This window comes from Kitasatospora sp. NPDC101183, from assembly GCF_044767945.1.
GTDB lineage: Bacteria > Actinomycetota > Actinomycetes > Streptomycetales > Streptomycetaceae > Kitasatospora.
Genome location: NZ_JBIWOW010000044.1, coordinates 1 through 41,290, shown reverse-complemented (window position 1 = coordinate 41,290; position 41,290 = coordinate 1). Strand labels below are relative to the sequence as shown.

40 protein-coding genes and 2 pseudogenes are annotated in these 41,290 nt (G+C 73.5%); 23 read left to right on the top strand and 19 right to left on the bottom strand.

Annotated elements, in window-relative coordinates; genetic code table 11:
- The first annotated feature begins 367 nt into the window (after positions 1-367).
- The 4 genes from ACIRRS_RS36520 (at position 368) to ACIRRS_RS36505 (ending at position 2,704) form a co-directional block, all read left to right on the top strand.
- The gene (locus ACIRRS_RS36520; protein WP_402980712.1) at positions 368-889 is read left to right on the top strand and encodes a SigE family RNA polymerase sigma factor; all 522 of its coding nucleotides are present in this window, start codon (positions 368-370) and stop codon (positions 887-889) included.
- Entirely contained in the window at positions 882-1,628 is a 747-nt protein-coding gene (locus ACIRRS_RS36515) for a hypothetical protein (protein WP_402980709.1), read from the top strand. Before ACIRRS_RS36520 ends, ACIRRS_RS36515 begins: the two co-directional genes overlap by 8 nt.
- 37 nt (positions 1,629-1,665) lie before the next feature.
- Positions 1,666-2,394, top strand: coding sequence for a L,D-transpeptidase family protein (locus ACIRRS_RS36510; protein WP_402980706.1), 729 nt, complete (start codon positions 1,666-1,668; stop codon positions 2,392-2,394).
- A 73-nt stretch (positions 2,395-2,467) separates the two neighbouring features.
- Entirely contained in the window at positions 2,468-2,704 is a 237-nt protein-coding gene (locus ACIRRS_RS36505; RefSeq protein WP_402980703.1) for a hypothetical protein, read from the top strand.
- A 70-nt stretch (positions 2,705-2,774) separates the two neighbouring features.
- Here ACIRRS_RS36505 and ACIRRS_RS36500 read toward each other — a convergent pair whose 3' ends face one another.
- Together ACIRRS_RS36500 and ACIRRS_RS36495 are read right to left on the bottom strand one after the other, a co-directional pair.
- Complete coding sequence (locus ACIRRS_RS36500) at positions 2,775-4,301, bottom strand: sigma-70 family RNA polymerase sigma factor (protein ID WP_402980700.1); 1,527 nt, start codon at positions 4,299-4,301, stop codon at positions 2,775-2,777.
- Between the two features lie 137 nt (positions 4,302-4,438).
- Entirely contained in the window at positions 4,439-5,365 is a 927-nt protein-coding gene (locus ACIRRS_RS36495) for a CAP domain-containing protein (protein WP_402980697.1), read from the bottom strand.
- A 339-nt stretch (positions 5,366-5,704) separates the two neighbouring features.
- On the opposite strand from ACIRRS_RS36495, the gene ACIRRS_RS36490 reads away from it, so the two are divergent.
- The 4 genes from ACIRRS_RS36490 (at position 5,705) to ACIRRS_RS36475 (ending at position 8,067) form a co-directional block, all read left to right on the top strand.
- Complete coding sequence (locus ACIRRS_RS36490; protein ID WP_402980694.1) at positions 5,705-5,911, top strand: ferredoxin; 207 nt, start codon at positions 5,705-5,707, stop codon at positions 5,909-5,911.
- 116 nt (positions 5,912-6,027) lie between these two features.
- Positions 6,028-7,209, top strand: a complete 1,182-nt coding sequence (locus ACIRRS_RS36485) for a cytochrome P450 (protein WP_402980691.1) — start codon at positions 6,028-6,030, stop codon at positions 7,207-7,209.
- Between the two features lie 166 nt (positions 7,210-7,375).
- Entirely contained in the window at positions 7,376-7,540 is a 165-nt protein-coding gene (locus ACIRRS_RS36480; protein ID WP_402980688.1) for a hypothetical protein, read from the top strand.
- A 203-nt stretch (positions 7,541-7,743) separates the two neighbouring features.
- Positions 7,744-8,067: a hypothetical protein gene (locus ACIRRS_RS36475; protein WP_402980685.1), complete on the top strand. Its 324-nt coding sequence runs from the start codon at positions 7,744-7,746 to the stop codon at positions 8,065-8,067.
- A gap of 57 nt (positions 8,068-8,124) precedes the next feature.
- Here the strand turns inward: ACIRRS_RS36475 and ACIRRS_RS36470 are convergent, their stop codons facing one another.
- Both ACIRRS_RS36470 and ACIRRS_RS36465 read right to left on the bottom strand, forming a co-directional pair.
- Entirely contained in the window at positions 8,125-8,361 is a 237-nt protein-coding gene (locus tag ACIRRS_RS36470) for a DUF6296 family protein (protein WP_402980682.1), read from the bottom strand.
- A 31-nt stretch (positions 8,362-8,392) separates the two neighbouring features.
- The gene (locus ACIRRS_RS36465) at positions 8,393-8,629 is read right to left on the bottom strand and encodes a DUF2277 domain-containing protein (RefSeq protein WP_402980679.1); all 237 of its coding nucleotides are present in this window, start codon (positions 8,627-8,629) and stop codon (positions 8,393-8,395) included.
- A gap of 186 nt (positions 8,630-8,815) precedes the next feature.
- Here ACIRRS_RS36465 and ACIRRS_RS36460 point away from each other — a divergent pair, with 186 nt between their 5' ends.
- From ACIRRS_RS36460 to ACIRRS_RS36450, 3 genes are all read left to right on the top strand, one after another.
- The gene (locus tag ACIRRS_RS36460; RefSeq protein ID WP_402980676.1) at positions 8,816-10,006 is read left to right on the top strand and encodes an MFS transporter; all 1,191 of its coding nucleotides are present in this window, start codon (positions 8,816-8,818) and stop codon (positions 10,004-10,006) included.
- A 527-nt stretch (positions 10,007-10,533) separates the two neighbouring features.
- Positions 10,534-10,764, top strand: coding sequence for a hypothetical protein (locus ACIRRS_RS36455; protein ID WP_402980673.1), 231 nt, complete (start codon positions 10,534-10,536; stop codon positions 10,762-10,764).
- A 26-nt stretch (positions 10,765-10,790) separates the two neighbouring features.
- A complete protein-coding gene (locus ACIRRS_RS36450; protein ID WP_402980670.1) occupies positions 10,791-11,546 on the top strand; it encodes a class I SAM-dependent methyltransferase in 756 nt (251 codons plus the stop codon).
- Between the two features lie 261 nt (positions 11,547-11,807).
- Here ACIRRS_RS36450 and ACIRRS_RS36445 read toward each other — a convergent pair whose 3' ends face one another.
- From ACIRRS_RS36445 to ACIRRS_RS36435, 3 genes are all read right to left on the bottom strand, one after another.
- Positions 11,808-12,329: a gamma carbonic anhydrase family protein gene (locus ACIRRS_RS36445; protein WP_402980667.1), complete on the bottom strand. Its 522-nt coding sequence runs from the start codon at positions 12,327-12,329 to the stop codon at positions 11,808-11,810.
- Positions 12,330-12,367: 38 nt separating this feature from the next.
- Complete coding sequence (locus ACIRRS_RS36440; RefSeq protein ID WP_402980664.1) at positions 12,368-13,654, bottom strand: serine hydrolase domain-containing protein; 1,287 nt, start codon at positions 13,652-13,654, stop codon at positions 12,368-12,370.
- Between the two features lie 187 nt (positions 13,655-13,841).
- Entirely contained in the window at positions 13,842-14,408 is a 567-nt protein-coding gene (locus ACIRRS_RS36435; protein ID WP_402980661.1) for a DJ-1/PfpI family protein, read from the bottom strand.
- Positions 14,409-14,668: 260 nt separating this feature from the next.
- On the opposite strand from ACIRRS_RS36435, the gene ACIRRS_RS36430 reads away from it, so the two are divergent.
- The gene (locus ACIRRS_RS36430) at positions 14,669-15,211 is read left to right on the top strand and encodes an RBBP9/YdeN family alpha/beta hydrolase (protein ID WP_402980658.1); all 543 of its coding nucleotides are present in this window, start codon (positions 14,669-14,671) and stop codon (positions 15,209-15,211) included.
- Between the two features lie 21 nt (positions 15,212-15,232).
- Positions 15,233-15,838 carry a hypothetical protein gene (locus tag ACIRRS_RS36425; RefSeq protein WP_402980655.1) on the top strand — a complete coding sequence of 202 codons (606 nt, stop codon included), beginning with the start codon at positions 15,233-15,235 and terminating at the stop codon, positions 15,836-15,838.
- A gap of 9 nt (positions 15,839-15,847) precedes the next feature.
- On the opposite strand, the gene ACIRRS_RS36420 is transcribed toward ACIRRS_RS36425, so the two are convergent.
- The 5 genes from ACIRRS_RS36420 to ACIRRS_RS36400 all read right to left on the bottom strand — a co-directional run bounded on the left by ACIRRS_RS36420 (position 15,848) and on the right by ACIRRS_RS36400 (position 23,292).
- Positions 15,848-18,136 carry a transglycosylase domain-containing protein gene (locus tag ACIRRS_RS36420; protein ID WP_402980652.1) on the bottom strand — a complete coding sequence of 763 codons (2,289 nt, stop codon included), beginning with the start codon at positions 18,134-18,136 and terminating at the stop codon, positions 15,848-15,850.
- Between the two features lie 158 nt (positions 18,137-18,294).
- Positions 18,295-19,797, bottom strand: coding sequence for an alpha/beta hydrolase (locus tag ACIRRS_RS36415; RefSeq protein ID WP_402980649.1), 1,503 nt, complete (start codon positions 19,795-19,797; stop codon positions 18,295-18,297).
- A gap of 161 nt (positions 19,798-19,958) precedes the next feature.
- A complete protein-coding gene (locus ACIRRS_RS36410) occupies positions 19,959-21,365 on the bottom strand; it encodes an ABC transporter substrate-binding protein (protein ID WP_402980646.1) in 1,407 nt (468 codons plus the stop codon).
- Positions 21,366-21,398: 33 nt separating this feature from the next.
- Positions 21,399-22,298, bottom strand: coding sequence for a carbohydrate ABC transporter permease (locus ACIRRS_RS36405; protein WP_402980643.1), 900 nt, complete (start codon positions 22,296-22,298; stop codon positions 21,399-21,401).
- A 73-nt stretch (positions 22,299-22,371) separates the two neighbouring features.
- A complete protein-coding gene (locus ACIRRS_RS36400; protein ID WP_402980640.1) occupies positions 22,372-23,292 on the bottom strand; it encodes a carbohydrate ABC transporter permease in 921 nt (306 codons plus the stop codon).
- Positions 23,293-23,518: 226 nt separating this feature from the next.
- Here ACIRRS_RS36400 and ACIRRS_RS36395 point away from each other — a divergent pair, with 226 nt between their 5' ends.
- The gene (locus ACIRRS_RS36395) at positions 23,519-24,166 is read left to right on the top strand and encodes an SMI1/KNR4 family protein (protein ID WP_402980637.1); all 648 of its coding nucleotides are present in this window, start codon (positions 23,519-23,521) and stop codon (positions 24,164-24,166) included.
- Positions 24,167-24,219: 53 nt separating this feature from the next.
- Here the strand turns inward: ACIRRS_RS36395 and ACIRRS_RS36390 are convergent, their stop codons facing one another.
- The 3 genes and pseudogenes from ACIRRS_RS36390 to ACIRRS_RS36380 form a co-directional block, all read right to left on the bottom strand.
- On the bottom strand, positions 24,220-24,981 hold the full coding sequence (locus ACIRRS_RS36390; protein WP_402980718.1) for an SDR family NAD(P)-dependent oxidoreductase: 762 nt from the start codon (positions 24,979-24,981) through the stop codon (positions 24,220-24,222).
- A 36-nt stretch (positions 24,982-25,017) separates the two neighbouring features.
- Positions 25,018-26,346: pseudogene (locus ACIRRS_RS36385) on the bottom strand (MFS transporter); the annotation flags it as partial.
- Between the two features lie 120 nt (positions 26,347-26,466).
- Positions 26,467-27,045: a TetR/AcrR family transcriptional regulator gene (locus ACIRRS_RS36380; RefSeq protein ID WP_402980634.1), complete on the bottom strand. Its 579-nt coding sequence runs from the start codon at positions 27,043-27,045 to the stop codon at positions 26,467-26,469.
- Between the two features lie 156 nt (positions 27,046-27,201).
- Between ACIRRS_RS36380 and ACIRRS_RS36375 the strand changes: the two genes are divergently transcribed.
- Positions 27,202-27,675, top strand: coding sequence for a DoxX family protein (locus tag ACIRRS_RS36375; RefSeq protein WP_402980632.1), 474 nt, complete (start codon positions 27,202-27,204; stop codon positions 27,673-27,675).
- A 6-nt stretch (positions 27,676-27,681) separates the two neighbouring features.
- Here ACIRRS_RS36375 and ACIRRS_RS36370 read toward each other — a convergent pair whose 3' ends face one another.
- The gene (locus ACIRRS_RS36370) at positions 27,682-27,978 is read right to left on the bottom strand and encodes an MTH1187 family thiamine-binding protein (protein ID WP_402980629.1); all 297 of its coding nucleotides are present in this window, start codon (positions 27,976-27,978) and stop codon (positions 27,682-27,684) included.
- Positions 27,979-28,042: 64 nt separating this feature from the next.
- A complete protein-coding gene (locus tag ACIRRS_RS36365; RefSeq protein ID WP_402980715.1) occupies positions 28,043-29,515 on the bottom strand; it encodes a SulP family inorganic anion transporter in 1,473 nt (490 codons plus the stop codon).
- A 708-nt stretch (positions 29,516-30,223) separates the two neighbouring features.
- Here ACIRRS_RS36365 and gcl point away from each other — a divergent pair.
- Positions 30,224-31,999, top strand: a complete 1,776-nt coding sequence (gene gcl / locus ACIRRS_RS36360; protein ID WP_402980627.1) for a glyoxylate carboligase — start codon at positions 30,224-30,226, stop codon at positions 31,997-31,999.
- A 94-nt stretch (positions 32,000-32,093) separates the two neighbouring features.
- A complete protein-coding gene (locus tag ACIRRS_RS36355) occupies positions 32,094-32,582 on the top strand; it encodes a glutathione peroxidase (RefSeq protein WP_402980624.1) in 489 nt (162 codons plus the stop codon).
- A gap of 30 nt (positions 32,583-32,612) precedes the next feature.
- Here the strand turns inward: ACIRRS_RS36355 and ACIRRS_RS36350 are convergent, their stop codons facing one another.
- Positions 32,613-33,542, bottom strand: a complete 930-nt coding sequence (locus tag ACIRRS_RS36350; RefSeq protein WP_402980622.1) for a LysR family transcriptional regulator — start codon at positions 33,540-33,542, stop codon at positions 32,613-32,615.
- Between the two features lie 96 nt (positions 33,543-33,638).
- Between ACIRRS_RS36350 and ACIRRS_RS36345 the strand changes: the two genes are divergently transcribed.
- The 4 genes from ACIRRS_RS36345 (at position 33,639) to ACIRRS_RS36330 (ending at position 37,669) form a co-directional block, all read left to right on the top strand.
- Positions 33,639-34,343: a succinate dehydrogenase cytochrome b subunit gene (locus ACIRRS_RS36345; protein ID WP_402980619.1), complete on the top strand. Its 705-nt coding sequence runs from the start codon at positions 33,639-33,641 to the stop codon at positions 34,341-34,343.
- Positions 34,340-36,283 carry a fumarate reductase/succinate dehydrogenase flavoprotein subunit gene (locus ACIRRS_RS36340; protein ID WP_402980616.1) on the top strand — a complete coding sequence of 648 codons (1,944 nt, stop codon included), beginning with the start codon at positions 34,340-34,342 and terminating at the stop codon, positions 36,281-36,283. The genes ACIRRS_RS36345 and ACIRRS_RS36340 overlap by 4 nt, the downstream gene beginning before the upstream one ends.
- Positions 36,280-37,017: a succinate dehydrogenase/fumarate reductase iron-sulfur subunit gene (locus tag ACIRRS_RS36335; RefSeq protein WP_402980613.1), complete on the top strand. Its 738-nt coding sequence runs from the start codon at positions 36,280-36,282 to the stop codon at positions 37,015-37,017. Before ACIRRS_RS36340 ends, ACIRRS_RS36335 begins: the two co-directional genes overlap by 4 nt.
- A 334-nt stretch (positions 37,018-37,351) precedes the next feature.
- Entirely contained in the window at positions 37,352-37,669 is a 318-nt protein-coding gene (locus ACIRRS_RS36330) for a hypothetical protein (RefSeq protein WP_402980610.1), read from the top strand.
- 5 nt (positions 37,670-37,674) lie between these two features.
- Here the strand turns inward: ACIRRS_RS36330 and ACIRRS_RS36325 are convergent, their stop codons facing one another.
- Entirely contained in the window at positions 37,675-38,598 is a 924-nt protein-coding gene (locus tag ACIRRS_RS36325) for a DUF2797 domain-containing protein (protein ID WP_402980607.1), read from the bottom strand.
- 239 nt (positions 38,599-38,837) lie between these two features.
- Between ACIRRS_RS36325 and ACIRRS_RS36320 the strand changes: the two genes are divergently transcribed.
- Together ACIRRS_RS36320 and ACIRRS_RS36315 are read left to right on the top strand one after the other, a co-directional pair.
- Positions 38,838-40,979, top strand: a complete 2,142-nt coding sequence (locus tag ACIRRS_RS36320; protein WP_402980604.1) for a restriction endonuclease — start codon at positions 38,838-38,840, stop codon at positions 40,977-40,979.
- A gap of 206 nt (positions 40,980-41,185) precedes the next feature.
- A pseudogene (locus tag ACIRRS_RS36315) lies at positions 41,186-41,290 on the top strand (ABC transporter ATP-binding protein); the annotation flags it as partial.

Here is a 41,290-nt window from a genome sequence, read left to right as displayed (position 1 = left end):
GTCCGACAACCGCTCACCCGCAGGCGCCTTGACCTGCCCCACCCTCGCCACACCACAACCAACGAGGCTCAGGCACCAAAGTCACCGGCATTGGGCCTAGGGCGGGCCCGAAGGCGCCGCCCCCGTACGCCGGTTTGCGTCCGCGCGCCCGTGCGCGCGCCTGGTCGGGCGGGCGCGGAGGGGCCCATCGTGGTACTCACGGCCCGCTCGCCGCCCGGCCTGGCCCCGGCCGGCTCGCGGGCCGTCCAGATCTCCCGGACTTCCCGAGGAAATCTCGCCCCGACGGGCAACCCGAACCCCCCGCCACCGCGTTCAGCAGCCGTGAGAACGACAACGACGACGCGGACACCAGGGCGGGGACGGCGGGATGAGGCACGCGACACCGGACTTCACCGAGTTCGTCGCCGCCTGCGGTCCCAAACTGCTGCGCACGGCCTGGCTGTTGACCGGGGACCCGCACCAGGCGGAGGACCTGCTGCAGACGGCCCTCGCCAAGGTCTGGCCCCGCTGGGACCGGATCGCGCCCGACCGGCCGGAGGCGTACCTGCGCAAGGTGCTCGTCACCTGCCACGTCTCCTGGTGGCGGCGCCGCTGGACCGGGGAGCTGCCGCACGGCGAACTGCCGGAGCCGCCGCCGAGCGCGGACCCGTACGAGGGGGTGGTGCTCGGGCAGGTGGTCGCCGAGGCGGTACGGACGCTGGCGCCGCGTCAGCGGGCCGTGGTGGTGCTGCGGTTCTTCGAGGACCTGAGCGTGGAGGAGACCGCCGAGGTGCTGCGCTGCTCCACGGGCACCGTCAAGAGCCAGACGCACCGCGCGCTCGCTCTGCTGCGCGAACGGCTGCCGGGGCGGGAGCTGCTCCTCGACGGGCCCGGGGGGCGGCGTGAGTAGGCCCGGACCGCCCTGGGACGAGGACCGGCTGCGCGAGCTGCTGCACCAGGCCGTGCCCCCGCTGGAGACCCCGGACGACCGGGTGCGGCAGGTGCTCGCCCGGGCCGGACGCACCCGGCGACGGCGGCGGGCCGCCGGGCTCGGGGGCGGGCTGGGCGCCGGGCTGCTCGCGGCGGTCCTGGCGGCCGCGCCCGCGATCGCCCCGCCGCCCGGGAGCGGCGCGGCGGAGCCGGGGGCCCGGCCGACGGCGCGCGCGGAACCGCTGACGGCCACGGTGTTCCCGGTGTACGACCTGACGGTGGACCTGCCGCCGGGCTGGCACGCCCGCAGCGTCGCCGCCGACCCCGATGACGCCATCGGGCACCTGGCCAATCTGCCCTTCGACCCGCACTCCTCCTGCCCGGCGAACGTCGGCTCCTGCTCGCCGATCGGGCCGCTGCCCGCCGACGGCGCCGTCCTCACCGTGCGCTTCACCAAGGGGCAGCAGGAGGGCGGGGCGACGCTCGCGCCCGACGGCCCGTCCGAGATGCAGCTCGACAAGGACTGCAGCACCCGCGGCGGCTCCCGCGAACTCGTCGGCCACCGCCTCGTCGGGCGGTCCGAGAAGGGCGGGCTGATCGAGATCACCGCCTGCCTGAAGGAGCCCGGCGAGCGGACCCTGCGCCAGGTGCGGCAGGTACTCGACTCCGTCCGGGCCGCGAGCGCCACCGACGGCGCGGCCGTCGCCGAACAGGGCTGACCCCCGCCACCCACATCACGTGAAGGAACCGATCGCCATGTCCCTACCCCGTCGCGCCCTCTTCGGGCTCGCCGCACTCGCCCTCGCGGGCTGCGCGCCGACGACGCCGACCGCCGCGCCCTCGTCCACGCCCGTGTCCACCCCGGTACCCGCAGCGCGGCCCGCTCCGCCCGAGCTGCCGCGCCAACTGCCGGGCGTCGGGCCCAGGCTGCTCGCCGCGGTACCCGCCGGGACGCGCCAGGCACTGGTCGTCACCGGGGACGGGCCCGAGGCCGACACCGGGCACGCGGTGCTCTACCGCGACGACGGCAACGGCTGGCTCGCCGGGCCCTCCTGGCCCGCCCGCAACGCCCGTCGCGGCTGGACCGCCGACCACCGCGAGGGCGATCTGCGCTCCCCCGTCGGCGTGTTCGGCCTCGGCGACGCCGGCGGGCGGCTGCCGAACCCGGGCACCCGGCTGCCGTACGACCGCAACGACGCCTTCACCATCGACGGCACGGGCTTCGCGGGCGAGCCGCTCGCGGGCTCCTTCGACTACGTCGTGGCCATCGACTACAACCGGGTGCCGGGCACCTCGCCCCTGGACACCCGGCGCCCGCGCGGCGGGCGGTACGGCGGCGGGATCTGGCTGCACGTCGACCACGGCGGGCCGACGCACGGCTGCGTCGGGCTGCCGGTGGAGCGGATGCGGGAGCTGCTGCTCGCCCTGGACCCGGCGCTGCACCCGGTGGTGGTGATGGGCGACGCGCAGTCCCTCGCGGGGTGAGGTGACGACGCGGGCCCACCCCGCGAGTCCCGCGGGGGCGTAACCCGGGCGGCGCAGTCTCGTTGGACCGGCCATGAAGAAGCGCAGCATGCTCGCCGTCGCCTCGCTGGCCGTGGGGGTCGTCGCCTCCCTGACCGCTCCCTCCGCGCACGCCAGTGCCGTCGGGGGGCAGGAGGGCCTGCCCGGTCCGCTGTCCGGCGCCCCCGAGGTGCTGCCGGATCACATCGGGGACGCCGGTGGCGTGGTCGGCGAGGCCACCGGGTACGTCACCGGCTCGGCGCCGGGCCTGAGCGGGATCACACCCGCCTGATCGCGCCCCCTGATCGCGCCCCCTGACCACACCCCCCTGACCACACCCGCCCGATCACCGGCGGTACGGCTCAGGGCATCGGGGCCGCGAGGTCCTGCGTCCAGTAGGTGCCGTTCGGGGTGGTCGCGACGCCGATGCCGACGTCCTTGAAGCCGCAGTCCAGCAGGTTGGTCTGGTGGATGCCCCGGTCCATCCAGCGGGCGAGGACGGTGGCGGGGGTGGCCGGGCCCCGGTCGAGGTTCTCGCCCCACTGGGACCAGCGGTAGCCGCTGGCGGTGATCCGGGCGTCCGCGCGGACGCCGTCGGGGCCGGTGTGGTCGAAGTAGCCGCGGGCCGCCATGTCGTCCGTGTGCTTCTGGGCGGCGGCGTGCAGCCGGGGGTCGATCCGCAGCGGGCCGCAACCGGCCTTGGCGCGCTCGGCGTTGACGAGGTCGACGAGCTGGCGCTCCGGGTTGGGCGGCGGCGCGGTCGGCTTGGCGGTGGTCGCCGAGGGCGTCGGGGTCGGGCTCGGCTCGGTGGCGGGCGTCTCCGTAGCGGTCGGCGTGACGACGGTCGACGCCGGGGTGTCCGGGGCGGCGGCCGCCGGGACGGCGGGCGCGGGCGCGGTGTGCTGCGGCGGCTCGCCGTGCGGCCAGACCAGGGCGAGGGTGGTCACCGCCAGGACGGCCGCCGCGCCGCCGGTCAGCGCCGCCTTGAGGCCGACGGCGCCCGCCCACCCGCTGTGGCCCGCCGCCGCGCCCCCGGCGCTCCCCGCGTGCTGGGCGGCCGCCGAGACGGCGGTGGCCGCGGTGTGCAGCAGGGCGGGCGGGGCCGCAGGGAGCGGGACGAGGGCGAGGCCGGCGAGCAGCCCCTCGGCGGGGAAGAGGTCGCGGCCGAGGCGGTCGCAGTCGGCGCAGCCCCGGACGTGTCGGACGATCCGCTTGCGCCACACGGTGTTCGGGGTGCCGTCGAACCCGGCCGTCAGCTCGGAGAGTTCGGGGCAGCGGGGGTAGGCCCCGAGGACGCGCACGACGACGCGGCCGGCCTCCAGTTGCTTCTTCATGCGCTGGACGCGGACGGCGGTGTGCTGCGGGGTGAGGTCGAGGGCCTCGGCGAGTTCGGCGCGGGTGAGCTCGCCGGAGGCCTCCAGCCACCACAGGGCGAGGAGTTCGCGGTCGTCCGGGTCGAGCCAGCGGGTCGCCTCGGCGACCTCGCGGCGCTGGCCGGACAGGCCGAGGCGCAGGATGGTCAGATCGGTGAAGTCGGCGCGGGGGTCGGCGAGTTCCCAGGTCTCGTCGAGGCCGCCGACGGTGGCCTGCCGGCGGCCGTCCGCGTGGCGGCGGCGGATCTGGTTCATGGTGATGGCGACCAGCCAGGAGCGGAAGGACTCCGGGTCGCGGAGCCCGCCGAGGCCGTCGAGGGCGCGGATCATCGTCTCCTGGGCGACGTCGTCGACGTCGGCGTGGCCGTCGAGGGCGCGGCCCGCCACGTTGTAGACGAGTGGCAGCCAGGCGGCGGCCAGCTCCTCCTGGGCCTGCCGGTCGCCTGCCTGGGCCGCGCGGACCAGGGTCGTCCCGGTCCCGTTCCGCACGTCCCTGCCGTGCACCTCAGCGTTCATGGTCCGCACTCCGTCTTGCCGTGTTTCCGTCCGCCGCTGCCTCCTCGGAGACGGGTGGGGAGTGATCAGATAACAACAATGTGCGCAGAATCGGAAAATCGGCCCGGTTTTCGGAGTCCCGGGACCGACCCCGGCCCTCAGGACGGGGTGGCGAACACCTGGGTCCACCAGGGGCCGCCGGAGCCCGTCCGCACGCCCACCCCGAGCTGCTTGAAGGCGCAGTTGAGGATGTTCGCCCGGTGGCCGGGGCTGTTCATCCAGGCGTCCATCACGGCCGCCGGGTCCTTCTGGCCCCGGGCGATGTTCTCGCCCCAGGTGCTCCAGCGGTAGCCGACGGCCTCGATCCGGTGGTCGGCGTGCTCGCCCTCGGGGCTGGCGTGGTCGAAGTAGTTGCGGTCCGCCATGTCGTCGCTGTGCGACTGGGCGGCGCCGGCCAGGCGGGAGTCGGCGGTGACCGGGCCGCAGCCGGCCTTCGACCGCTCGACGTTGACCAGGTCGAGCACCTGCTGGGCGAAGCCGGGCGAGGCCCCTCCCCCGGCCGGGGCCGCCGGTGCGCCGGAGGCGGCGCGCTGGGCCGCGCCCGCGCCGCCGGCCTTGGCGGCCGTCGCGCTCGGCCTGGCGGAGGCCGAGGCCGGGGCCGTGGTGGCGGAGGCGGTGGGCGTCGGGGTGGCGCTCGCGGTGGGGGACGCCGGGGCGGTGGCGGAGGGCGTGGCCGTCGTGCCCGGGCCGGTGGGCACGACCGGGGCGACGGAGCCGAGCGCCCCGGTGCCGGGCACCTGGATGCCGTCGTGGGTGCCGACCTCGGCGGCGATCAGGTTGTCCGCCGCGATCGACTGCCCGGCGGCGTCCCGGTCGGTCTGCTTGCCACCGAACGCCGCGTACCCGGCGCCGGTCAGCGCGGCGAGCAGCCCGGTGCCCGCCACGGCCGCGACCACCGCCGTGACCGGCAGCAGCCCGCCACGACGCCTCCCCCGGCGCCCGCCCCCGCCGTGGCGCCTGGCCGCACGGCGCGAGGCCCGGCCGCCCACGGCCGGGAGGACGGTCGTCTTGTCGTCGCTGTTCACGTGGTCACGCTTTCTGTCCGGGGCGGCTGGTTCGGATGCCGACACCTGGGAGACCCCCGGGCGGCGGGCCGATAACGGAAAACTCCGAACGGATGTCCGCAGGGCCGGGAGGCGGCGGGAAACGGATGCATGCGCGGGGCTGTGGAGCGAGCTGTTGTCGGGGTGGCGTCAATTCAAACCTCCGGCGGCCGCAGCCCGCTCCGGACCGGGGCGAATCGGCCATTCTCGACGATCCCCCCGTCGGACGATCCGTGGGCGGACGGGCGCCGTTAGGTTGGCAATGACAACGAGACGCGCCCGCCGGACGGCCGGCGCCGCATCGACGAGAGGTGCCCGCCCATGAAGGTGAGCGTCGACCGGGACCGCTGTTGCAGCTCCGGCATGTGCGTCACGAACGCCCCCGACATCTTCGACCAGGACGACGACGACAGCCTGGTGAGGCTGCGTCAGACCTCCTTCCAGCCCGAGCAGTTCGACGTCCTGCGCCTGGCCGCCGAGCTGTGCCCCGGCGGCGCGATCCGCGTCGTCGAGGACGGGGAGAACTGACCGAAGGAGCACCACCGGCCCGTCCCGCCGCCCGTCCCCCGGCCCACACCCCCAAGGACTCCGCGACGCTAGGAGACCCACGCGTGACCACCACACCCACCGCCCCGCTCGTCCCTATGCCCTCCCCCCACTCCTCCCGGTGCCCGTTCGGCCCGCCGCCGGAGTACACCGAGGCCGCCGCCACCGCCCCGGTCACCCGGGCCAGGATGGCCGACGGCGAGTCCTGCTGGCTCGCCACCGGCTACACCGAGGTCCGCACGATCCTCTCCGACCACCGGTTCAGCGCGGACGCCCGGCACCCGGCCTTCCCCTTCCTGCTGCCCGGGCGGCGCGAGCTCGTCGCCGCCAACCCGACCTTCCTGCGGCTGGACGACCCCGAGCACGCGCGGCTGCGCCGGATGGTCACCGGCGACTTCCTGGTCAAGCGGGTCGCGGCGCTGCGCCCCGACATCCAGAAGGTCGTCGACGACGCGCTGGACGCGATGACCGAGGGCCGCTCCGAGGCCGACCTCGTCGCCGACTTCGCGCTGCCCGTGCCGTCCCTGGTGATCTGCCTGCTGCTCGGCGTCCCGTACGGGGACCGCGCCCGCTTCCAGGGGCTCAGCCGCGTCCTGCTGAGCAACAACGCCGCGCTGGAGGAGGTGACCGCCGCCTCCGACGAGCTGCGGGACTACCTGACGGAGCTGGCCGCGACGAAGCGGGAGCACCCGGAGGACGACATCATCAGCCGCCTCGCCGTCCGGGACGACCTCACCCCGCGCGAGGTCGCCGCGACCGGCGTGCTGCTGCTCGTCGCCGGGCACGAGACCACGGCGAACATGATCGCGCTCTCCACGGCCCTGCTGATCGACGATCCCGAGCAGATCGCCAAGCTCGCCGACCCGGCGATGGTCCCCGGCGCCGTCGAGGAGCTGATGCGCGTCCTGAGCATCATCGACAACGGGCTGCCCCGGGTGGCGACGGAGGACGTGGAGCTGGGCGGCGTCCTGATCCGGGCCGGGGAGGGCGTGATCGCGATGCTCTCCACCGCCAACCGGGACGAGACGGTGTTCGGCGGCCCCGGCCACCGGCCCGTCGACGAGGTGGACCTCGGCCGGGACTCCCGGCGCCACCTGGCCTTCGGGTTCGGCGTGCACCAGTGCCTCGGGCAGCCGCTGGCGCGGGCCGAGCTCCAGATCGCCCTGGCCACGCTGTTCCGGCGGCTGCCGGGCCTGCGGCTGACCGTGCCGCGCGAGGAGCTGGCGTTCCGCACCGAGTCGCTGATCTTCGGGATGCGCTCGCTGCCCGTCGCCTGGTAGCGGGCACGCGGGGTCCACGGCCTCTGCGGCCTCTGCGGCCTCGGAGGCCTCCCGGCTGGCCCCGGCGCCGGGGCGGGGGCAGGCTGGTAGGGCGAACTCGGCCGGCCCGCCCGCGCACCGGCGCGCCCGGACCGGCCGAGCAGGACCCGAGAGGACGGAGCCCGCGATGACCGACATGAGCGCACGGTCCGAGCCGAGCACCGACCGTGACGAGGACGTCCGCGCCGCCGACCCGGAGGAGGGCGTCACCTCGATGCAGAACGTGCACGCGCAGGACACCTCCCAGGCGGAGGGCGAGGACATGATGGACGAACCCGGCTCCCCGTACTGAACCGGTACCGAACCCCGGTACCGAACCCCGGTACCGAACCCCGGTACCGAACCCCGGTACCGAACCGTACCGACGAGGACCGGAGACCTCCCGAACACCCCGGAGGCACGACCGACCAGGACCGCCCGGTACCGCCGGGCGGTCTCCGCGACCGCTGGTCGCGCCGCCCCCGCGGCGCCCCACCGGCGGGGAGGGATGGGCGCATGACGGAACACGATCAGGCGGGCCGGCAGGCCCGGCCCCCGACGGACCCGCGCACCTCGTGGGCGACCTGGACCACCCAGTCGATCATCAGCGGCCCCGGCGGGGTGACCACCGCCGAGGTCGGCCCGATCTCCGGCGACCTCACCCTCCACACCACCTGGGTGGACGGCGAGGCCCGGCTGACCGTCCAGTACACGGGCGCGCTGGACTGGTACACCGTGGACGGCAGCCCGGTGCCCGCCGGGGACGAGACCACCGCCCGGGCGATCCACCAGGCGATGGTCAACGGCGTGAAGCAGGGCGGGGGCGCCACGGCCCCGTGACCCCCGCACGTCGTCGCCCGCGGTCCCGCGCGAGCAGGGACCGCGGGCGACGGCGCGTCACGGCAGAGGGTGCGCGTGCACCGGCAGGTGCGGGCTCTGGTGGCCGCCGCTGGCGAGCATCCGGACCTCCCCCGCCGCGCTGATCTCGGCGCGCACGATGCCGCTCTCGTCCTCGTACACCGGGTGCCCGCCCGGACCGGTCGCGCTGGTGCGGGTGACCACCACCACGTCCTGCGGGGCCTGGGTGCCCGGCGTCCCGGGGAAGGTGAGCGCGTAGCGGTTGACGGACGTCATCGGAAGGCTCCTGCCTGGTCGCGCCGCCGGCCTACCCGGCGGGCTGGGCGGCCCGGGCGGCGGCGCCGCGGACCTCCAGTTCGGCGAGCAGCTGCGCGGTGGCCTCGGTGACGGCCTCCACGGCCCGGTCGAAGGCCTCCCGGTTGTGCGCCGCCGGGGCGCGGAAGCCCGACACCTTGCGGACGTACTGCAGCGCGGCGGCGCGGAAGTCGTCCTCGTCGGCGTCGGGGGTCACGGGCGGGCGCAGCGTCTTGATGTTGCGGCACATGCCCCCAGTGTCGCGCGCCCGGCGCACGCGGGCGACCCCCTTCCGACACCCCGTCCTCATGCGCGCGACATCCGGCCGGAACACGGCCGGAACGCGACCGGATTAGGATGCCGGACGAACCAATCGACTCCGCCGCCCGCGCACTCCGGTCCGCGCGGGCGGCTCCCTGCTGCTCGGAGCCCCGCCTTGCCTCTCGCGCTGGTCGCGCTGGCCGTCACCGCGTTCGCCATCGGCACCACCGAGTTCGCCGCCATGGGGCTGCTCCCCCAGGTCGCGGACGACCTGCACGTCTCCATCCCGCAGGCGGGATGGCTGATCTCCGCCTACGCCCTCGGCGTGGTGATCGGCGCCCCGCTGCTCACGGCGCTGGCCTCCGGCCGGCCCCGCAAGGCGGTGCTGGTGGCGCTGGCCGGGCTGTTCGCCGCCGGGAACCTGCTGTGCGCGGTGGCCCCGGACTTCTGGACGCTCGCGGCGGCGCGGCTGATCACCGGGCTGCCGCACGGCGCGTTCTTCGGGGCGGGCGCGGTGGCGGCGGCCGAGCTGGTGGCGCCGGACAGGCGGGCGCGGGCGGTGGCGGTGATGTTCTCCGGGCTGACCGTCGCCAACATCGTCGGCGTGCCCGCCGCGACCCTGCTCGGCCAGCACCTGGGCTGGCGGGCCACCATGCTCGTGGTGGTGCTGATCGCCGCCGCCGGGACGCTGGCCATCGCCCGGCTGGTGCCGCACCTGCCCTCCCCCGGCCAGGCCGGGCTCCGGCACGAGCTGCGGACCTTCCGCAGCGGGCAGTTGTGGCTGGCGCTGGCGACGGTGGTGTTCGGCTGCGGCGGCATGTTCGCCTGCTACAGCTACATCGCGCCGCTGCTGACCGAGGTCTCCGGGTACGCGACCGGCTCGGTGACGCTGGTGCTGGCCCTGTTCGGGGCCGGGATGACGATCGGCAACGTGCTCGGCGGCTTCGCGGCGGACCGGGCGCTGCGGCCGACGGTCTGCGTCTCCTTCGTGCTGCTCTCGGCGACGCTGGCGCTGTTCGCGCTGACGGCGCACGCGCGCTGGTCGGCGGCCGTCACGGTGGTGCTGATCGGCCTGTTCGGGTTCGCGATCGTCCCGGCGGTGCAGACCCTGGTGATGCGCAAGGCGCGCAGCGCGCCGACGCTGGCCTCGGCGACGGTGCAGGGCGCCTTCAACCTGGCCAACGCGCAGGGCGCGTACTTCGGCGGGCTGGCGCTGGACGCCGGGTACGGCTGGACCGCACCGACGCTGGTGGGCTCGGGCCTGGCGGCCGCCGGCGCGCTGATCGCGGTGCTCGCCTGGGCGGCGGACCGGCGCCGGCCCGCCCCCGTGCCGGTGGAGCGGGCCGCCTTGGTCAACGCCCGCTAGAACCAACGCCGTTCCGTGAGGTGTGAGGTCTGCCTGTCAAGGCCGATGGGCAAAGCAGTGGAGCTGCCGTGGAAGAGGTCTGTGACTCCAGGACATCCTCACCACGGGAGCTCCGCTGGTGGAACAGGCTGCCTGCCGTAACCGGGGCGCGGTGCATCGACGTCCTGCCCTGCTCCTGTGCGTGGAAATGTCCTCGCCGTATCTGAATGCCCGCTCCCTACGACAGCGAGCCGGCGGTCACGCTTCACCTCTGTTCGGGGACGCAGCGAGCACGATCGTCATACAACCCGGCGGCACGAACCAAGCCGACTTGGAAATCGTCGACACAGAAGTGCTGACCGTACCGGGGCATTCCGCCGACCTGATGGCGGAGACCGCGGAGACCGGCCTTTGCGCCCAGATAGCTCCGACCGTGCCGGACGGGGTTGCTGATTCGGAATCAGCAAGTCGGATAATGCTACCCTGAGCCGCGACGGGCTCCGGCGGGGGGGACATCGCTTGGTGGGCAGTGCATCCGGGGGCGCCGGATGATCGAGCGTGCAACACAGAATCTGTCTCTGCCCCCCGCTCTCCGTCCAGGCCGCACAGGGGAACTCGAAAAGCACGGCACCACCATGAGCGCTGCAGTCCTGATGGTGATGCACCGGCTCAACCGGACGTTTCCCCTGCGGCGCGGGCAGCAAGCGATGGCGTCGGTCCTCGGGCCGGGCGCCACGATCCGGACGGTGCTCCTGGCGTCCTCCCCGCACACGCGTTGACCATCAACTACCTGAAGGGGTGCGGCATGCCGATCGTGCACGAGAACAACCAGGTGGAACTCGTCCTGGACGACTACAACCGTCTCTACCTGGGCGAATCGATCGATGGCCTGGATCTGGCCTTCGCTCCGTGGGACATCGGGGACGTGCAGCAGTGCGTGAAGGCCTTGCATGAGGGCGGACATGTCACCGGACCCGTCCTCGATGCCGGATGCGGCTCCGGTCAGAACAGTGTTTTCCTCGCCCAGCAGGGCTACCAGGTCACCTCCTTCGACTTCTCCCCGGTCGCCATCGAGGCCGCTGCGGCTCTGGCCCGCAAGCACGACCTCCCGGACGACAACCCTCGCTTCGTCGTCGCCGACGCCACCGCCCTCGACCTCCCCGGCCGATTCGCCACCGTGATCGACAGCGCCTTGTACCACTGCCTGACCCTGGAAGAACGCCGCGCCTATCTGGCCGGGTTGCGACGCCTGGCTCTGCCGACCGGTCGCCTCCTGATCACCTGCTTCGCCGACACCGCCCCGGCCGGGATGCCTGGACCGTTCCGCATCAGCCAGGAGGAGTTGCACCGGGAACTCCCCCGCGCAGGGTGGGCCATTTCCCACATCGAACCAGGTACTTATGAAACCCGGTACGTGCCGCAGAAGGTGCAACAACTGGCTGAGCAAGCCGGCGGCCCCGACCTCGATGTCGCCGGAGTCCCGCTGACCGATCGGGGAAACGTGCTCCTGCCTGCGTGGCGTGTGACCGCGCATGTCGACGCCGATTTCGTGCAGCAGTAAGAAGCGATCGCCACCACCCAGGACATCCTCGTCCACGAGGTCTGCGGCGAAGGCGTTCCTGAAGTCCGGAACCCTCGGTGAGGACCGGGTCCTTCGGGAGAACAGCACCGAGTGGTGTGGTGCGGGAAGTTGGGGCCGGTGTCCTGCGCCGGGCAGGGCACCGGCAGGTTGCATGAAGGGGTTCTCGGTCAACCGGTCGGCGTCTACGGCTGGTTCGCCGGGTCGTCCGCAACCGGCAGCAGCGTGCCGTCGGCGTTGCGGCTAGAAGGCCTCGCGGTGGGCGGCGGCGAGCAGCAGGTACCCCTCGCCGTTGGCCTTGATGCCGGCCTTCTCGTCCTCGGTCAGCTCCCGGCGGACCTTGGCGGGGACGCCGGCGACCAGGGAGCCGGGCGGGACGACGGTGCCCTGGGTGACGACGGCGCCGGCCGCGATCAGCGAACCGGCGCCGACGCGGGCGCCGTTGAGGACGGTGGAGTTCATCCCGACCAGGACGTCGTCCTCGACGGTGCAGCCGTGCAGCACCGCGTTGTGGCCGACGGAGATCCGCTCGCCGACGACCAGCGGGAAGCCGGGGTCGGCGTGCAGGCTGCAGTTGTCCTGGATGTTGGTGCCCGCGCCCACGGTGATCGGCCCGGCGTCGCCGCGCAGCACCGCCCCGTACCAGACGCTGGCGCCCGCGCCGACCGTCACGTCCCCGATCACGACGGCGCCCGGTGCGACGAAGGCGCTCGGGTCGACGTCGGGCGTCAGGCCCCCGACTGCGGCGATCAGCGGTTCGGGCATGTCTCGTCCTCCTGTCAGGCGTTCGATCACGGGTCAGCCTAGGGCCTGGACGGGCTCCCGGGGCCGGAAGATCCGCACAGGGCCGTGGTGGTGACCCGGCTCCAGGCGGCGCGGGCGGCGGCCTCGTCCGGGACGTCGTACGGGGAGGTGGAGGCGGCGACCTGGCGGCGACCGTCCGGGGAGGACAGCATCATCGTCATGTACCCGGGGATGCCGCCCGCGTGGCCCCAGTACGTCCCGCAGGGGGTGTCCAGACGCTGGAGGCCCAGCCCGTACGTCCGGCCCTCGCCGTGGGTGCTGGTCTGCTCCATCGCGGCGAGTTCGGCCGGGCGCAGCAGGTGGCCGCCGAGCAGGGCGTGGAGGAAGGCGGTGAGGTCGGCGGTGGTGGAGACGATGCCGCCGGAGGGGCCGGCCATCGAGGGGTTGAGGGCGGTGACGTCGACGGGGCCGGTGCCGAGCTTGAAGTAGCCGTGGGCGTGCGGGCCGGGAATGAGCGGGAAGTCGGCGGGGGCGGAGGTGCCGCTGAGGCGCAGCGGGCGGATGATGCGCCGGGTGACCTCGTCGTTCCAGCGGTGGCCGGTGAGCTTCTCGATGATCATCGCGACCAGGATGTAGTTGGTGTTGGAGTAGGACCAGTCCTGCCCGGGCGCGAAGGTGGGCGGGTACGTGTTGGCGATGTCCACGAGGTCACGCAGGGAGTAGGACCGGTAGCGGCGGGTGGTCAGCCAGCCCTGGTCGTAGAAGTCGAAGGCCGGGTCCCTGGTGTAGTTGGCGACGCCGCTGGTGTGGTTGAGGAGTTGGCGCACGGTGATGTCGGTGCTGTTCGGGACGATGCCGGGCAGCAGGCACTCGAGCCGGTCGTCGAGGTCGAGGCGGCCCTCGCCGACGAGTTGGAGCAGGGTGGTGGCGACGAAGGTCTTGGTGGCGCTGCCGATCCGGAAGCGGCCCTGGGGGTCGGCGGGGGCCCGGCTGTCGAGGTCGGCGACGCCGGCGGCGTCGCGCCAGGCCAGGCGGCCGTCCTGGCGGACGGCGGCGAGGGCGTTGGTGGAGTAGCCGGTGTCGGTCATGCCCTTGAGGGCGGCGTCGGCGTCGGCCCAGGCTGCGCCGTGCGCGGCGGGGTCGCCCTCCTCCGTCTCGTAGGTGTCCTCGACCTGGCGGCCGTCGACGGAGTAGTGGGCGGTGTGGCAGCCGAGGGTGGTCGGCGGCTCGGCGGGAGCCGCGACGGCGGCTGGGGCGAGCCCGGCGAGCAGGCCGGTGGCGAGGGCGGCCGCGAGGGCGGTGTGGCGCACCGCCCGGCGGCGCGCGGAGGTCGGGTCGGTGGGCATGCGTCCCCCAGGTCGGGTCGAGGCTGCGTGTCGGCCGTCAACTCCCCTGGCGTGGGCGGCCGTTGCCATGATGGCAGCGCGCCCCGCCGCGGTCCTCCGCCTCGCGGGGTAGGCCCTACCCCGATCCGACCCCGACCCGACCCCGAGCCGCACCCCCGGTCCTCCCGGGGGCGCGGGCCCGGCGGGGTCAGGCCAGCGGGGCCTTCTCGCGCAGGATGGCGATGAAGGCGCCCAGCCAGGCCGGGTGGTCGGGCCAGGCGCGGGCGGAGACGACCACGCCGTCCACCACGGCCTCGCCGTCGACGAACTCGGCGCCGGCGGCCTTGATGTCGGGGGCGAGCGCCGGGTAGGCGGAGCTGCGGCGGCCGTCGAGGACTCCGGCGGCGGCGGTGATCAGGGGGCCGTGGCAGATCTGGGCGACGGGCTTGTCGGCCTCGAAGAAGTGCCGGGCGATCCGCTGCACCTCCGGGTCGTTGCGCAGGTACTCGGGGGCGCGCCCGCCGGGGATGACCAGGGCGACGTACTCGTCCGGCTGAACGTCGGCGAAGGCGATGTCGGCGGGCCAGGTGTACCCCGGCTTCTCGGTGTAGGTGTCGTAGCCGTCGACGAAGTCGTGCACCACGAACTGGAGGCGCTTCTTGCTCGGGGCCGCGATGTCGACCTGGTAGCCCTCCTCGCGCAGCCGCTGGTACGGGTAGAACACCTCCAGCGATTCGGCGGCGTCCCCGGTGACGAGCAGGATCTTGGATGTCATCGCCGACATTCCTCCACGTGGTCGGGCCGCGGACCTCGTCCGGGCGCCGGGCGGTGGGCCCGGTGCGGGCCCGGCGCCCAACCTCCCGCACCGGCAGGCCCGTTGGCAACAGGGCGCACCGGGCGCACCACGGCGCGTACACGCGGGCGCGCGCCGGTGGCCGGTCGTGTGCGCCGGGTCACCGCCCGGCTGGGGAGGAGGGCGAACCGCCGCCTAGACTCCTGCTGCTGCCAGCGCGAGACGCACCACCGGAGGAGCCCATGACGGACCGCACCACGTACCTCGTCCTGCCGGGCTACCAAGATTCGGGCCCGGGGCACTGGCAGAGCCTCTGGGAGGCCGCCGAGCCGGAGGTGTTCCACCGCGTCGCGCAGGCGGACTGGGACCACCCCGAGCAGGGCGACTGGGTGGCCCGGGTGGACGCGGCGGTGAAGGCCGCCCCCGGCCCGGTGGTGCTGGTCGCGCACAGCCTCGGCTGCATCACCGTCGCCCGCTGGGCCGTCGGGGCGGCGGCGGAGCGCACCGGGGCCGTCCGGGGCGCCCTGCTGGTGGCCCCGGCGGACGTGGACACCGCCGAGGTGCCGGAGCTGGTCAACTTCCGGCCGGTGGCGCTGGGGGCGCTGCCGTTCCCGGCGGTCGTGGTCGCCTCCACGGACGACCCGTGGGTGAGCCCCGCCCGGGCCCGGGAGTTCGCCGCGGCCTGGGGCGCCCGGTACGTCGAACCGGGCGCGTACGGGCACCTCAACTCCGACTCCGGACTGGGCGACTGGCCGCTGGGCCGGGAACTGCTCGCCGAACTGTGACACCACTGACGGGGGGACGACGTGGGTGAGGGGAAACGGCCGCGACGGCGCTCGAGGCGCCTGCTGAGGCGGCTGCTGGCGGCGGCCGGGCTGGCCGCCGTACTGCTGTACACCGAGGGCCAGTGGGAGAGCCGCTCCGGCGGCCGGATGCTGGTCGCGGACCTGCTCAACCGGCCGGGCCTGATGCTCGGTTCGGCCCTGGCCGCGCTGATCGCGGCCGCCTGGCTGGGCGACCGCCGCACCGCGCTGCGCACCGCCACCCGGGCCGTCACGGTGACGGCCGGGGTGGTGTTCGTGCTGGGCGCCCTGGCCGTGCACAAGGTCTCGGCCGCCGAGACCCGCAGCCGGGAGGACGCCCCGGCCTCGCAGCAGCGGACGCTGGTGGTCGTCCACCGCTCCTATCCGGACGGGCCGCACGCCGGGGAGCACTGGCAGGTCCTCCTGGAGGAGGGCCAGGGCTGGTCGGCCCGCCGCTGGTCGCTGGCCGACGTCGGCGGCGGGCCGGACGACGCCCGGCTGGTGACGGCCCGCTGGTCGGGCCGGGAGCAGATCACCGTGATCACCGACTCCTACCAGCGGGTCTTCAACCTCGACCAGGACAGCGGCGAGCCCGTCGAGGCCCGCTGAGGACCGTGCCTACTGGTCCCCGTTGTCCCCCGGCCAGGAGGGCGGCGCGGACGGCCAGGAGCGGCCCGTCTCGTTCCCCCGCGTCCGCCCCGGGTTGGGCGTGCCCGTGCAGGTCGGCCCGGTCGGCGGGGTGCTCGGGGTGGCGCAGCTGCCGTCCTTCTTGGGCGGGTCCGGGATGTACGTGGTGGTGAACTGCTGGTCCGGGACGGTCCTGACGGCGTCGCTCATCGCCTGCTGCCAGATCGGCCCGGGCCCGGTGGCCCCGAACACCTCGGCCTGGTACTTGCCGCCGATGCGGATGTTGCGCATCGGGACCTTGGTGCCGGGGCTGCCCAGCCAGACGGAGCCGACCAGGTTGCCGGTGTAGCCGGTGAGCCAGGCGGACTTCTTCTCGTCGGAGGTGCCGGTCTTGGCGGCGATCTGCCGCCCGTCGTCCAGGTTGAGGTCGCGGGCGGTGCCGCCCTTCTCCGTCACCCCGAGCAGCACGGTGTTGATGACGTCGGCCGTGTGCTCGGACATCACCGACTCGCAGTGCGGGGCCGACACCTGGACGTCCTTGCCCTCCACCGTGGTGATCCGGTTGATCGCCTGCGGGGCGCAGTGCACGCCCCGGGCGGCGAAGGTGGCGTAGGCGTTGGCCATGGTCAGCGGGCTGACCTCCTGGGTGCCGAGGCCCAGCGCCGGCACCTCCTCCAGCGGGTCCCCGCCGGCCTTGCCGGTGATGCCCAGCTTGCCGGCCATCTGCTCGACGGCGCAGAGGCCGATCTCCTGCTCCATCTGCACGAAGTAGGTGTTGACGGAGAGCGCCATCGCCTCCTTCAGCTCGTACGGGCCCACCTCGCGCGCGCTCTCGTTGGGGACGGTGCCCTCCTTGGTGCCCTTCTTGAGGTTCTTCCAGGTGCCCTTGCAGGTGCTCACCGTCGGCCAGTCGATCCGGTTCGGCGCGTCGTAGCGCTGGGTGGGCGGCAGCCCGGCCTCCAGGGCGGCGGCGGCCACGATCGGCTTGAAGTTGGAGCCGGGCTGGAAGCCGAGGCCGCCGCCCATGGCCGCGTCCACGTTGTAGTTGACGACGGTCTCGTTCTTCTCCTTGGCCAGGCCATACGGGCGGGTCTGGGCCATCGCGAGGATCTTGCCGCTGCCGGGCTCGACCATCGTCATCGCCGCCGAGACCGGGTCGTTGACGAACACCTGGGTGGAGACGGCGTTCTGGGCGGCGTTCTGCTTGTCCGGGTCCAGGGTGGTGTAGATGTTCAGGCCGCCCGTGTCCCAGAGCTTCTTGCGCTCGGCGGCGCTCTTGCCGAAGGCCGGGTCCTGCTTGACCACGTGGCGCACGTAGTCGCAGAAGAAGCCCATGCCCGCCTTGGCGGTGATGCAGCCGTTCTGCGGCTCGCGGTAGTTGAGGCCCAGCGGGGCGGCCTTGGCCTCCTTGGCCTGGTCGGCGGTGATGTGCTTGTTCTCGACCATCTTGTCGATCACCGTGTCCCGGCGCTTCTGCGCGGCGACGGGGTGCAGCTTCGGGTCGTACTGGGACGGGTTCTGCACCAGGCCGGCGAGCATCGCCGACTCGGGGAGCGTGAGGTCCTTGGCGTCCTTGGCGAAGTAGCGCTGGGCGGCGGCCTGGATGCCGTACGCCTGGTGGCCGTAGAAGGTGATGTTGAGGTAGTTGGTGAGGATCTGCTCCTTGGTCAGGTCCTCCTCCAGCTTGATGGCGTAGCGCAGTTCCTGGATCTTGCGGCCGAGGGTCTTGCGCTGCGCCTCGCGGACGGCCTCCAGGTCGTCGCCGGCCTTCTCCACGTTGACGTTCTTCACGTACTGCTGGGTGAGCGTGGAGGCACCCTGGACGGCGGAGCCGCTCTCGGCGTTCTTGGTGATCGCCCGCAGCACGCCCTTGAGGTCGACGGCGCCGTGCTCGTAGAAGCGGGCGTCCTCGATGTCCACCTGCGCCTTGCGGATCAGCGGGGACATCTGCTCGGCGGTCAGGACGGTGCGGTCGCGCTCGTAGACCTTGGCGATCAGGCCGCCCTTGGCGTCGTAGATCTGGGTCGCCTGGCTCAGCGGCGGGGTCTTGAAGTCGTCGGGGATGCTCTCGAAGCTCTCCGCGCCGCTCTTGGCGCCCAGGCCCATCGCCCCGGCGGCCGGAAGGACGATCCCGGCGAGCAGCACGCCGCCGAGGACGCAGGAGCCGAGGAACGTGGCCGCATGGCCGAGGAGTCCGAGCGGGGTCTCGCGGCGCCTGGGGCGCGGCACCCAGGTGTCGCCCGGGTCCTGGGCGGGTATGCGGCTCTTCCGTCGTGGCATGGATCGAGGTTACGGGGGCGATTGCCCTGCGTGGGCGACCTGTTGGCGAACGATTGTCACAAAATCGCGACAGCTTGGGCACGTTGACGGCGCACGGACAGCAAGGAGCCCCGGGGCAAGGGTCGTTCGCCGACGATCCTTGCCCCCGGGGCGGGCGGCTACCCCGCCGGGCAGAACAGGTCGTCGGCCGGGCGGTTCCCGGTGATCAGGAAGGCCGTCACGGCCGCGTCGCCGCAGGCGTTCCCGTTCGCCCGGTACACGTCGTGCCCGCCGGCGTCCACGGTGACCATCCGGGCACGCTGCCCGAAGGCGGCCTTCAGCTTGAGCGCCCCGGCGTACGGCGTGACGGCGTCGCGCAGGTTCTGCGCCAGCAGGACGTTCCCCGGTCCCCGGTCCGTCACCCGCACCGCCGGCTCGGCGGGCGCGAACGGCCAGTAGGCGCAGGCCATCACGTTCACCGGCATGCCCGCGGTGAGCGGACGGGCGGCGCGATCGGCGGCGACGTCCCTGGCGTACGCGGCCTCGTCGGCCGGCCAGGCGACGTCGTTGCACATGGTGCCGGCGGAGGCGGCGATGTGGTTCTGGGCGACGGCCTCGCTCTGCGGGGTCGGCACGGCCGGGGCGGGCAGCGCGCGGCGGCCGAGGCCCGCGAGCATCAGCCGGGCGAGGACGGGGAACCGCCTGTCCTCGTACAGGCCCTGGAGCATGGTGTTGCGCAGGACGTTGCCGTTCAGCTCGGCCGGGAGGGCCCCGGGCCAGGGTAGGGGCGTACGGTCCAGGCGGGCCGCGAGGTCGAGGAAGAGCGGGCGGACCTCCTCGGGGGTGTCGGCCACCCGGTCCGGATTGCCGGGCGCGGCGGCCCACCTCTCGAAGTCGGGGAAGCGGTCCTCGGCGCCCGGGCCGAAGGCGGCGAGCCAGCCGCGGCCGACCCTGGACGGGTCCGGGTCGTCGTTGCTGTCCAGCACGACCCGGTCGGTGGACCGGGCGAACATGGTCGCGTGGACGGCGCCCGCGTAGGTGCCGTAGGAGGTGCCCCAGGTGGAGATCCGGTGCTCGCCGAGGGCCCGGCGGATGCTGTCGATGTCCCGGGCCTCGTTGGCGGTGGAGATGCTGCGCAGCACCTGGCCGCCGTTGCGGGCGCAGGCCTCGGCGAAGCGGTGGCCGATGGCGATGTTCGCGCTGATGGAGCCGTCCGGGGCGGGCCAGGGGCGCAGCCGGTCGGCCGCCAGGTCCTCGGGGGCGAGGCCGCAGGTGACGGGGGTGGAGGCGCCGACGCCGCGCGGGTCGAAGCTGACCAGGTCGAAGCGGTCGCGCACCTCCGGCGGCAGGGTGGATCCGATCCGGGTCGGGCGGTCGAGGCCGCCGTCGCCGGGGCCGCCGGGGATGATCAGCAGCACGCCGTGGCGCTGGGCGGGCTTCACGGCGGGGACGCGGGAGACGGCCAGGGTGATCCGCTCGCCGTCCGGGTCGGCGTAGTCCAGTGGGACGGAGACGGTGGCGCACTTCTGGGCCAGCCCCGCCGCGGCGCCCGGGCAGTTCGTCCAGGCGAGGCGGGCGCCCCGGTCGGCAGAGGCTGAGGCGGACGCCGAGGCGGGGGCGGCGGTCAGGACGGTGGCGGCGAGGGCGGCGGTGGCCGCGATGGTTCGGACACGTTTCGACATGCCCAGGAGTCTTGCGGAGCACGGGAGTTGGGGGCATCCGGGCAGCCGGACGGCCGGGGGTGGGGTTATCCCCCGGACGCCCGGCGGTTCCGCCGACCGGCCTGAACGGCGAACGGCCCGCCCGGTGCGCGCCGGGCGGGCCGTCCGTTCGTGCGGCGGGGTCAGCCGACCGAGCTGTTGTAGCTCTCGATCGCCGGCTGGATCTCCTTGGCCGCGTCGGCCAGCGCCTGCTTGGCGGACTTGGAACCGGAGATCGTCTGCTCGATCGCCGTCTCCACGCCCTTGCGCGCCTGCGGCATCACGCCGAGCAGGCAGCCGGCGGTGGCCGGGGTGGGCTTGGTGGACTTCAGCTGGTCGATGGCCGTCTGGAACTGCGGGTACTTGGCCACCCACTCCTTGTCCTTGGGGTCGTCCAGGGACTTCTTGTTGACCGGGAAGTAGCCGGTGCCGGTGTGCCAGACGGCCTGCTGCTCGGGGGCCGTCAGGAACTTCTCGAACTCCCAGGAGGCGCGCTTCTCGGCGTCCGAGTGGCCGGGGCCGCTGATCCACAGCGAGGCGCCGCCGATCACCGGGCCGCCCTGGTCGCCGGCGGCGGTCTTCGGGAAGGCGGCGGTGCCGACCTCGAACTTGGCGGCCTCCTTGTAGCCGCGCAGCACGCCGGTGGACTCCAGGTGCATCGCGACGGTGCCGGCCTTGAAGGCGGCCTGGGCGTCGTCGGTGTTGCGGCCGGTGTTGCTCGCGTAGCCGCCCTTGACCAGGTCGGCCCACCACTGGACGATCTCGGCGCTCTTGTCGGAGTCGAAGGTGACCTTGGACGCCTTGCTGGTGCGGCCGTTGTCGTTGTCGCAGTACATGCTGCCGGACTCGGCGAGCAGCTGCTCCACGAACCAGCCGTAGATCGCGGCGCCGAAGCCGGCGCGCACGACCTTGCCGTCCGCGTCCTTCTTGGTGAGCTTCTTGGCCAGCTCGCCCAGCTCGTTCAGGTCCTTGGGGGCCTGCGCCGGGTCGACGCCCGCCTCCTTGAACGCGTCCACGTTCAGGTACAGCAGCGGCATCGAGGAGTTGAACGGCATCGAGACGAGCTTGCCGCCGGCCGAGTAGTAGTTGCGGATGTTGGGGTCGAGGTCGTCCAGCGCGAACCCGTCCTTGTCGGCGAAGGCCTGGGCCGGGACGGTCTGCTTGGAGTCGATCATGAACCGGGTGCCGATGTCGTACACCTGGGCGATGGACGGGGTGCCCTTCTGCTGCACCGCGGCCTTGTACTTGGTGACGAGCTCGTCGTACTTGCCCTGGAACTCGGCCTTGACCTCGATCTTGCCCTGGTGGGCGGCGTTGAACTGGCTGACCAGGCCGTTGAGCACCTCGGCGTTCTTGCCGGTCATCGAGTGCCAGAACTCGACGTTGGTCACTCCGGTGGCCTTGTCCAGCGCGTCCGCGCCGGGCACGGAGTCGGCGGAGGCACCGGAGCCGGAGCCCGAGTCGGAGCCGGAGGAACCGCAGGCCGTCAGGGCGGTGAGGGACAGTCCGGCCACCAGCAGGGCCGCGAGCGCGCGGGCACTCTTCTTCACGAGGGTTCTCTCTCTGTGTCTGGGTACGGGGTGTCAGCGGACGGCGCCCGCGGTGAGCCCGCGGACGATGAAGCGCTGGCCGAAGACCACCAGCGCGAGGGTGGGGAGCAGCGACAGCACCGCGCCGGCCAGGATGAGGCCGGGGTCGGCCATCTCCGAGTCGCGCAGCGAGGTCAGGCCGATCTGCAGGGTCCGCATCTCGGCGGTGCGGGTGATGATGAGCGGCCAGAAGTACTGGTTCCAGGCGGACAGGAACACGTAGATCGACAGCGCGGCCAGGGCCGGCTTGTTGAGCGGCACGACCACCCGCCACAGAAAGCGCCAGTGGCCGGCCCCGTCGATCCGGGCCGCGTCGCGCAGTTCGCCCGGCAGCTGCCGGAAGGACTGGCGCAGCATGAACGTGCCGAAGCCGGAGGCGAGGAAGGGCAGCACCAGGCCGAAGTAGGTGTTGCCGAAGCCCCAGTCCGACAGCGTCAGGTAGTTGGGGATGATGATGGCCTCCCACGGGACCATCAGCGTCGCCAGGAACACCCCGAACACCACGGCCCGGGCCTTCACCGGCAGGAAGACGAAGGCGTACGCGGCGAGGATCGAGGTGACGAGCTGCGCCAGCGTGATGATCGTCGCCGTGAGCGCCGAGTTGACGTACTGCCGCACCAGCGGGATCGCGTCCACGGCGCTGGCGAAGTTGCGCCCGGTGATCTCGTGCGGGACCAGCGCGGGCGGGTAGCTGGAGAGTTCGGTCGGGCCCATGAAGGCCCCGGCGACGGCGTAGTACACCGGGAAGACCACGGTGAGGACGGCGACGGCGAGGACCAGGTAGACCACGGCCCGGCCGAGCAGCTCGCGCGGGGAGCGCCCGGCGAGGGGGCGACGCCTGCGCGGGGCCTCGTCCTTTGTGTCCTTGCCGGTGTCGACGGCTATGGAACTCATGCGCCCGCCTCGCTTCGCTCGGCAGGGGCATTCGCCCACACGCGCCTCTCGATGATTCGCTCGCTTCGCTCGCTCATGCGTAGTGCACCTTCCGCTCCAGGACGCCGAACTGGACGGCGGTACAGGCGAGCACGACCACGAGCAGCACCACGGCCTGCGCGCTGGCCATGCCGAAGTCGCTGGAGCCGTAGGCGAAGGCCTTCTCGTAGACGGAGTAGACGAGGGTCTTGGTGGAGCTGTCCGGCCCGCCCTTGGTGAGGATGTGGATCTGGCCGAAACTCTGCAGTGCGTGGACGGTCGAGATGACCGTCAGGAAGAACAGGTTCGGGCCGAGCATCGGGACGGTGATGCTGCGCGCCAGCCGCAGGCCCGAGGCGCCGTCCAGCCGGGCGGCTTCGAGGATCTCGGTCGGGATGGAGCCGATGCCCGCGGAGAGCACCAGGACGTTGTAGCCCAGGTTCATCCAGATCGTGGTGACGGCCACCGAGACCAGGGCGTACCTGGAATCCGTGAGCCAGCCGACCGGCCCGAGGCCGACGTGCGACAGCAGGCCGTTGAGCACCCCGCTGGCCGGGTTGTAGAACACCGCGAAGACCACCGAGCCGCTGGCCACGGAGAAGGCGAAGGGCAGCGCGAAGGCGGAGCGCATCAGCCGTACGCCGCGGATCCTGTTCTCCAGCAGCAGGACCAGCACCAGCGCCCCCAGCACTCCCGGCACCACGGTGAGCAGCGTGAACAGCGCCGTGGTGAGGAGGGTTTCGCCGAAGTCGGCCGAGCTCAGCAGCTGCTGGTAGTGCTTCATCCCCACGAAGCGGCTGGGCGCGCCGAACAGGTCGTTGGCGTGCGCGCTCAGGTAGAGGGTGCGGCCCAGCGGGTAGCCGATGAAGACGGCGAAGACTGCCAGGGAGGGCAGCAGGAAGGCCCAGGCGAGCCCGTGTTCGCCCCAGCGGTGTCGGCGGCCCGGGAGGGTCGCGGGGTGCGGTGCGGTCGGCATGAGGTGCGCGTCCCGCCTTTCGTGTGTCGGTTCCGGCCGAAACCGTGTCCTGCCCACACGACGGGGTGGAAACCTCACGGTGAGCAACGGGTGTCCTCGGGCTTACGCGTTCGCGTCATGTTCGGCCGGACCTGCGGGGACCCCGCCGCCGGTCGTGGGCGGACGGGCGTTCGGGGTGACGCCGGGGCGGCACCGGGGTGTCGGCGGCGTGCCGTACGGTGCCCGCGTGGACGACACCGATTTCGACATGCGGGCCGCGATGGCCGAATCCGTGCGGGGACGCGAGGGCGCCTGGGCACTGGTCGAGGGCTTCGCCGCCCACTGGGGCCAGCCCCTGGGGCCGGGCGCGGGCTTCACCGACGCCGAACTGGACGCCGCCGAGACCCGCCTGGGCCTGCGGCTGCCCGCCGCGCTGCGCGAGGCGTACCGGCTCTTCGGCCGCCGGGCGGACCTGACCAGCAACCAGGACGTGCTGTTGACGCCCGACGAGCTGTACGTGCTGGACGGCGCGCTGGTGTACCGGGCGGAGAACCAGGGCTGCGCGCACTGGGGCGTCCTGCTGGAGGAGCTGGGCCGGGAGGACCCGCCGACCGTCGTGCGGCCGGACCTGTTCGACAAGTCCGAGGAGCGGTGGGAGCCGTGGGAGGAGCGCTTCTCCACGGCGGCCGCGGTGATGGCCCTGTACGAGAAGGCGCTGGAGGACGACGACCTCAGCCTGGAGCTGGACCCGGAGGAACTGCCCGAGGGCGTGGAGGAGTTGCCCCCGCTGGGGCGGGGCCTGCGCTGGTACCTGGGGCGGGACGTGCTGGTGATGGTGATGGAGGGCTTCGCCGTGGGCCGGGCGCGCACCGAGCAGGCGGCGGAGGACTTCTGAGGCACGCGTGAGGCCCGGCGGCCGGAGAGCCGCCGGGCCGCGTACGCGGGCGGTCAGGCCGTGACGCCGCCGTCCAGCACCAGGTCGGCGCCGACGGTGTACCCGGCCTCCGGGGAGGCGAGGTAGAGCACGGCGGCGGCGATCTCCTCGACGGCGCCGGGCCGGCCGACCGGCACCTCGCCCTTCATCCGCTCGGCCTTCTCGGCCGCGCTCTCGCCCGGGCGGCTCGACATGTCGGTGGCCACCGGGCCGGGGCTGACCAGGTTGATCCGGATGCCGTCCGCAACGTGGTCGCGGGCCGCGGAGCGGGTCAGCGCGCTGACGGCGGCCTTGCTGGTGGCGTAGGCGCCCGCGCCCTCCAGGCGCCTGTGGGCGCCGATGTTGGAGGAGACGTTGACGATCGCGCCGCCGCCGTTGGCCCGCAGGTGGGCGATCTGGTGCTGCATCGCGAACAGGGTGCCGGTGACGTTCACCTCGAACAGGTAGCGCCACTCGGCCTCGTCGATGTCGGCGACCGGGCCCATGGCGGCCAGCACCCCGGCGTTGTTGACGGCGACGTGCAGGGCGCCGAAGGCCTCGACGGTCTCCTCGACCAGCCGGGCGGCGTCCGCATTCTTGGAGACGTCGCCGGTGATCGCGACGGCCTTGCCGCCCGCCTGCTCGATCAGCTCGACGGTCTCGGCGAGCGGGGCGGCGCTGCGGCCGGCCACGGCGACGTTGGCGCCCTCCGCGGCGAAGGCCAGGGCGATGGCGCGGCCGATGCCCCGGCCGGCGCCGGTGACCAGGACGGTGCGGTCGGCGAAACGCGTGGTCATGTCGGGTTCTCCTCGGTGTGGATGCATCTCTTGATCAGGGTCGTGGTAAGGGTCGTGGGGTCTCGGACTCCGCAGGACCGCGAGGGCGGTGAGCCCCAGCAGGACGGCGGCGGCCGCGAAGGCCAGGGCGTAGCCGTGGGCGCCGGGCCGGGTGGCGGCGAGCGCCATCAGGGCGGCGACTCCGGCGGCCGGGCCGAGTTCCATCGCGGTGTTGAACAGGCCGGCGGCGAGGCCGGTCCGCTCGGGCGGCACCCCGGCAGTGGCGAGCACCGCGGCTCCGGCGAAGGCGGCGGCGGAGCCGGCGGCGAGCAGCACCAGCCCGGGCATCAGCGCGGTGGCGTACCCGCTGTCGGGGCCGAGCCCGCCGGCCAGCAGGCCGAGGCCTCCGCCGGCCAGGGCGAGCCCGCCGGCGGTGACCGGCGCCGGGCCGATCCGGGCGGTCAGCGCCCCGGCTGTCCGGCCGGAGGCCAGGAGGGCGAGGGCGAACGGGAGGAAGGCTCCGGAGGTCGCCAACGGGCCCCAGCCGCGCAGCTGTTGGAGGTGCAGCGCGATCAGCAGGGAGCTGAGCGCCGTACCGGTGGCGGTGGCCATGACGGCGGCCAGCGCGGTGGTGCGGCCGCGGTCGGCGAGGAAGCCGGGCGGCAGCAGCGGGTCGGCGGTGCGGCGCTCGGCGGCGGCGAAGGCGAGCAGCAGGAGCGCTCCGAGCGCCACCGGCCCGTACGCGGCGGGGCTGCGCCAGCCGTACCCGGTGGAGGCCACCAGGCCGCAACTGGCCGCGCAGACACCGGCGGTGGCGAGGGCGGCGCCGCGGAGGTCCAGGGCGGGGCGGTGGGAGGGCGCCTTCTGCGGGAGCCGGCCGGAGCGGGCGAGGGCGGTGGCGGCGACCAGGACGGGGAGGGCGAACAGCCAGCGCCAGGAGACCCAGGCGGCGACGGCGCCAGAGAGCAGGTTGCCCGCCGTGGCGCCGAGCACCGAGAGCCCGCCCCATGTCGCCATCGCCCGGCGGTAGTCGGCGGCGCCCGGGTGCAGCTCGCGGACGACGGCGACGGCCGCGGGGGCGATCAGGGCCGCGCCGACCCCCTGGGCGAAGCGCCCGGCGAGCAGCGCGGCCGAGCCGGGGGCGAGCGCGCACAGCACGGAGGCGGCGCCGAACAGGACGAGGCCCGTGCGCAGGACGGCGCGGCCGCCCTGACGGTCCGTCAGTCGTCCGCCGAACAGCAGCAGGGAGCTGAAGGACAGTCCGTACGCGGCGTTCAGCAGCAGGAGACCGGCCGTTCCGAGCCCCAACTCCCGCGCCACCAGTGGCAAGGGGACGGAGAGGATCGTGATGGCGAAGATCAGCGTCGCCTGGACGGCGCCGAGCATCGCGAAGCCTGAGCGGCCGGGCCTGGCAACGTCATGCACAATCCTTACTCCCTTCAAGAACGATTGGTCCAGAATGAAGGCATACAAAAACCCGCACCCAGTAAGGCTTTTGACGGTCCGTCAGCCGAGCAGCGACAGCGCCTGCTCGGCGGCGTCCAGTACCCGGGGGCCGCCGTCCGTGGTCTTGCCGACCACCCGGATGCCCTGCAGCAGCACCACCAGCATCCGCGCCAGCGCCCTCGGATCCCGCCCCGGGGCCAGCTCCCCCTGCGCCCGGGCGCGCAGCAGGGCTCCGGTGAGCGCCAGCTCCAGGCTCCCCAGACTGGCGGCCGCCCTGCGCTCCGCCGCCGGGTCGTGCGCCGCGAGTTCGATCACCGTATTGGTCACGAAGCACCCACGGCGCCCTTCTTCCCCCGCCGTCTCGGCATAGCGCCGCACCACCGCGCGCACGGCCGGCAGCGCGGGGCCCGGCTGGGACAGCTCGGCCAGCAGCGCGGGGTCGTGCTGCTCGACGTAGCGTTCCAGGGCGCGCAGGTACAGCTCGTGCTTGCTGCCGAAGGTGGCGTACAGACTGGCCCGGGCGATGCCGAGCCCCTCCACCAGGTCGGCCATCGAGGTGGCCTCGTAGCCGCGCCGCCAGAACAGCTCCAGCGCGGACTGCAGGGCGGCGTCCGGATCGAACTCCTTGGTGCGTGCCATGAAAAGAACCCTAGCCCCAATAAGAACGGTCGGTCAAGAATGGCCAACTTGCGCCTCTTGACAGCTTGCTGACTGCGCATTGCCAACTGGCTTGTGCACAGCTACGTTTACCGATCCGTTCATTATTCAACCTCCCCCACACTGGAGGCGCTCCCCATGTCCACGAACCTCCCAGCCGGCGTCAAGCAGCTGACCGAGACGGCTCAGCCCTACGTCCTGGCGGCCTTCCGCGTCGCCATCGGCCTGCTCTTCGCCTTCCACGGCGCCGCCTCGCTCTTCGGCGCCTTCGGCGGCGCGGCCAAGTCCGGCGGCACCGTTCCGGTCGGCGAGTGGCCGGGCTGGTGGGCCGCCCTGATCCAGCTGGTCGGCGGCGTGCTCGTCCTGTTCGGCGCGGGCACCCGCTGGGCCGCGCTGCTCTGCTCCGGCTCGATGGCCTACGCCTACTTCACCGTCCACCAGGAGCACTCGCTGCTGCCGATACAGAACGGCGGCGAGCCCTCGGCGATGTACTGCTGGGCCTTCCTCGCCATCGCCTTCATCGGCTCCGGCCCGTTCTCCGTGGACGCGCTGCTGACCCGCACCCGGACCGCGGCGGCCGAACCGGCAGCCCGGACGGCCACCACGGTCTGAGGACGCTCAGTCCTGCGCGAGGTACCGCTCGACGGTGGCCACCTTGGCGGTGAGGCCGTCGGTGACCCCGGCGCGGTCGTCGATCTTGATGACCGTGCTGACCCGGTCGCCGTACGCCTTCACCGCCTCGATCGCCTCCCGGATCACCGGCATCACCTCGTCCCACTCCCCCTCGATGCTGGTGAACATGGCGTCCGTCCGGTTGGGCAGCCCACTCGCCCGCACCACCCGGACGGCGGCGGCCACCGCCTCCCCCACGTCCTCGCCGATGCCCAGCGGGGTCACCGAAAACGCTGCGATCACCGTTGCCTCCTAGCCCGGTCGCGTCCCGGTCGGAACCCGGGACGCGACCAGGCTAGACGGGTGCTCAGCCCACGGCGGGCAGTGGCGGTTCCACCGCCAGCGGCGCGGTGGAGCGGGCGCGGTGCTGGTCGGCCCAGGAGGCCAGGGCGAGGGTGCAGGCGTGGTCCAGGTGGCGCAGCCCCGACCAGTCCAGCTCCACCGGGCGGTCCCGGGGCAGCCGTTCCAGGGCGTCCAGGAGCCGGGGCAGCCGCAGGAAGGTCGCGTTGCCGCTGAGCCGGACGCGGTGCAGCGGCTGCCCGTCCTGCGGCACCACCTCCTCCACGGCGATCTGCAGGTGCGAGGTCTGCCAGGCGGACTTGACCACCGCCAGCCCGACCCCGATCAGCACCCCCTCGAACAGGTCGGTGGCGATGATCGCCGCGGCCGTGGCCGTCAGCACCACCGCCTCCCCCCGGTGCTCCCTGCAGAGCCCCACGACCCGCCGTACGGGCACGAGCTTGGCGCCGGCGTGCACGAGCACGGCGGCCAGCGCCGCCAGCGGGACGTACCCGAGCGCGCCGGGCAGCAGCGCGGTGAACAGCAGCAGCCACAGGCCGTGCAGGAAGCGGGAGGCCCTCGTCCGGGCGCCGGCCTGGACGTTGGCGGCGCTGCGGACGATCACGGCCGTCATCGGCAGCGCGCCGAGCAGCCCGCAGACGGTGTTGCCCACGCCCTGGGCGGTCAGCTCCCGGTCGTAGTCGGTGCGCGGCCCGTGGTGCATCCGGTCGACGGCGGCGGCGCTGAACAGCGTCTCGGCGGAGGCGATCAGGGTGAACGCGACGAGGGTCCCGAGCCCGGCGGCGCTCAGCAGCGCGCCGAGCCCGGCACCGTCCGGCGGGTGGACGACGCCGAGCAGCCCGGACACCCGCACCCGGGCCACCGGCAGGTCGGCCGCGGCGGTGACGGCGGCGGCCAGCCCGACGGCCGCCAGCGGCGCGGGCACGGCCCGGGAGATCCGCGCGGGCAGGTGCTTCCAGGCGACGAGGACGAGCAGGGTGGCCAGCCCGAGGGCCACGGCGCTGCGCTGCGCGGAGCCGGTGACGACCTCGGCGGCCAGCCGGGGCAGTCCGGCGAGCTTGTCGGGGCCCGTGGCGGGGGCGGGGCGGTCGGCGAGGGCGTAGAGCTGGCCGGTGAGCAGGGTCAGGCCGATGCCGGCGAGCATGCCGTGCACCACCGAGGCGGACATGGCGCGGAACCAGCGGCCGAGCCGCAGGGCGCCCATGGTGAGCTGGAGCAGCCCGGTGCCGAGGACGAGCAGGCCGAGCGCGCCGGGGCCGTAGCGCTGGACGGCGTCGGCGACGAGCACGGTCAGCCCGGCGGCGGGGCCGCTGACCTGGAGGCTGCTGCCGGGCAGCAGGCCGACGACCAGGCCGCCGACGAGGCCGGTGACCAGCCCGAGTTCGGCGGGGACGCCGGAGGCGACGGCCACGCCGACGCACAGCGGCAGGGCGACCAGGAAGACGACCAGGGAGGCGGGCAGGTCCTGGCGCCAGGGCACGGCGCGCAGCGCGGCGAGCGGGCTGCGGCGGGGGCCGGGCGGGGCGGCCGGGCCCGGCTGCGGGCGGATCGGCGGGGTCACCCGGTCACCGCCGGAGGGCGGGCGGGGGTGGGGTTGCGGCGCATGGGGACGTTCCTTCCGCGCACCCGGGCACTGCGGGCGCGCCGTCGCGAGGCAGGGGCTCAGGACCACACGGGTGGGGGCGACAGCGGTGCGGCCGCGCGTCCGGGGGCTCCGGAGGGCGGCGGGTGTCGGGTGGTGCGGTCAGGGGGTGCGTCCCTCGCTCGGGTGCGGCGGACCGGGCGCGCTGGTCCTGGACGGCGGCGGCCCTCGGGAGCTCCCCCGCTCCCCGGACGCCTCGATTCCCCCCGCCGCGGCCTCAGGTGGACGTCACGGGCCCGGCGTGGCACCGACGGTACCCAGCCGCACCGGGGCGCCCGACCGCGGACACCGGCCTTTCACCGGCGCTCCACACCGGGTCCGCTTCCGGGCGCGGAGGCGCGGATTCCCCGGGAACACGGGCGCGAGAGCCGCCTGTCCGTACGATCCCGACCTCGCTCCGAGCGTTCAACATTCCGTTGAATCCCCCTTGACGACCCACCGGGCCCGCCCTACCGTCATTCCACATGCAGAAACCGTTCTTCCGTATGGTGGAATTCAGGAGATGAGCCCTCCGACCCCACTGCGGGCCGACGCAGGAGAGTTCCGATGCCCCGTATGACAGCCGCCCGCGCGGCCGTGGAGATCCTCAGGCTCGAAGGCGTCGAGGTCGCCTTCGGCGTGCCGGGCGCCGCCATCAACCCGTTCTACGCCGCCCTCAAGGCCTCCGGCGGCATCCGCCACACCCTGGCCCGCCACGTCGAGGGCGCCTCCCACATGGCCGAGGGCTACACCCGCGCGAAGGCGGGCAACATCGGCGTCTGCATCGGCACCTCGGGCCCCGCCGGCACCGACATGATCACCGGCCTGTACTCGGCCACCGCCGACTCGATCCCGATCCTGTGCATCACCGGCCAGGCGCCCGTCGCCCGGCTGCACAAGGAGGACTTCCAGGCCGTCGACATCGCCTCGATCGCCCGGCCCGTCACCAAGGCCGCCACCACCGTCCTGGAGGCCGCGCAGGTCCCCGGCGTCTTCCAGCAGGCCTTCCACCTGATGCGCTCCGGCCGCCCCGGGCCCGTCCTGATCGACCTGCCGATCGACGTCCAGCTCACCGAGATCGACTTCGACCCCGAGGCGTACCAGCCGCTGCCCGTCCACAAGCCCGCCGCCAACCGCGTCCAGATCGAGAAGGCCCTCGCGCTCCTCCAGGCCTCCGAGCGGCCCCTGATCGTCGCCGGCGGCGGCGTCATCAACGCCGACGCCTCCGAACTCCTGCTGGAGTTCGCCGAGTTGACGGGCGTCCCGGTCGTCCCCACCCTGATGGGCTGGGGCGTCGTGCCGGACGACCACCCGCTCAACGCCGGGATGGTCGGCCTCCAGACCTCGCACCGCTACGGCAACGAGAACTTCCTCGCCTCCGACTTCGTCCTCGGCATCGGCAACCGCTGGGCCAACCGCCACACCGGCGGCCTCGACGTCTACACCGCCGGGCGCACCTTCGTCCACGTCGACGTCGAGCCCACCCAGATCGGCCGGATCTTCGCCCCCGACCTCGGCATCGCCTCCGACGCCAAGGCCGCGCTGGAGCTCTTCGTCCAGATCGCCGAGGAGCGCCGGGGCACCCTCAAGGACCGCAGCACCTGGGCCGCCTCCACCCAGGAGCGCAAGGCCCGCCTCCAGCGCCGCACCCACTTCGACGACGTGCCGCTCAAGCCGCAGCGCGTCTACGAGGAGATGAACCGCGCCTTCGGCCCCGAGACCAGGTACGTCACCACCATCGGCCTCTCCCAGATCGCCGGCTCCCAGATGCTCCACGTCTACCGGCCGCGCCACTGGATCAACTGCGGCCAGGCCGGCCCGCTCGGCTGGACGATCCCGGCCGCCCTCGGCGTCGCCACCGCCGACCCTCAGGGGCAGGTCGTCGCGCTCTCGGGCGACTACGACTTCCAGTTCATGATCGAGGAGCTGGCGGTCGGCGCCCAGCACCGCATCCCGTACGTCCACGTGCTGGTGAACAACTCCTACCTCGGGCTGATCCGCCAGGCGCAGCGGAACTTCGACATCGACTTCCAGGTCAACCTGGAGTTCGAGAACCTCAACTCCCCCGAGCTGGGCGTCTACGGCGTCGACCACGTCAAGGTGGTCGAGGGCCTGGGCTGCAAGGCGATCCGCGTCACCGAGCCGGACCAGCTGCTGCCCGCCTTCGAGGGGGCCAAGAAGCTGGCCGCCGAGTTCCGCGTCCCCGTGGTGGTCGAGGCGATCCTGGAGCGGGTCACCAACATCTCGATGGCCGCCGCCGACATCGACAAGGTCAACGAGTTCGAGGAGCTCGCCACCCTCCCGGAGCACGCGCCCACCGCGATCCGGCCGCTCGCGCCCTGATCGCGCGTGGAACACCGGCGGCGCCGGGCGGGTTGAACCGTCCGGCGCCGCTACGGTGTGCGCGGAGCACCCGACCCTTCGAGAGGACCACCCCGTGAGCCTGTACGACATCCCCCTGCGCACCCTCGCCGGCGAGGCCGCCTCCCTGGCCGAGTTCAAGGGCAAGGCGCTGCTGATCGTCAACGTCGCCTCCAAGTGCGGCCTCACCCCGCAGTACGCCGGCCTGGAGCGGCTCCAGGAGCGCTACGCCGCCCGCGGGTTCACCGTGCTGGGCTTCCCCTGCAACCAGTTCGCCGGGCAGGAGCCGGGCAGCGCCGAGGACATCCAGACCTTCTGCTCCACCACGTACGGCGTCACCTTCCCGCTGTTCGAGAAGATCGACGTCAACGGCGAGAACCGGCACCCGCTGTACGCCCGGCTCACCGAGACGGCCGACGCCGAGGGCCAGGCCGGGGACGTCACCTGGAACTTCGAGAAGTTCGTCCTCTCCCCCGACGGCACCGTGACCGCCCGCCTGCGCCCGAGCGTCGACCCGGAGTCGGCGGAGGCCGTGGCCGCGATCGAGGCCGTCCTCCCCGCCTAGGGCCTGTCCGGCGGATCTTGCCCCGGCCCTCTAGAGCAACAGACGCGTCCCGGGCGGGAGTTCACCCGCCCGGGCGGCGTCGCGCAGGTGCTCCAGCAGGGTCGCGTGCAGCGCCTCCGCCGCGCGCGTGGGCGGCAGCTCCGGCCCGTGCGCCAGGGCGATCGTGCGCCCCAGGCCCGGCCCGGCGAAGGGCGTCACCTCCAGGCCCGAGCGGGCCGCCACCATCCCGGGCACCACGGCCGGCCCCAGCCCCGCCCGGACGAAGCCGAGCACGGCGTCCATCTCCCCGCCCTCGACGGCGAACTCGGGCTCGAACCCGGCCTCCCGGCAGGCCGCCAGCGTCGCTTCCCGAAGGTCGTAGCCCTCCCGGAACATCACCAGCGGGCGCCCCCGGAGCTCCGTCACCCGGACGGTGCGCCGGGCCGAGCGCGCGGGCCGGTCGGCGGAGACCAGCACCAGCTCCTCGTGCAGCAGGCCGGTCACCCCCGGCTCCGGCGGCCGCTCCCCCCTCGGCGGGGTGATCACCAGCGCGAGGTCCAGCTCCCCCTCCCCCAGCAGCCGGACGAGGTCGCGCGAGCCGCCCTCGCGGACGACCAGCGCCACGCCCGGGTAGCGGTCCCGGAAGACCCGCAGCACGTCCGGCACCAGGCTGGTGCACAGGCTCGGCGGCGCCCCCAGCCGCACCCGGCCCCGGCGCAGCTGCACCGTCTCCTGCACGGCGACCCGGGCGCTCTCCGCGTCCGCCACGATGCGCCGGGCCAGCGGCAGCAGCGCCTCCCCGGCGTCCGTGAGCGCGATCTTGCCCCGGGTGCGGTGGAACAGCTCGGCCCCCAACTCCCGCTCCAGCGCCCGGACCTGCTGGGAGAGGGAGGGCTGGGCGACCCGGACGGCCTCGGCGGCCCGGGTGAAATGGCAGGTATCTGCCACGGCCAGGAAGTAGCGGAGCTGCTGCAACTGCATAAGCCCAGCGTAAGGGCACTCCATAGGCTCTGCCTATCGTCGTGAGCCGCATCATGTCTTGGACACGGGTCGGAACGCGTCCCTACCGTTGCCGCCATGACAACCGCGACGCGGACGGGCCGCCCTCCGTCCCTCCTCCTGAACCTGTGGCGGTCGACGGTCGGCAAGAAGGCCGTCATGGCCGTCAGCGGGCTGCTCATGCTGCTGTACCTGGTCGCCCACATGCTGGGCAACCTCCAGATCTTCTTCGGCCCCGCCGAGATCAACCACTACGCCCACTGGCTGCGCACCCTCGGCACGCCCTTCCTGCGCTACGAGTGGCTGATCTGGATCTTCCGGTTCGGCCTGCTCGCCGCCGTCGTCGCGCACGGCGTCTCCGCGTACCAGCTCAGCCGCCGCGACCTCGCCGCCCGGCCCACCAAGTACGCGCACAAGCGCCACCGTGCCAGCTACGCCACCCGCACCATGCGCTGGGGCGGGGTGATCCTGGGCCTGTTCGTGGTCTGGCACATCCTCGACCTCACCACCGGCACGGTGAACCCCGTCGGCGAGCACGAGCACCCGTACCAGAACGTCGTGGCCTCCTTCGACCGCTGGCCCGTCGCGCTGTTCTACGTCCTCGCGGTGCTGGCCCTCGGCCTCCACATCCGGCACGGCTTCTGGAGCGCCGCGCAGACCCTCGGCGCCAACAGCCCCCGCCGGGACCGCACGCTCAAGCTCGCCGCCAACGGCCTGGCCCTGCTGCTGACCGTCGGCTTCGTGTCCGTCCCCGTGTCCGTGATGATCGGAATCGTCAAATGAGCTACCTCGACTACACCGTCGGCGAGCCGATCGCCGACGACAAGGCCCCCGCCGGGCCGATCGAAGAGCGCTGGGACCAGCGGCGGTTCGAGGCCAAGCTCGTCAACCCCGCCAACCGGCGCAAGCACACCGTGATCGTCGTCGGCACGGGCCTGGCGGGCGGCGCGGCCGGCGCCACCCTCGCCGAACAGGGCTACCACGTCGTCCAGTTCTGCTTCCAGGACTCCCCCCGGCGCGCCCACTCCATCGCCGCCCAGGGCGGCATCAACGCGGCCAAGAACTACCGCAACGACGGCGACTCCGTCCGCCGGCTGTTCTACGACACCGTCAAGGGCGGCGACTTCCGCGCCCGCGAGTCCAACGTCCACCGCCTCGCCCAGGTCTCGGTGGAGATCATCGACCAGTGCGTCGCCCAGGGCGTGCCCTTCGCCCGCGAGTACGGCGGCCTGCTCGACACCCGCTCCTTCGGCGGCGTCCAGGTCTCCCGCACCTTCTACGCGCGCGGCCAGACCGGCCAGCAGCTGCTCCTCGGCGCCTACCAGGCGCTCTCCCGGCAGATCGCCGCCGGGAACGTGGAGATCCACCCGCGCACCGAAATGCTCGACCTGATCGTCGTGGACGGGCGGGCGCGCGGCATCGTCGCCCGCGACCTCGTCACCGGTGAGATCACCAGCCACACCGCCGACGCCGTCGTCCTCGCCAGCGGCGGCTACGGCAACGTCTTCTACCTCTCCACCAACGCCAAGAACTCCAACGCCACCGCGATCTGGCGGGCCCACCGGCGCGGCGCCCACTTCGCCAACCCCTGCTTCACCCAGATCCACCCCACCTGCATCCCGCGCTCCGGCGACCACCAGTCCAAGCTCACCCTGATGAGCGAGTCGCTGCGCAACGACGGCCGGATCTGGGTGCCCAAGGCCCAGGGCGACACCCGCCCGCCCGCGCAGATCCCCGAGGAGGAGCGCGACTACTACCTCGAACGGATCTACCCGGCCTTCGGCAACCTCGTCCCGCGCGACATCGCCTCCCGCGCCGCCAAGAACGTCTGCGACGAGGGCCGCGGCATCGGCCCCGGCGGGCAGGGCGTGTACCTGGACTTCGCCGACGCCATCCGCCGCCTCGGCCGGGACGCCGTCGAGGCCAAGTACGGCAACCTCTTCGAGATGTACGAGCGGATCACCGCCGAGGACCCGTACCAGGTGCCGATGCGCATCTACCCGGCGATCCACTACACGATGGGCGGGCTCTGGGTCGACTACGACCTCCAGACCACCGTGCCCGGCCTGTTCGCCATCGGCGAGGCCAACTTCTCCGACCACGGCGCCAACCGCCTCGGCGCCTCCGCCCTCATGCAGGGCCTCGCCGACGGCTACTTCGTCCTGCCGCCCACCCTCAACGACTACCTGGCCCGCCACCCGCTGGCCGCCGTCCCCGGGGACCACCCGGCCGTCGCCGAGGCGGAGGCCGAGGTCGAGGACCGGCTCAACCTGATCCTCTCCGTCGACGGCGACCGCACCCCCGACTCCTTCCACCGCGAACTCGGCGAACTGCTCTGGGACGAGTGCGGAATGGCCCGCGACGAGGCCGGCCTCAAGCGCGCCCTGGCCAGGATCCCAGAACTGCGCGAGGAGTTCTGGCGCCGCATCAAGGTGCCCGGCAGCGGCCAGGAGCTCAACCAGTCCCTGGAGAAGGCCAACCGGCTCGTCGACTACTTCGAGCTCGCCGAACTCATGTGCCTGGACGCCCTGCACCGCGCCGAGTCCTGCGGCGGCCACTTCCGCACCGAGAGCCAGACCCCCGAGGGCGAGGCCGCCCGCCGCGACGAGGAGTTCACCTACGCCGCCGCCTGGGAGTTCACCGGCACCGGCGCCGCCCCCGTCCTGCACCGCGAGGCCCTCGACTTCGCGTACGTCCACCCCACCCAGCGGAGCTACGCATGAACCTCACCCTGCGCATCTGGCGCCAGGCGGGCCCGGACGCGGCCGGCTCGATGACCACCTACCAGGTCAGCGGGATCAGCCCTGACATGTCCTTCCTCGAGATGCTCGACACCCTCAACGAGGAGCTGATCCTGCGCGGGGACCAGCCCGTCGCCTTCGACCACGACTGCCGCGAGGGCATCTGCGGCGCCTGCGGCATGGTCATCAACGGCCAGGCGCACGGCCCCGAGCGCACCACCACCTGCCAGCTGCACATGCGGCACTTCAACGACGGCGACACCATCGACGTCGAGCCCTGGCGGGCCGCCGCCTTCCCCGTCGTCAAGGACCTCGTCGTCGACCGCTCCGCCTTCGACCGGATCATCGGCTCGGGCGGCTACATCACCGCTCCCACCGGCGCCGCTCCCGAGGCCCACGCCACGCCCGTCCCCAAGGAGGTGGCCGACACCGCCTTCGAGCACGCCGAGTGCATCGGCTGCGGCGCCTGCGTGGCCGCCTGCCCCAACGGCTCGGCGATGCTCTTCACCTCCGCCAAGGTCGTCCACCTCAACATCCTCCCCCAGGGCGCGCCCGAGCGGGCCTCCCGGGTGCGCGAGATGGTCGGCGCGATGGACGCCGAGGGCTTCGGCGGCTGCACCAACACCGGCGAGTGCGCCACGGCCTGCCCCAAGGGCATCCCGCTGCCCAGCATCGCCGCCATGAACCGCGAGTTCCTCCGGGCCTCCCTCGGCTGAGGCCCCCCCGAACGGTCGGCCCCTCGCGGCGGTGCTCATCGCGAGGGGCCGACCCACGTCCGGGGGCGTGTGCCCCCATCTCGCGCTCCCCGTACGGGTGGTGGATCGCCGGGTCCGGTGCTCGTTCCCGCGGATTCGCGCTACGGTGGACGTCCGCTACGGAGGGACGGCATATGCCCGAGGTTCAGTCCTGCTCCGGCTGCGGCGGGTCCGGGGGGACCCAGAAGACCGAGGCGACGGTCGATCTGGACGAGGAAGGGAGCATGGTGCCCAGGGTTCACGAGTTCTGGTCGCCCTGCGGTCGGTGCCACGGATCGGGAACGGTGATCGTCGGATGAGGCTGGTCTTCGAGTGTGTCGAGTGTGGCGGGCACTACCTGCCGCCCGAGGACATGCGGTACCCGGACGGGCCCGCCTCGGCCGTGTGGTGCTCGGGCTGCCAGAGCGCCAAGCGTTCGGCGGGGCTCCGGGAGGACCCGTTGCTCGCGCGGGTCGCGCTGGCGGCGGCGCGGGCCGCGCTCGCCGCGCGGCGGGCGGCCGAGGTGGCGGAGCCCGCATGGCCACAGGGGCGCGGTGACGTCCGGCCGTCGAGGCCGCCGCTGTCGCGGCGGGCGCGGTCGGGGCCGGGCGGGGTGCGCGGCAAGCTGGGTTAGCTCGCTCAGAAGAGCGCCTCCTGCGTGTCCGGCTCGGGAGGGCGGACACGCTCCTCGACGGTGAGGCCCTCGCACGCGCGCCCGCCGACGGGCGTGAGCGTCCAGCCCGTCAGGCGGCGGGTGTCCAGGAGCAGCGGGGCGCGGCCGTCGGGCTGGTCCAGGAACAGGTGGCGGCCGACCGGCGGGCGCAGGGCCCCGGCGACCACCGCGCCGTCCGCGAGGGCGGTGATCTCGCCGTACGCCTCCGGGGCGCCGGCCGTCAGGCCGAACCGGTCGACGTGGTCCACCACCGGGCGGTCGGCGAGCAGCTCCAGCGCGTGGCCGTCCAGGAGGCGGTGGGCGCTGTCGCGGGCCTCGGTCAGGAGCGTACGGCGGTGGGCCTCGTGGCCGTGCGACCACCAGTTCTCGGTCTTCACGCGGGACGTGAAGCGCTCCCGGGCCATCCCCGAGGCGGAGACGGTGAGTTCGGCGCGCCGCACGGCGGGAAGGCTCCCGCGTGCCGTGAACGCGTAGGCCAGCGCGCCCTGTTCGAGCAGTCGGCTGTCGCCTCGGTGCTCTCCCGTGAGGCCGACCTTCAGCAGCCCCTCGCCGAACCAGGCGAGGTAGAGCATGTACGTGCGGCCGTCGTCCAGGATCTGGTCCCGGGCGAGCGCGAGCCCCCGGTCCACGCTCTGGCAGGCCGGGCACTGCGTGGCCCCGCTCTCGGGCGCCACCACCGCGTGGTGCGGGCACGCCGTCCGCTCCGTCGCCCCGACCAGCCACGCGCCGACGCAGCGCCGCGGCCCGTGCAGCAGCCAACCGACCTGCACCCCGGGCTCCACCGCCCGCTCGTGCACCCGGCTCCCGGCCACGGCCCCGAGCCAGGCCCGCCCGTCCCGCCAGCCCAGGCCGGTCGACATCCACCCCGCCTGCTGCGCTCCGATCGCCACACCACTCCCTCGCCTCGCACCCGCCGAAGGGACCGAGGCTACCCGGTGGCACCGACAGCGACGGCCGGTCCGGCGGCCCGGGCGGGGACGCGCGCCCTGCCGTGGAAGGCGGCCGGGGCCGACGGTGTGTCAGTTACGGCTTCGGGTGGGTAACGGCGAAGGCGTGCTGGTCGCGGCGGGTTCGTCGGGCGTTCTATTGTGGCCGGGCGCGACAGCGCGGTGACGTGAAGGGGTGGCTGGTGGCGGGGCGGCGGAACAGCGGGGTGCTGGCGATCTGGGCGGAGGCGCAGCGGCAGCAGCAGCGCCGGGAGGAGGCCCGCTGGCGCGCCGAGGCGGCGGAGTTGCGGCGGCACGAGCGCGCGCAGCGGGAGGCCCAGCGGGCGGCCTCCCGTAACGAGCGGGAGGCGAAGGCCGCCTACCAGCAGGAGCGGGAGGCGGAGGCGGCCCAGCGGACGGCCGAACTGGACGCCAGGGTCGAGGAGTTGAGGGGGCTGCTGGCCGCCGGTCTGGCCGCGCCCGCGTTCGGGCCGCAGGTGTTGCTGGCCTCGCGCCCGGTGGCGCCGTTCGATCCGGGCCCGCTGGGTACGGCCGTGGCGATGCCGGACCAGCTCGACCCGAGGTACCAGGTCGCCCCGCCCACCGGCGCCCAGGCGTTCAATCCGGGCATCCGGCGCCAGTACGAGCAGTACGTCGCCCAGGCGCGGGCGGCCTTCGAGCAGGACTGGTACACGGCCCAGGCGCGGGAGGCGGAGCGGCAGCAGCGGCTGGAGGCGTACCACCGGGAGTACCTGGCCTGGGCCGAGCGGTTCCGCCGCGAGGAGGCCGAACGGGCCTCGGGGACGGAGGAGTTGCTGCGCCGGCTGCGGGCGGGCGAGCCGGAGGCCGTGCAGGAGTACTTCACGGCGGGGCTGTACGCCTCGGCGTCCTGGCCGGAGGGTTTCCCGCACCGCCTGGTGGCGGCCTGGGACGGGGCGAACCGGGAGCTGGTGGTGAACTGGGAGCTGCCGGGCCCGGACGTGGTGCCGGCGGCGGGCCGGGTGCGGTACGTGAAGTCGGACGACCGCGAGGCGGAGGTGGCCCGCCCGGCGACGGAGCGCAAGGCGCTGTACCGCGAGGTGCTGGCGCAGTCGGCGCTGCGGGTGGCGGTGGAGCTGTTCCGGGCGGACCGGGACGGCCTGTTGGAGTCGGTGGTGCTGAACGGCTTCGTGCTGGGCATCGATCCGGCGACGGGCCGGGAGGCGGAGCGCTTCCTTTCCACGCTGACGGCCTCCCGCGCGGACTTCGCCGCCCTGGCGCTGGACCGGGTGGCCCCGGTGGAGTGCCTGCTGGGCCTGGGCGGCAAGCTGTCGGCGCGGCCGGAGCGGCTGGACGAGGTGAAGCCGGGCCGGCTGCCGGAGCAGGTGGGCGGCAGTGTGGCGGGCCAGGGCGGGGAGGACGATCCGGACCTCTTCGAGATGGATCCGATCGAGTTCGAGGAGCTGATCGCGGAGCTGTTCCGGCTGCGCGGGTTCCGGGTGATGACCACGGCCCGCAGCGGCGACGTGGGCGTGGACGTGGTGGCCGAGGACCTGGATCCGGTGACGGGCGGCAAGATCGTCATCCAGGCGAAGCGCTACAGGAAGACGGTGCCGCCGACGGCCGTGCGCGACCTGGAGTCCACGGTGCGCCACCACGGCGCGATCAAGGGCATCCTCGTGACCACGGCCGGCTTCGGGCGCGGCTCGTACAGCTACATCGAGGGCAAGCCGCTGACGCTGGTGACGGGCCCGGAGCTGGTGGACCTGCTGGCGGAGCAGGGCCTGCGCGGCCGTCTCGGCGGCGGTGAGGCCGCCCCCGAGAAGCCCCGGCAGCAGCAGGAGACGGCGGCGCAGAGCGCGCTCACCGTGAGCTGGCAGAGCCGCACCGGCGCCGGGGTGCCGGTGGAGCTGGACGTGACGGCCTTCCTGTGCGCGGGCGGCCGGGTGCTGAGCGACGAGCACTTCGTCTTCTTCAACAACCCGCAGGACCCGGACGGCGCGGTGCGCCTGCACCCGACCCGCTCGGTGCCGGGCGAGCCGACCCGGGCGGCCCGGCTGAGCGTGGAACTGCACCGGCTGCCGCCGTCCGTCGAGGAGGTGGTGGTCGCGGTCTCCAGCGAGGAGGAGGAACCCTCGGCGCTGCCGCTCGGCCAGGTGTACGGCCTGGCGGTGGAGGCCGCGTACGGCCCGGGCGCGGAGGGGCCGACGCGCTGGCCGGGCTCCAACGGGGGCGTGCCGGACTCGGCGATGCTGCTGGGGTCGTTCCAACGGGCGGGCGGGGGTTGGCGGTTCACGCCTTCCGGCCGCACCGTGACCGACGGCCTGGCGGGCCTGGCAACGGCCTTCGGCGTCTCCGTGGAGTAGTCCGTCGAGTAAGAATCCGTCGGGTAGTCCGTCGGGCAGGAGGAGGACTTTGGTCCTCGGGACCCTGTCATACCTGAGGAGGAGGAAGCCCCCCGCCGTACCGCCGAGTCGGCGGGGGCCGATCGACTGCTCGGCATACGCATCGCCCGCGGACGCCTTGACAGGATGAAACGGTAGGAAAATCCGATTCATCCCCTGGAGTCCACGTGACCTTCCCCGCAACCGCCGTCCGTACCGGTCGGGCGGCCGCCCGCGCGACCGGCCTGAACAAGGTCTACGGGGAGGGGGAGACCCGCGTGGTCGCGCTCGAC

Coding starts and splice junctions, on each gene's coding strand:
- ACIRRS_RS36520 (WP_402980712.1), top strand. CDS start 368: ATGAGGCACGCGACACCGGACTTCACCGAGTTCGTCGCCGCCTGCGGT.
- ACIRRS_RS36510 (WP_402980706.1), top strand. CDS start 1,666: ATGTCCCTACCCCGTCGCGCCCTCTTCGGGCTCGCCGCACTCGCCCTC.
- ACIRRS_RS36505 (WP_402980703.1), top strand. CDS start 2,468: ATGAAGAAGCGCAGCATGCTCGCCGTCGCCTCGCTGGCCGTGGGGGTC.
- ACIRRS_RS36500 (WP_402980700.1), bottom strand. CDS start 4,301: ATGAACGCTGAGGTGCACGGCAGGGACGTGCGGAACGGGACCGGGACG.
- ACIRRS_RS36490 (WP_402980694.1), top strand. CDS start 5,705: ATGAAGGTGAGCGTCGACCGGGACCGCTGTTGCAGCTCCGGCATGTGC.
- ACIRRS_RS36485 (WP_402980691.1), top strand. CDS start 6,028: ATGCCCTCCCCCCACTCCTCCCGGTGCCCGTTCGGCCCGCCGCCGGAG.
- ACIRRS_RS36480 (WP_402980688.1), top strand. CDS start 7,376: ATGACCGACATGAGCGCACGGTCCGAGCCGAGCACCGACCGTGACGAG.
- ACIRRS_RS36475 (WP_402980685.1), top strand. CDS start 7,744: ATGACGGAACACGATCAGGCGGGCCGGCAGGCCCGGCCCCCGACGGAC.
- ACIRRS_RS36470 (WP_402980682.1), bottom strand. CDS start 8,361: ATGACGTCCGTCAACCGCTACGCGCTCACCTTCCCCGGGACGCCGGGC.
- ACIRRS_RS36465 (WP_402980679.1), bottom strand. CDS start 8,629: ATGTGCCGCAACATCAAGACGCTGCGCCCGCCCGTGACCCCCGACGCC.
- ACIRRS_RS36455 (WP_402980673.1), top strand. CDS start 10,534: ATGATCGAGCGTGCAACACAGAATCTGTCTCTGCCCCCCGCTCTCCGT.
- ACIRRS_RS36450 (WP_402980670.1), top strand. CDS start 10,791: ATGCCGATCGTGCACGAGAACAACCAGGTGGAACTCGTCCTGGACGAC.
- ACIRRS_RS36445 (WP_402980667.1), bottom strand. CDS start 12,329: ATGCCCGAACCGCTGATCGCCGCAGTCGGGGGCCTGACGCCCGACGTC.
- ACIRRS_RS36440 (WP_402980664.1), bottom strand. CDS start 13,654: ATGCCCACCGACCCGACCTCCGCGCGCCGCCGGGCGGTGCGCCACACC.
- ACIRRS_RS36435 (WP_402980661.1), bottom strand. CDS start 14,408: ATGACATCCAAGATCCTGCTCGTCACCGGGGACGCCGCCGAATCGCTG.
- ACIRRS_RS36430 (WP_402980658.1), top strand. CDS start 14,669: ATGACGGACCGCACCACGTACCTCGTCCTGCCGGGCTACCAAGATTCG.
- ACIRRS_RS36420 (WP_402980652.1), bottom strand. CDS start 18,136: ATGCCACGACGGAAGAGCCGCATACCCGCCCAGGACCCGGGCGACACC.
- ACIRRS_RS36415 (WP_402980649.1), bottom strand. CDS start 19,797: ATGTCGAAACGTGTCCGAACCATCGCGGCCACCGCCGCCCTCGCCGCC.
- ACIRRS_RS36405 (WP_402980643.1), bottom strand. CDS start 22,298: ATGAGTTCCATAGCCGTCGACACCGGCAAGGACACAAAGGACGAGGCC.
- ACIRRS_RS36400 (WP_402980640.1), bottom strand. CDS start 23,292: ATGCCGACCGCACCGCACCCCGCGACCCTCCCGGGCCGCCGACACCGC.
- ACIRRS_RS36390 (WP_402980718.1), bottom strand. CDS start 24,981: ATGACCACGCGTTTCGCCGACCGCACCGTCCTGGTCACCGGCGCCGGC.
- ACIRRS_RS36380 (WP_402980634.1), bottom strand. CDS start 27,045: ATGGCACGCACCAAGGAGTTCGATCCGGACGCCGCCCTGCAGTCCGCG.
- ACIRRS_RS36375 (WP_402980632.1), top strand. CDS start 27,202: ATGTCCACGAACCTCCCAGCCGGCGTCAAGCAGCTGACCGAGACGGCT.
- gcl (WP_402980627.1), top strand. CDS start 30,224: ATGCCCCGTATGACAGCCGCCCGCGCGGCCGTGGAGATCCTCAGGCTC.
- ACIRRS_RS36350 (WP_402980622.1), bottom strand. CDS start 33,542: ATGCAGTTGCAGCAGCTCCGCTACTTCCTGGCCGTGGCAGATACCTGC.
- ACIRRS_RS36345 (WP_402980619.1), top strand. CDS start 33,639: ATGACAACCGCGACGCGGACGGGCCGCCCTCCGTCCCTCCTCCTGAAC.
- ACIRRS_RS36340 (WP_402980616.1), top strand. CDS start 34,340: ATGAGCTACCTCGACTACACCGTCGGCGAGCCGATCGCCGACGACAAG.
- ACIRRS_RS36335 (WP_402980613.1), top strand. CDS start 36,280: ATGAACCTCACCCTGCGCATCTGGCGCCAGGCGGGCCCGGACGCGGCC.
- ACIRRS_RS36330 (WP_402980610.1), top strand. CDS start 37,352: ATGAGGCTGGTCTTCGAGTGTGTCGAGTGTGGCGGGCACTACCTGCCG.